Annotated in this window: 49 protein-coding genes and 2 tRNA genes (1 of these 51 running past the window's edge); 32 read left to right on the top strand and 19 right to left on the bottom strand. The window is 62.9% G+C overall.

Annotation, left to right across the window (positions count from 1 at the left end; genetic code table 11):
* Nucleotides 1-120, bottom strand: the beginning of a protein-coding gene (locus JSV08_04120) for a DMT family transporter (protein UCF81605.1). Its footprint begins 783 nt before the window's first position; 120 of the gene's 903 nt are visible here — the first part of the coding sequence; its start codon is at nt 118-120; its stop codon lies off the left edge, out of view.
* 450 nt (nt 121-570) lie between these two features.
* On the opposite strand from JSV08_04120, the gene JSV08_04115 reads away from it, so the two are divergent.
* Entirely contained in the window at nt 571-1,788 is a 1,218-nt protein-coding gene (locus JSV08_04115; protein ID UCF81604.1) for a tetratricopeptide repeat protein, read from the top strand.
* 102 nt (nt 1,789-1,890) lie between these two features.
* Here JSV08_04115 and JSV08_04110 read toward each other — a convergent pair whose 3' ends face one another.
* The 3 genes from JSV08_04110 to JSV08_04100 form a co-directional block, all read right to left on the bottom strand.
* Nucleotides 1,891-3,633 (bottom strand): long-chain fatty acid--CoA ligase, encoded by a 1,743-nt coding sequence (locus JSV08_04110; protein ID UCF81603.1) that lies wholly within the window; start codon nt 3,631-3,633, stop codon nt 1,891-1,893.
* A 39-nt stretch (nt 3,634-3,672) separates the two neighbouring features.
* Nucleotides 3,673-4,863, bottom strand: a complete 1,191-nt coding sequence (locus JSV08_04105; protein UCF81602.1) for a CoA transferase — start codon at nt 4,861-4,863, stop codon at nt 3,673-3,675.
* Between the two features lie 183 nt (nt 4,864-5,046).
* Nucleotides 5,047-6,639, bottom strand: coding sequence for a phosphoglycerate dehydrogenase (locus JSV08_04100; GenBank protein ID UCF81601.1), 1,593 nt, complete (start codon nt 6,637-6,639; stop codon nt 5,047-5,049).
* A 120-nt stretch (nt 6,640-6,759) separates the two neighbouring features.
* On the opposite strand from JSV08_04100, the gene coaD reads away from it, so the two are divergent.
* From coaD to JSV08_04080, 4 genes are all read left to right on the top strand, one after another.
* The gene (gene coaD, locus JSV08_04095; protein ID UCF81600.1) at nt 6,760-7,257 is read left to right on the top strand and encodes a pantetheine-phosphate adenylyltransferase; all 498 of its coding nucleotides are present in this window, start codon (nt 6,760-6,762) and stop codon (nt 7,255-7,257) included.
* 45 nt (nt 7,258-7,302) lie between these two features.
* Nucleotides 7,303-8,478, top strand: coding sequence for a pyridoxal phosphate-dependent aminotransferase (locus JSV08_04090; protein UCF81599.1), 1,176 nt, complete (start codon nt 7,303-7,305; stop codon nt 8,476-8,478).
* A 210-nt stretch (nt 8,479-8,688) separates the two neighbouring features.
* Nucleotides 8,689-10,068 (top strand): MATE family efflux transporter, encoded by a 1,380-nt coding sequence (locus tag JSV08_04085; GenBank protein UCF81598.1) that lies wholly within the window; start codon nt 8,689-8,691, stop codon nt 10,066-10,068.
* 45 nt (nt 10,069-10,113) lie between these two features.
* Nucleotides 10,114-11,493 (top strand): MATE family efflux transporter, encoded by a 1,380-nt coding sequence (locus JSV08_04080; protein ID UCF81597.1) that lies wholly within the window; start codon nt 10,114-10,116, stop codon nt 11,491-11,493.
* A gap of 77 nt (nt 11,494-11,570) precedes the next feature.
* On the opposite strand, the gene JSV08_04075 is transcribed toward JSV08_04080, so the two are convergent.
* The 5 genes from JSV08_04075 to JSV08_04055 all read right to left on the bottom strand — a co-directional run bounded on the left by JSV08_04075 (nt 11,571) and on the right by JSV08_04055 (nt 15,406).
* The gene (locus JSV08_04075) at nt 11,571-12,356 is read right to left on the bottom strand and encodes a hypothetical protein (protein ID UCF81596.1); all 786 of its coding nucleotides are present in this window, start codon (nt 12,354-12,356) and stop codon (nt 11,571-11,573) included.
* A 68-nt stretch (nt 12,357-12,424) separates the two neighbouring features.
* Nucleotides 12,425-12,799, bottom strand: a complete 375-nt coding sequence (locus JSV08_04070) for a hypothetical protein (GenBank protein ID UCF81595.1) — start codon at nt 12,797-12,799, stop codon at nt 12,425-12,427.
* 19 nt (nt 12,800-12,818) lie between these two features.
* Nucleotides 12,819-13,301 carry a hypothetical protein gene (locus JSV08_04065; GenBank protein ID UCF81594.1) on the bottom strand — a complete coding sequence of 161 codons (483 nt, stop codon included), beginning with the start codon at nt 13,299-13,301 and terminating at the stop codon, nt 12,819-12,821.
* The gene (locus tag JSV08_04060) at nt 13,298-14,734 is read right to left on the bottom strand and encodes a PP2C family protein-serine/threonine phosphatase (GenBank protein ID UCF81593.1); all 1,437 of its coding nucleotides are present in this window, start codon (nt 14,732-14,734) and stop codon (nt 13,298-13,300) included. The genes JSV08_04065 and JSV08_04060 overlap by 4 nt, the downstream gene beginning before the upstream one ends.
* A 6-nt stretch (nt 14,735-14,740) precedes the next feature.
* Nucleotides 14,741-15,406 carry a hypothetical protein gene (locus JSV08_04055; GenBank protein ID UCF81592.1) on the bottom strand — a complete coding sequence of 222 codons (666 nt, stop codon included), beginning with the start codon at nt 15,404-15,406 and terminating at the stop codon, nt 14,741-14,743.
* Nucleotides 15,407-15,749: 343 nt separating this feature from the next.
* Here JSV08_04055 and JSV08_04050 point away from each other — a divergent pair, with 343 nt between their 5' ends.
* From JSV08_04050 to maf, 15 genes are all read left to right on the top strand, one after another.
* Nucleotides 15,750-17,297, top strand: coding sequence for a tetratricopeptide repeat protein (locus tag JSV08_04050; GenBank protein ID UCF81591.1), 1,548 nt, complete (start codon nt 15,750-15,752; stop codon nt 17,295-17,297).
* A gap of 23 nt (nt 17,298-17,320) precedes the next feature.
* The gene (locus tag JSV08_04045) at nt 17,321-18,793 is read left to right on the top strand and encodes a tetratricopeptide repeat protein (GenBank protein UCF81590.1); all 1,473 of its coding nucleotides are present in this window, start codon (nt 17,321-17,323) and stop codon (nt 18,791-18,793) included.
* A gap of 90 nt (nt 18,794-18,883) precedes the next feature.
* Nucleotides 18,884-20,452: a tetratricopeptide repeat protein gene (locus JSV08_04040; GenBank protein UCF81589.1), complete on the top strand. Its 1,569-nt coding sequence runs from the start codon at nt 18,884-18,886 to the stop codon at nt 20,450-20,452.
* 20 nt (nt 20,453-20,472) lie between these two features.
* The gene (locus JSV08_04035) at nt 20,473-22,035 is read left to right on the top strand and encodes a tetratricopeptide repeat protein (protein UCF81588.1); all 1,563 of its coding nucleotides are present in this window, start codon (nt 20,473-20,475) and stop codon (nt 22,033-22,035) included.
* Nucleotides 22,036-22,053: 18 nt separating this feature from the next.
* Nucleotides 22,054-23,622: a tetratricopeptide repeat protein gene (locus tag JSV08_04030; protein ID UCF81587.1), complete on the top strand. Its 1,569-nt coding sequence runs from the start codon at nt 22,054-22,056 to the stop codon at nt 23,620-23,622.
* 210 nt (nt 23,623-23,832) lie between these two features.
* Nucleotides 23,833-23,905, top strand: a tRNA-Lys gene (locus tag JSV08_04025).
* A gap of 75 nt (nt 23,906-23,980) precedes the next feature.
* Nucleotides 23,981-24,062: transfer RNA gene (locus JSV08_04020), tRNA-Leu, on the top strand.
* 31 nt (nt 24,063-24,093) lie between these two features.
* Nucleotides 24,094-25,419 carry a trigger factor gene (tig, locus tag JSV08_04015; protein UCF81586.1) on the top strand — a complete coding sequence of 442 codons (1,326 nt, stop codon included), beginning with the start codon at nt 24,094-24,096 and terminating at the stop codon, nt 25,417-25,419.
* Nucleotides 25,420-25,446: 27 nt separating this feature from the next.
* Nucleotides 25,447-26,058, top strand: a complete 612-nt coding sequence (clpP, locus tag JSV08_04010; protein ID UCF81830.1) for an ATP-dependent Clp endopeptidase proteolytic subunit ClpP — start codon at nt 25,447-25,449, stop codon at nt 26,056-26,058.
* Nucleotides 26,059-26,489: 431 nt separating this feature from the next.
* Nucleotides 26,490-27,140 carry a SagB/ThcOx family dehydrogenase gene (locus JSV08_04005; GenBank protein UCF81829.1) on the top strand — a complete coding sequence of 217 codons (651 nt, stop codon included), beginning with the start codon at nt 26,490-26,492 and terminating at the stop codon, nt 27,138-27,140.
* A gap of 145 nt (nt 27,141-27,285) precedes the next feature.
* The gene (gene rpsI / locus JSV08_04000; GenBank protein ID UCF81585.1) at nt 27,286-27,681 is read left to right on the top strand and encodes a 30S ribosomal protein S9; all 396 of its coding nucleotides are present in this window, start codon (nt 27,286-27,288) and stop codon (nt 27,679-27,681) included.
* Nucleotides 27,682-27,708: 27 nt separating this feature from the next.
* Nucleotides 27,709-28,698 (top strand): 30S ribosomal protein S2, encoded by a 990-nt coding sequence (gene rpsB / locus JSV08_03995; protein UCF81584.1) that lies wholly within the window; start codon nt 27,709-27,711, stop codon nt 28,696-28,698.
* A gap of 17 nt (nt 28,699-28,715) precedes the next feature.
* Entirely contained in the window at nt 28,716-29,339 is a 624-nt protein-coding gene (gene tsf, locus JSV08_03990) for a translation elongation factor Ts (GenBank protein ID UCF81583.1), read from the top strand.
* Between the two features lie 107 nt (nt 29,340-29,446).
* Complete coding sequence (locus JSV08_03985; protein UCF81582.1) at nt 29,447-30,154, top strand: Crp/Fnr family transcriptional regulator; 708 nt, start codon at nt 29,447-29,449, stop codon at nt 30,152-30,154.
* Nucleotides 30,155-30,173: 19 nt separating this feature from the next.
* Nucleotides 30,174-30,800 carry a septum formation protein Maf gene (gene maf / locus JSV08_03980; GenBank protein UCF81581.1) on the top strand — a complete coding sequence of 209 codons (627 nt, stop codon included), beginning with the start codon at nt 30,174-30,176 and terminating at the stop codon, nt 30,798-30,800.
* 255 nt (nt 30,801-31,055) lie between these two features.
* On the opposite strand, the gene JSV08_03975 is transcribed toward maf, so the two are convergent.
* Both JSV08_03975 and JSV08_03970 read right to left on the bottom strand, forming a co-directional pair.
* Nucleotides 31,056-31,718 (bottom strand): hypothetical protein, encoded by a 663-nt coding sequence (locus JSV08_03975; protein ID UCF81580.1) that lies wholly within the window; start codon nt 31,716-31,718, stop codon nt 31,056-31,058.
* Between the two features lie 68 nt (nt 31,719-31,786).
* Complete coding sequence (locus JSV08_03970) at nt 31,787-32,968, bottom strand: efflux RND transporter periplasmic adaptor subunit (GenBank protein ID UCF81579.1); 1,182 nt, start codon at nt 32,966-32,968, stop codon at nt 31,787-31,789.
* Between the two features lie 191 nt (nt 32,969-33,159).
* On the opposite strand from JSV08_03970, the gene ppc reads away from it, so the two are divergent.
* The 6 genes from ppc to JSV08_03940 all read left to right on the top strand — a co-directional run bounded on the left by ppc (nt 33,160) and on the right by JSV08_03940 (nt 42,589).
* On the top strand, nt 33,160-36,006 hold the full coding sequence (gene ppc, locus JSV08_03965) for a phosphoenolpyruvate carboxylase (GenBank protein ID UCF81578.1): 2,847 nt from the start codon (nt 33,160-33,162) through the stop codon (nt 36,004-36,006).
* Between the two features lie 109 nt (nt 36,007-36,115).
* Nucleotides 36,116-38,773 carry an alanine--tRNA ligase gene (alaS, locus tag JSV08_03960; GenBank protein UCF81577.1) on the top strand — a complete coding sequence of 886 codons (2,658 nt, stop codon included), beginning with the start codon at nt 36,116-36,118 and terminating at the stop codon, nt 38,771-38,773.
* Between the two features lies 1 nt (nt 38,774).
* Nucleotides 38,775-39,461 (top strand): lytic transglycosylase domain-containing protein, encoded by a 687-nt coding sequence (locus tag JSV08_03955; GenBank protein ID UCF81576.1) that lies wholly within the window; start codon nt 38,775-38,777, stop codon nt 39,459-39,461.
* A gap of 25 nt (nt 39,462-39,486) precedes the next feature.
* Complete coding sequence (locus JSV08_03950) at nt 39,487-40,629, top strand: tetratricopeptide repeat protein (GenBank protein UCF81575.1); 1,143 nt, start codon at nt 39,487-39,489, stop codon at nt 40,627-40,629.
* 170 nt (nt 40,630-40,799) lie between these two features.
* Nucleotides 40,800-41,834, top strand: coding sequence for a site-2 protease family protein (locus tag JSV08_03945; GenBank protein ID UCF81574.1), 1,035 nt, complete (start codon nt 40,800-40,802; stop codon nt 41,832-41,834).
* Complete coding sequence (locus JSV08_03940) at nt 41,831-42,589, top strand: hypothetical protein (GenBank protein ID UCF81573.1); 759 nt, start codon at nt 41,831-41,833, stop codon at nt 42,587-42,589. Before JSV08_03945 ends, JSV08_03940 begins: the two co-directional genes overlap by 4 nt.
* Here JSV08_03940 and trxA read toward each other — a convergent pair.
* The 6 genes from trxA to JSV08_03910 all read right to left on the bottom strand — a co-directional run bounded on the left by trxA (nt 42,573) and on the right by JSV08_03910 (nt 49,055).
* The gene (trxA, locus tag JSV08_03935; protein UCF81572.1) at nt 42,573-42,899 is read right to left on the bottom strand and encodes a thioredoxin; all 327 of its coding nucleotides are present in this window, start codon (nt 42,897-42,899) and stop codon (nt 42,573-42,575) included. The two genes, JSV08_03940 and trxA, sit on opposite strands and share 17 nt — an antisense overlap.
* Nucleotides 42,900-43,001: 102 nt before the next feature.
* Entirely contained in the window at nt 43,002-44,678 is a 1,677-nt protein-coding gene (locus JSV08_03930; protein UCF81571.1) for a hypothetical protein, read from the bottom strand.
* Between the two features lie 23 nt (nt 44,679-44,701).
* On the bottom strand, nt 44,702-46,015 hold the full coding sequence (gene mtaB / locus JSV08_03925; protein ID UCF81570.1) for a tRNA (N(6)-L-threonylcarbamoyladenosine(37)-C(2))-methylthiotransferase MtaB: 1,314 nt from the start codon (nt 46,013-46,015) through the stop codon (nt 44,702-44,704).
* 14 nt (nt 46,016-46,029) lie between these two features.
* The gene (gene moaC / locus JSV08_03920; GenBank protein ID UCF81569.1) at nt 46,030-46,509 is read right to left on the bottom strand and encodes a cyclic pyranopterin monophosphate synthase MoaC; all 480 of its coding nucleotides are present in this window, start codon (nt 46,507-46,509) and stop codon (nt 46,030-46,032) included.
* Nucleotides 46,506-47,738, bottom strand: coding sequence for a glycosyltransferase family 4 protein (locus JSV08_03915; protein ID UCF81568.1), 1,233 nt, complete (start codon nt 47,736-47,738; stop codon nt 46,506-46,508). The genes moaC and JSV08_03915 overlap by 4 nt, the downstream gene beginning before the upstream one ends.
* A 6-nt stretch (nt 47,739-47,744) precedes the next feature.
* A complete protein-coding gene (locus tag JSV08_03910; protein ID UCF81567.1) occupies nt 47,745-49,055 on the bottom strand; it encodes an FAD-dependent oxidoreductase in 1,311 nt (436 codons plus the stop codon).
* A gap of 142 nt (nt 49,056-49,197) precedes the next feature.
* Between JSV08_03910 and JSV08_03905 the strand changes: the two genes are divergently transcribed.
* The 4 genes from JSV08_03905 to JSV08_03890 all read left to right on the top strand — a co-directional run bounded on the left by JSV08_03905 (nt 49,198) and on the right by JSV08_03890 (nt 52,691).
* Nucleotides 49,198-50,184 (top strand): ABC transporter ATP-binding protein, encoded by a 987-nt coding sequence (locus JSV08_03905; protein ID UCF81566.1) that lies wholly within the window; start codon nt 49,198-49,200, stop codon nt 50,182-50,184.
* Entirely contained in the window at nt 50,181-50,948 is a 768-nt protein-coding gene (locus tag JSV08_03900) for an ABC transporter permease subunit (protein ID UCF81565.1), read from the top strand. Before JSV08_03905 ends, JSV08_03900 begins: the two co-directional genes overlap by 4 nt.
* A gap of 112 nt (nt 50,949-51,060) precedes the next feature.
* The gene (locus tag JSV08_03895; GenBank protein UCF81564.1) at nt 51,061-51,924 is read left to right on the top strand and encodes a hypothetical protein; all 864 of its coding nucleotides are present in this window, start codon (nt 51,061-51,063) and stop codon (nt 51,922-51,924) included.
* Nucleotides 51,906-52,691 (top strand): prepilin peptidase, encoded by a 786-nt coding sequence (locus JSV08_03890; GenBank protein ID UCF81563.1) that lies wholly within the window; start codon nt 51,906-51,908, stop codon nt 52,689-52,691. Before JSV08_03895 ends, JSV08_03890 begins: the two co-directional genes overlap by 19 nt.
* Nucleotides 52,692-52,724: 33 nt before the next feature.
* On the opposite strand, the gene JSV08_03885 is transcribed toward JSV08_03890, so the two are convergent.
* Nucleotides 52,725-54,707, bottom strand: a complete 1,983-nt coding sequence (locus JSV08_03885) for a tetratricopeptide repeat protein (protein UCF81562.1) — start codon at nt 54,705-54,707, stop codon at nt 52,725-52,727.
* A 348-nt stretch (nt 54,708-55,055) separates the two neighbouring features.
* On the opposite strand from JSV08_03885, the gene trxB reads away from it, so the two are divergent.
* Together trxB and JSV08_03875 are read left to right on the top strand one after the other, a co-directional pair.
* Complete coding sequence (trxB, locus tag JSV08_03880) at nt 55,056-56,006, top strand: thioredoxin-disulfide reductase (GenBank protein UCF81561.1); 951 nt, start codon at nt 55,056-55,058, stop codon at nt 56,004-56,006.
* The gene (locus JSV08_03875; GenBank protein UCF81560.1) at nt 56,003-56,392 is read left to right on the top strand and encodes a hypothetical protein; all 390 of its coding nucleotides are present in this window, start codon (nt 56,003-56,005) and stop codon (nt 56,390-56,392) included. The genes trxB and JSV08_03875 overlap by 4 nt, the downstream gene beginning before the upstream one ends.
* A 126-nt stretch (nt 56,393-56,518) precedes the next feature.
* Here JSV08_03875 and JSV08_03870 read toward each other — a convergent pair.
* Nucleotides 56,519-57,671 (bottom strand): hypothetical protein (locus tag JSV08_03870; protein ID UCF81559.1); only part of this gene is annotated, 1,153 nt, incomplete at its 5' end.

Here is a 57,671-nt window from a genome sequence, read left to right as displayed (position 1 = left end):
GTACAGGCAGAAACGATAGGCCGATACGTCCCCGACGTACTGCTTGAGCAGTCCCTGACCAATTCCGTAGAGGAAAAACGCGAGAAACGTGGTCTCCAGCCAAAAATGGTCGCTGAACATTTCCTGCTATCTCTTTACTGTTTTCATCCGTGCCGTCCCGGCGGAGCCCCGGGGCTTCCGTCGAACGAAGGAAAGCATAGTATCACAAATTCCAAATTTAATCCTTAAATATTTTCATCCGCGCCGTTCCATCGGTGCGCCGTGGCTCCCGTGGGACGAAGCGGGACATATTACCACAACTTTCAATTTCAACAAAATATTCGTCAATTATCCCCCTGATATGGACGGGCCGACCCATACCGGGGGCACGGGGGAATCACTTGACAAACGCCGCGTTTTGTCTTACACTATAAGAGGTAAAAAAAGGGGTGCGATAGACAAGCACTTGTTTGTTTGAAGCCATACGGAGGGCCGGTGCGGAGGGGGAGCGCACGTCCCGCAGGGGCACCGTCCAAGCCCGGGGGAAGCTCCAACTGGAAACGCGGAAGACAAGGATAAAGGAGAAGGGGTATGGTGGACAAGCACTTGTTTGAAGCCGCGCGGAGGGCCGGTGAGGAGGGGGAGCACAAGTCCCGCATGGGGCTCTATCTGAAGATGCTTCGCTCGGCGCACCATAAGACGCTGCGGGAGGTGACCGACGAAGCGCAGCAGTACGGCGAGGTCGTTTCGGCCTCTCTGCTCGCCGACGCCGAGAATGGCAACGTCATTCCCTCCGCCCCCAAGCTCATCACGCTGGCCAAGATCTATCACGTGCATCCGCAGCGCTTCCTCGACCTCATCGACCTTGACCGGCAGCCGAAAACGGTCCCCGGCGAGAAGAGCCCAGGGGTGCTCGAGAAGCGGGCGGACGGGGCGTTCCAGGCGGGCGACTACGCGCAGGCGTACGCCTATCTCGAGGAGGCGCTCTCTTTCCCCGCGGAGCCCGCCCACGCGGCCCTCCTCCGCAACCGGAAGGCGGAGTGTCTGTGGAAGATGGGAAAACTCCAGTGGGCGCGCGACGAGTTCGAGAGGGTGCTAGGCCTGTTCGAGCTCGACGATTCTTCGAGGGTGCAGGCGTACAGCAACCTCTCGGCCGTGTTCCGGCAGATGGGAAACTTCGAGATGTCGCGCGCCATGGCGCTCCAGGCCCTGGCCCTGACGGAGGTCCACGATGACTCGGAGCACCAGGGCGCCATCCTGAACACCCTCGGTGACCTGGATTACGACCTCTACGAGCACCGCGAGCGCTCGGACTCGTTCCTGCTCGGGCGGGCGATCGAGCACTACAGCCTGTCGCTGGATTTTTTCAAGAAGACCAAGGACAAGCAGGCGCAGCGCGTGGTGGTGCTCATGAACCTGGGCCATAGCTACATCCTCAACGCCCAGGGGCGCAAGGGATACCGCAATCTCCACGACGCACTCAAGCTGAGCGAGAAGCTCAACCACCACCGCTACACCGCCCTCGCACTCAGCGGCCTCGGCAAGGGGCACTACGAGCAGGAGGGCTACGAAGCGGCCAAGGACTACTTCCACAAGAGCGAGCTCATGGCCGTCCGGCACGGCTATCCCGACATCCGCTTCGTGAACCACTACTACCTTTGGCGCATGGCACGCGCGGAGCGGAACGAGGTGGTCGAGCGAAGAGCGCACCGGGCCCTCAAAACCCTCCTCAAGCAGTGCGATTCGGACTCGGTCGAGGTCGCGCGCTTCCTGGAATTTCTTCAAGAAGAAAAAGGGGGGAAAGAGTAGCCAGCAGCCAGGGGCCGGGTATCAGGGGTCAGGGTTTAGGGATTAGCCGTCGGCGTTCGGCGAATCGCTCCTTGCTTCTTGTTCCTTACTCCTTACTAGTTGCTACTTGTACAGCCTCTCGATCACGTCCTTGTATTTCTCCTCCACGGCGTGGCGGCGCACCTTGAACGTGGGCGTGAGCGTTCCGTCCTCCACGCTGAGGGGCTTTTCCAGAAACGCGAAGCGTCTCACGCGCTCGTAGTCAGAGAGCCCGGCCATGTGCCGCGCGGCGTCCCGCTCGATGGCCTGGTGCGCCTCGGAGGCGCTTTTTCCTTCAAGCGCCTGGGCGCTTGGAACGATGAGCGCCACGATGAATTTCCTCTTGTCGCCGACCGCGACGGCCTGCTCGATGTAGGGGCTGCGCTTGAGGAGCGCCTCGATGGCCTGCGGCGCGACGTTCTTCCCTGCCGCCGTCACGATGATGTCCTTCTTGCGGCCCGTGATGCTGAGGTAGCCGTCCCCGTCGAGCGCGGCGAGGTCGCCCGTGCGGAGCCAGCCGTCCTCCGTTAAGGCCCTCTTCGTGGCCTCTTCCTTGTTCCAATAGCCGGGCATCACGTTGGGGCCCTTCACCAGGAGCTCGCCGTCTTCGGCGATCCTGACCTCGACGCCGCGGAGAGGCGTCCCCACGGTGCCGTATTTGGGGTGCTCCAGCGGGCTCTGGGAAATGACGGGCGAGGTTTCCGTCAGGCCGTAGCCCTCGGTGAGGCACATGCCCGCGGCGTAGAAGAATTTCCCGAGCTCCGGCGAAAGTGGCGCGCCGCCCGAGATCATGAGGCGCACGGGGCCGAAGGCCCTGCGGATGCGCGAAAAGGTGATCGCGTCGGCCAGGCGGTAGCGGAGCGCGAGCCCCGCCGGGGGAGCGGCGCCGCCGAGGACCGCCTCGGCGTACCGCTGTCCGGTCTTGAAGCTCCACCGCGCGAGCGCCCTTTTGAGAAAATTCGAGGAGGCGCGGTCGAGAATCTCGTCGTGGAGCTTTTCGTAGAAGCGCGGAACCGCCGTGAAAATGGTAGGCCGTGTTTTCTTCACGCACTCCCGCAACTGAAACGGGTCGGGAACGTGGACGATGCTCACGCCCGAGAAGAAATAGAGGTAGTCGAGCAGCCGCTCGAAAATGTGGCTGAGGGGAAGAAAGGAAAGCGCGCGGTCGGAGGAGCGAAACTCCACCCGGTCGGCACAGGCCAGGACGTTCGAGGCGAGGTTGCCCTGCGTCAGCATGACGCCCTTGGGCTCGCCCGTCGTGCCGGAGGTGTAGACGATGGTGGCAAGGTCTTCGGCCTTCGGGGCTTCGAGAAGCTGGCGATGCAAGTCCTGGTTCTGCTCCCAGACCGGTGCCCCCTTCGCTTCGAGGTCGCTCAGGTGGAGGATGGTCTGCCCGTCCTCCCTGCCCGTCCTTTCGAACGTGACGATGTGTTTCAGGTCCGGAAGATTCGCCCCGGCTTCGAGAATCTTCTCCAACAGCGGACCCTTCGAGACGGCGGCGGCCTTCGCGCCAGAGTCCTTCAATATATATTGAGTCTGCTCCCTGGAGGCGTTCGTGTAGAGCGGCACCGTGACGGCACCGGCGTTCAGAACGGCCAGGTCCACAAGCGCCCACTCGAAGCGATTCTCGGAAATGAGCGCCACGCGGTCGCCTTTTTGAATCTCCATCGCGTTCAGGCCGAGCGTCGCAAGGCGCGCGCGGTGGTAGAAATCGCGCGAGGAAACGGCGTAGACCTCCCCCGCGGCGTTCACCCCGAGGAAGGCGTCGTCTTTCAGGAACCGGCTCACGCCGGAGCGCAGGCACTCGTTCAGCGTCTCAAGCGGCATGGGTGTCTCCTTTCCCTTTCAGGGCTCGCGGCGCCGACACTATATGGCTTGTCGTTTCGCAAGTTCCTTCACCTCATCATCGTCGTAACCGAGGAGCCCGGAAAGCACCTCCCGCGTGTGCTCGCCCAGGGTCGGGGGAGGAAGGCGCACTCCGAGCTCGCCGTCGGAATATTTTACGGGAATCCCCGCCAGCTTCACCTTGCCGGCTTTCGGGTGGTTCACCTCAATGAGCATCTTGCGATGGAGCACTTGGGGGTCTTGAAAAACCTCGTCTATCGTGTTCAGGGGCGCGCAGGGAATCCCTTCCCCGGAGAGAATTTCTACCCACTCGCCGCATGTCCTTTTGGCCACCTCCTCCTCGATCAGAGGAATGAGATCCTTTCTGTTCCTGACCCTCAGGTCGTTCGTCCTGTACCTGGGGTCGTCCGTCCAGTCGTCCTTTCCGAGAATTTTGCAGAACTTCGCCCACAGGCCGTCGTTCCCCACCGAGATGGTGACGTAGCGGTCCTTTGCCATGAATGTCTGGTAGGGAACGATCGTCTCGTGCGAGGCGCCCCATCTCGCTGGAATCTCGCCCGATACGAGATAGGAACTCCCCATATTGACGAGCGTTGCAACCTGGACATCGAGAAGCGAGAGATCGATCCTTTTCCCCACACCCGTGCGGTTGCGCTCGTGGAGCGCCGAGCATATCGCTCCGTAGGCGTAGATGCCCGTGCATACGTCCGTAATCGCGACGCCGACCTTGCAGGGCGGGCCGTCCGGAGGGCCGGTTATGCTCATGAGCCCTCCCAAGCTGGACACCACGAGGTCGTAGCCCGCCCTGTCGCGGTAGGGCCCGTCAGGCCCGAACCCCGTAATCGAGCAGAAGATGAGGCGCGGGTTGATGTTCTTGAGCTCCTCGTAGCCGAGGCCGAACCTTTCCATGGTGCCCGGAACAAAATTCTCCACCAGGACATCCGATATCTTCGCGAGCCTCCTTGCAATCTCAACTCCCTCTTTCTTCCCAAGGTCAATGGTGATGGAGCGCTTGTTCCTGTTCACGCAGAGAAAATACGCACTCTCGCCGTCCGCGAAAGGCGGGCCCCAGGATCTCGTCTCGTCTCCTTTTTCCGGCCTTTCTACCTTTATGACGTCCGCCCCGTGGTCGCCTAACATCATCGAACAATAGGGTCCCGCAAGGACCTTGGAGAGATCAAGCACCCGTATGCCTTCGAGAGGACCGTTCATGCCGAAGATAATGTGAAATCCTTGAAAAACACAGGCCTGTTCGGCCGCGGCGTTTAAGTATAGCAGAAACAATTTGCAAAACCCCATGGGATGGACGCTTGAGGAGAGGTGGTGGCCGGAGTGCTTCCTGTCCGCAGGAAGGGTTGCCGAACAGCTTTTATCCCTAACCGGCCGGTGGCTCTCTTACAGCCGCACTTGGCGCACGCTTTGAACGGTGGGAAGTTTTTTCAGGGCGGCGAGGACGTTCTCGGGGGCCTCCTCATCGAGCGCGAGAACGGTGAGGGCCGACCCGGAGCGCTCCTTGCGCCCGAAGCGGCACTCGCCGATGTTGATTTCGTGCTTTCCGAGGAGAGAGGCCACGCTTCCCAGGGAGCCGGGCACGTCCTGGTTTTCGACCAAAAGGAGAACCCCTCTCGGCTCGACATCCACGCGATAGCCGCTTATCTCCACCAATCGAAGCAAGGACTGTTCAAAAACGCAGCCCGCGAGCACGTGTTTCGCGCCCGCCTCACCGGTAAACGTCACGCGCATCAGGTTGGCGTAGCCCAGGTCTTTGTGGCTATGTATCTCCTCGACCGCGATGCCGCGCTCCGAAGCGCGCGGAAGCGCGTTCACCCAGTTGACGCCGCCCTCGGTCATGGGATTGAGCAGGCCCTTCAAATAGGCGCACGTGAAGGGCTTCAGGTCGCCGATCTCCTCGCCGCAATATTCGAGGCACACGCTTTTAGCGGGCTCGTCCATCAGCTGAAAGTGCAGCGCGCCCATGCGCTCGGCCAAATCGAAAAACGGCTTCCCCTCCTCGGGCAGGCGGCGGAAGGGAACGTTCAGGGCGTCCTCGTAACTTCCTTCGAGGAGAAATTTTCTCAATCTTTCAGCAATCTGAACGCCCACCTTCTCCTGCGCCTCGCTCGTGGAGGCGCCAAGGTGCGGCGTGGTTACCACGTTGGGCAAGCCGTAAAGAGGCTTCATCTCCGGGGGCTCTTTTATGTAAACGTCGAGCGCCGCGCCGGCGAGGCGGTCGTTTTTAATCGCGTCGTAGAGAGCCTCCTCGTCCACGACGCCGCCGCGCGCGCAGTTTATCAGGCGCGCCGTGGGCTTCATCAGGGCAAGGCGCTCGGCGTTTATGAGATTGCGCGTCGCATCGCTCTTCGGCACGTGCAGGGAGACGACGTCGGATTCCTTGAGGAGCGCATCGAGCTCCGTCATTTCGACGCCGAGAGACTCGGCGCGGGCTTGCGGGATGTAGGGGTCGTGCACGAGGACGCGCATCCCGAGCGCCTGCGCCGCCGTGGCCACGAGCGATCCGATGCGTCCCATACCGACGAGGCCGAGTGTTTTGCCCCGGAGCTCGGTGCCGGTGAATTTCGAGCGCTCCCACTTTCCCTCCTGAAACGAGGCCCAGCCGCGCGGCACGTTGCGCGCGAGCGCGAGCATGAGCGCCACGGTATGTTCCGCGGCCGACACGGTGTTCGCGTCGGGGACGTTCATCACGGCGACGCCGAAGCTCGTGGCGGCGTCGAGATCCACGTTGTCAATGCCGACGCCGGCGCGCCCGATGGCGCGCAGCCGCGGAACCCCCGCCTCGATGACGTCGCGGTCGGCGCGCGTCGCGCTCCGCACAACGAGCGCGTCGAAGCCTTCCTTCAGTTTCTTAAGGAGCGCTTCTTTCGGCGACTTCGCGGGCATGGACTCGGTCTCGATGACGCCCCCCTCGCAAAGGCGCTTTACACAGGTTGCGGAAACCGGGTCTGCCAGAAGTATGCGCAACGCGGGCATGGCAACGGAGCATAGCACATTGGGGAAAAACATTCAAATTTTCTTGCGCGGTTTTCTCGGGGTATGGGAGGCCGGAATCCGCTTGCAACGCCTCACGCGTCTCTGCTAAACTGATGCTCCATGGCCAAAGCCGCCAGCACGGTTGTCCTCTATCCCGGCTCGTTCGACCCCGTCACGATGGGACACATAGACGTAGTGGAGCGCTGCCTCAAAATTTTCGGCCGCGTCGTCGTGGCCGTGCTGAAGAATCCGCAGAAAGAGCCGCTTTTTTCACTCCGGGAGCGCATCGCCATGATCCGGGCCGCGCGGCGCTGGCCGCAGAATTTTTCCGTCGAGGCGTTCGACGGCCTGCTTGTGGATTTCGCCAAGCGAAAGCGCTCGAACATCCTCGTGCGGGGCCTTCGGGAAATTTCCGATTTCGAGTACGAGTTCCAGATGGCGCTTATGAATCGCCGCCTCGCCCCGCGCATCGAAACCGTCTTCATGATGCCCAAGACTGATTACACTCACGTGAGCAGCCGCCTTGTGAAGGAAATCGCCTTCCTCGGCGGAAGCGTCAAGGGCCTGGTACCCGCCGTGGTTGCGCGGGCGCTTCGCAAAAAGTACACCAACCAATGAAACTCTCCTCTCCACGGAGCATTCCCGAATAAGGTACACAAGACAATGAAACTATCCTCCCGTGCCCAGAGCATCCCAGAGTCCGGCACCTTCAAAGTCAAGCGCCAAGCCGGCGAGCTGCGCGCCAAGGGAAAAGACGTCATCGGCCTAGGCCCCGGCGAGCCCGATTTCGCGACGTTCCCCGCCGTGTGCGAGGCCGGCGAGCGCGCCATCAAGGAAGGCCACACGCGCTACCCTCCCTCCGCCGGCGTCAAGGAGCTACGCGAAGCCATCGCGGAGCACTACAACAAGAAGTACGGCTGCAAGCTCTCGTTTCAGAACGTTTTCATAAGCGTCGGCGGCAAGGGCGCGCTCTACCACAACTTCCTCGGGCTCCTCGACCGCGGAGACGAGGTCATCGTCCCCGCTCCCTATTGGGTCTCGTACCCGCCGCAGGTGGAGCTTGCCGAAGGGAAGTCTGTCGTCGTCTCGACCGAGGATTCCGGACTAGTCCTTGAGGCGCGCCACGTCGAGGGCGCGCTCACGCCGCGCACGAAGGCCGTCGTCGTGAACTCCCCCTCCAACCCCACGGGGCGCATCATCCCGCGGGACAACCTGAACGCCCTGGTCCGCCTGGCCAAGGAGCGCGGCATCGTCCTCGTGGGCGACGAGTGCTACGAGGTCTACGACTACGAAGGGACGTTTGCCTCGCTAGCGGAGCATTTTTCCGAGCCGGACGCGCTCGAGCACATTCTCCTCACGCACACCTTCTCGAAGCCCTACGCCATGACCGGCTGGCGCGTAGGCTACACCATTGGCTCCAAGGAACTCGTGAGCGCGATGGCGAACCTGCAAAGCCACACCGTCTCGAACACGGCCACGTTCGTGCAAAAAGCGGCCGTGGACGCGCTGCACCTGCCCGCGGCGGAGCTTGCTCCGCTCATCGAGGGCTACCGCAAGCGGCGCGACCTCGTGGTCCAGGCCCTCCGGGCCATGCCGGGCATCGATACGACGAATCCCGAGGGCGCCTTCTACGTCTTCCCCTCCGTCAAAGGCGTGATGAAGCGCATGGGCCTCGAAACGTCGAACGCGTTCGCGGCAAAGCTTCTCGAGGAGGCATACGTGGCCGTCGTGCCGGGGGCGGACTTCGGCATGGACGGTTACGTCCGCATCTCCTACGCCGTTCCGGAAGACCGCCTGCGCGAGGCGATGGAGCGCCTCAATAAGTTCGCGAGCGGATAAGAAACAACCGCAAAGCCCGCAGCCCAGGATTTTCCCAAAAGACGCGGCATCGCGTCCGTAGTTCGGGTCTTTAAGCCGTGCCTTCCGGCCGAGCGGATTCGTGTTTTTTCATCATGGACAGCAGGAGTCCCGCGCCAAAGCGCTCCGGCGGAAAGGGCGCGGTTTTATTAAGGAATTTATGATGCTTTACACGGGGCTTTAGCTCGCCCCATGCAAGACTCTCTACAGCCGACGGCTTCCCGCAGGAAGCTCCTCACCGAAGGAAGCATCCCGCGGGGCATCTTCTCGCTTGCAATTCCCACGACGGCGGCCCTCCTTGTGCATTCGGCTTTCGAGATGGTGGACATGATCTGGATAGGGCGGCTCGGCGGCGAGGCCATCGCGGCGGTGAGCGTCTCGAGCTTCATCATTTGGATGCTTTTCTCGCTTTCGGAGGGCGTGGTTTTCGGCGTGCTGGCGCTCGTGGCGCGCCGGGTGGGCGAGGGCGACACCTCGCGCGCCGCCTACCAGGCGTGGCAAGGCATAGGGTTCTCGATCGTCGCGTCGCTCGTCGTGGGGCTCGCGTTTCTCCTCGGGCTCAAGAGCGTTTTCCGCTTTATGCAAACGCCGTCCGAAGTCACGGAGCTCGGCATTTCCTACCTGACGATCGTTCTGTACGGGCTTCCGGTGTTGTTCGTGTTTTACGTTCTGGACGCCGTGTTCAAGGCTTCGGGCGACGCGAAGACGCCAATGTGCATTGCCATCTTCTCGCTCGTCCTGAACGCCGCGCTCGATCCCCTGCTGATTTTCGGGTGGCTCGGGTTTCCGGAGTTGGGCGTCGCCGGAGCGGCGATTGCGACCGTCTTCTCGAGCGCCGTGGGACTCATTGTCGCGTTCCTGTACCTTCCCTCCTTCATGTACGGACGCACGGCGCCTCCCTTGCTTTCGAGAATCATCCCCGACGCAAGGGTCTATAAAAGAATCCTCCAAATCGGCGTGCCGGCTTCCTCTTCGCACACCTTCTTCTGCTTCGTGTACGTGTGTCTCACGCGCATCACGACGCAGTTCGGCGTGCCCGCCATGGCGGCGCTCGGGATCGGGCACAAGCTCGAGTCGGTCTCCTACTTCACGAGCGTGGGATTCGGGGAAGCGGCGGCGACGCTCGTCGGGCAGAACCTCGGCGCGCAAAACCCCGACCGCGCCGAGAAATGCGCATGGCGGAGCGCGCGCTACGCCGCGTACGTTTCGGCCTTCATGGGGGGGTTGTTCCTTCTCTTTCCCACTTACCTGATGCGGATTTTCACCGACGATCCCGCCATCATCGAGGCCGGAGCCCTCTACCTTCGCATCATTGCGGTCCCGCAGGTGTTCGCCGCCTCCGAGATCGTCTTCGAATCGGCGTTCGTCGGCGCGGGCAACACGATCCCACCCATGCTCATCAACATACCCCTGTTTTTTTGCAAGATTCCCCTCGCGTACGTCCTGTCGAGGCCGGCTTTCTTTGGCTCGGCCACGGGCATCTGGTGGGGCATCGCCTCGACGATAGTGGCGAACGGAATCCTGATGCCGCTCTGGTTCCAGCGTGGGAAATGGAAGGAGAAGAGGGTTTAAGGAAAAAATAACGGTGCCGCCCGGCCCCGGCCTCTATCTAGCCCCATGCAAGACACTCGACAGCCAGTAGCCTCCCGCAGGAAACTGCTCACCGAAGGAAGCATCCGGCGGGGCATCTTCTCGCTCGCGATTCCCACCACGGCGGGCCTCCTTGTGCATTCGGCCTTCGAAATAGTGGACATGATCTGGATAGGACGGCTCGGCGGCGAAGCCATCGCGGCGGTGAGCGTCTCGAGCTTCGTCTTTTGGTTGGTTCTCTCGCTTGGGGAGGTCGTGGAAACGGGCGTGCTGGCGCTCGTAGCGCGCCGGGTGGGCGAAGGCGACATCACGCGCGCCGCCTACCAGGGATGGCAGGGCATAGGGTTCTCGCTCGTCGCGTCGCTCGTAGTGGGGGGCGCGTTCCTCCTTGCGCTCAAGGGAATTTTCCGCTTTATGCAAACGCCGCCCCAAGTTACGGAATTCGGCCTTTCCTACCTGACGATTATTTTATTCGGGCTTCCGGTGTTCTTCGTGGTGAACGCCATGGAGGCCGTTTTCATGGGCTCGGGCGACGCGAAGACGCCCATGTACATCCTCATCTTTTCGCTCGTCCTCAATGCCGTGCTCGACCCCCTGCTGATTTTCGGGTGGCTCGGGTTTCCGGAGATGGGCGTCGCCGGAGCGGCGATTGCGACCATCTTCTCGGGCGCCGTGGGACTCGTAATCGCGTTTGTGTACCTTCCCTCCTTCATGTACGGACGCACGGCGCCTCCCGTGCTCTCAAGATTCATCCCAGACACAGGAATCTACAAAAAACTCCTCAAAATCGGCTTGCCGGCCTCCGCTTCGGGCACCTTCTTCTGCTTCGTTTACATGTGGCTAACGCGCATCACGACGCAGTTCGGCGTGCCCGCCATGGCGGCGCTCGGGATAGGGCACAAGCTCGAATCGGTCACCTACTTCACCGGCGTGGGCTTCGGGGAAGCGGCGGCGACGCTCGTCGGCCAGAACCTAGGCGCCGGAAACCCCGACCGCGCCGAGGCATGCGCATGGCGGAGCATGCGCTACGCCGCGTACGTTTCGGCCTTTATGGGGGGAATGTTCCTTCTCTTTCCCGCGTTCCTGATGCGGATTTTCACCGACGACCCCGCCATCATCAAGGCCGGCACCATCTACCTGCGCATCGTCGCAATCCCGCAGGTGTTCTCCGCCTTCGACATGGTCATCGAATCCGCGTTCATCGGCGCGGGCAACACGATACCCCCCATGCTCATCAGCGTGCCCTTGTTTTTTGCCAAGATTCCCCTGGCCTACCTCCTGTCGAGGCCGGATTTCTTCGGCTCGGCCACGGGCATCTGGTGGGCCATCGCCTTGACGATGGTGTTGAACGGAACCCTGTTGCCGCTCTGGTTCCAGCGCGGGAAATGGAAGGAGAAGAAGGTTTAATTCCCTCCCACCTTCAGGGAGAAAAAACAGGTTTCGGAACGGGCGCTAGGGAAAAATCGCCGGCGCCGCCGCTTTCCTTACGACGACGGGGGCGAAGGATTCGCCCGTGCGTTCTCTCGCGCTTCCCGGCCGTCCGCGTGAGCCGCGGGGGTTTCCGGCTCGGCCTCTTCACAGTAGAGGATGCGGCCGCAATTCTCGCACTGAAGCACCTCCTCGCCCTCGCGCACTCCCTGCACGCGCTGCTCGCTCACGCGCGCGCCGCAGGCCTCGCAGACGCTCTTGATGCGCGCGACGGCGACGCCGTCTTGGTTTTTGACCAAGCGCATGAAAACTTCAAGCATTTTCCCGTCGAGCGCCTCGCTTTCCTCGGCCCAACGCGCTTCGAGCTCGCCGTGGCGCGCGGAGAGCTCCCGCTCCATCTCATCAAGCTCCTTCTGCTCTTCCTCTATGCGACGCTTGAGCGCGGGCTTCTTGCGTTCCTGCGCTTCCACCTCCCTGTGAGCATCCTCCTCCGCATGCTTCTGTTGAATAATCTGGTCCTCTGTTTTCCTTATCTCCCTCTCGACGTCTTCGATCTCGGGAAGAAGCGCTCCGTAGGCCGCGCTCGTTTCCATCTCTAAAAACCGTGACTCGAAACCGTCTCTCTTCTCCTTGAGTTTTTCCAGGTCACCCTTGAGCGAGCGAATCGTACTGCGTAGTGAGGCGATGCGGTCCGAAAGCGCCGACAGGTTCGCCTGGAACGCCTCGCTTTCCTCTTGAAGGACGTCTCTGCGCTCGGGGAGCATGGCAAGGTCTTCGACCGTTTCCTCGCGCGCCGAGTGGACCTCCTGCATGCGGACGAGGCGCTTAAGGGTTTCGTTCACCGCGCGGCCGGGCCTCCGTTCCAACCGGGGAAAGCGTGTTCCGGGGCGCTTTTCTTGCGCAACGCGCCCTACTCCATCACCTGAACCACGTCCGGAGCCATCATCTGCAGGCTTTTCAAACTGATTCTCTGCCACAGAATCTCCGGATCGTAGCGGATGATGATGGGATAGCGTTTTTCCGTGGATTGCTGTACGCGCTTGACCCACCTCAGGATGCACACAATCCCGGAAGAATTCACAAGCGTCAATTGCCTGAGGTCCAGCTTCACCGTATTCAGGCCCCTTGCCTGGATCGCCTCATGGAGGGACCCGAAATAGGGGTTTAATGTCTTGCCGGGCTCCTGCTCGGTGATGGCTCCGACGACGCGGATGAGCAGGCTGTCCTTGCCCACCTGCGTCTCGACCTTTACCGTTTTCGTCTCCAACGTCGGTATCTCGTACATGGCGTTTCCTTTGCTTCCGTCAATCCAGTTTATATAGTGCCGTCATGGAGACTTCGCTCCCTTCGATGTTCAACTGAAGGTCGGCCCGTCCTTCAAAGCGAACCCTTGCCAGCCCCACCTGGCTTTTTTCGTCCGTTCGCGTAGCGGCCTTTTCCAGCCTTTTGAGATACGCTTCTTGAGGAGAATACTTGTTGATGTCCTCGATCGTCCTTTTCAGCTCGGTAATGTTCTCCTCGCTGGCCGTATTGCTCACCTGCGCCTTGACCTGGTTCCCGCTGTCTTCGACGGCGATGCGGGTCAGGGCCTGGCGGCCGCTTGAATATTTGATGGCGTTTTCTAGGAGCTCGGTGATAATCAGAGCGATTCTCTGGGCCGCGAGAGGCTCGACGCAGCTCACGGCGAAAAAGGCCATCACAAAGGTTTGGATGCAGCTGATGTAGATCCATTCGGGCTGGAATTTGACTTCGATGTAGCCCGGCTTGGAGCGGGTGTGGATAGTCATAATGAACTCTCTTCCTTTTTCATGACTATGCAGGTTCGGTCGTCGTGCTGTTCTTCGGCCCACGAATCCACGGTCTCCATGAGACCGGCGATAATTCGCTCCGCGGGCAGGTCACGGTTTCGCTTGAGGTTGCTGGACAGGTTATCCAGGCCGAAGACCCGGCCTTCGGCGTTTCGCGCCTCGGTGATGCCGTCCGTGTAGAGCAGCAGGATGTCGCCTTTGTTTAGTCGGAACGTCCTTTCCCGGGTGCAGTAGCCGATGTCGTGAAAGACACCCAGCCAGCCACCGGGCGTCTCTATGCGCTCAACGGTTTGGGAGGCGTTCCGATAGATTAGAATTTCCTCGTGAGACCCCGAGTAGGTGAAATTCCCGTCCCCTTCCTCCCGCAGGATCATGGCCGTGATGTGCTTGTCGATGTTCAGCCGCTGGTGAATGTAGCCGTAAAGCATGCGGTTGAGGGTCAGGATGGTGTCCTTGGGGCTGTTTCCGTTTTTGGACATGCCAACGACGGTCTCGAAAACCGTCTGGGTAATCATCATCACGAGGCCGGACGTCAGGCCGTGGCCGGTCACGTCCCCGATGCTGATCCAGGTTTTATTGTGGGGGTCCTTGTGAAAGTCGAAAAAGTCTCCCCCGACCTCGCTCGCGGGCTTCATCATAGCCGAGAGGTCGTAGCCCGGTATCGTCACGGACGCGGGCAGCATAACCATTTGAATGTGCTCGGCGGTTTCCAATTCCGCTTTTTGATGTGCCGCCGTTTTTTCCGCTGCTAACAACGCCTGCGTTTTGCGGGACAGATCGTCCTGGGCGCGAAACGAAAAAACGGCCACTCCCACCACCAGGATGGCGGTGGCGATGAAGGCGGCGGTCGCCATTCGCCCAGTCATGCGATTCACCGCCTCGGTTTTCTGTTTCGCCTCCCCGACAGTTTGCGTCTCATGCTCCTTCCAAGCGGGAAGGAACTGCTCGCTCAGGCGCTCGCTCAAAGGCTCCGCCTCGAGGGCGAGCACCGCGATGGCCTGCACGGGATCGCTGTAAATGTGCTGGTAAAACTGGGCCCACGCGGTGGAAAGAGTGGCGATGTCGCCCTGAAGCGCGAAAGCCCTTGCCGCGGATTCACCCTCGCTCAACGAAATCAGCTGGTCGGCAAGCCCCGACAGCTTATCCTGGTAATCCAGGCGCTCGATGGGGCTTTCCCCGAGAGACTCGCCGCTTGCGGTGAGGCTCATCTCCCCCAGCAAAGCGATCTCCTTGACCTGGTTCTGGAGATTGTGCTCGGCCTGCCTTAGAAGGTCTTCCCGCTGCAGCGCCTTGTCGAGCTTCGTGAAAGCAACTCTTCGCTGGCCGACGCTCCAGAAATGGACGCCGATGTTGACGCACAGCATTAAAGCAATAGCGGCAAAGACCGCAAAAAGCTTCGCCTTGATGTTCATGCAGGCTTACCGGGCTACGGGATAGCCCGCTTGTCCGGGTTCCTTCCCCTCGACCTTGAGAACTTTCACCGAGTCGTCCGCCTGGTCGGCACGAATGTACCCGACGGCGTTGGGAACGCGCTGGACAAGCTGCTTGATCAGCACGTCCGAAGGGAAGGTTTTCGGCGGATTGACGTTGTTCCCGCGGATGACCTTCGCCGTCCAGTACTGCTTTAGCTGTGTTCCGGACATGTTGTAAATTTTGTCGAGAACGATTTCCCTCTCCTTGGAGCCTTCCTCGCGGCCGACGGTGACAATTCGGTCGCCGCCATTCCAAGACTGCTGGACGCCGAGAAAGATGTCCTTGAGCTTTGCCAGGGAAATATCGCTCACCGGGTTTTTCTTATTCACCACAATGGCCACCGCCGCCCGCCGTTTAGGCGGCGCCTTGGGTTGCGCTTCCGGTGTTTCGCTCTCCCGCTCCGTGGCCGGCTCCGTAGACGACTCCCCCTCGGCGGGTTGCTGTGGACTTGGGGCCAGCTCCGTGGACGACTCCTCCCCGGCGGGTTGCTGCGGACTTGGGGCCGGCTCCGTGGACGACTCCTCCCCGGCGGGTTGCTGCGGACTTGGGGCCGGAAACACCACCGTTGCGAGCGTCATGCACAACGCCAGAGCGATCGTTTTCCTGAACATGTTGCCTCTCGTTTTTTCGCCTTCCAGACGGTCCCGCCGCCCCGACGGACTTCTGGAACCCTCTGACGAACGTGTGCGTCCACCCTGCGGGCGAGCGCACCACGGCGTAGTTTTTCCACGTGTTCAAGCAATTTTCTTCAACACCCCGCAGGCAATCGAGTTCCTCTCAATTCGGAGGCCGACTTTCCAAAGCCACCACCCCGCCCGGGCGGGCGATTTGGTAGGCCGCAGCTTTTTCTGCGATGCACTGAAGCAGAAAACCTTACCAAAAAAAAAAGCGGAAGTCAAGAAAAAAATTTGCATTTTACTAACGGTTTCATGGTATCCTCATGAGGGCCAAACCATGAGCGAAACGCAACAGCGTCCGCGACGAAAGAAATTCCTCTGGGTGTTGATTGTCCTTCTCGTCATCGCCGCGGCGGCGGCATGGTGGGCGTGGAAATGCAGGGGGACCTGCGGGGTCGCACCGGGCGACGCTGCGTTCCTGCAAGAGCAATTCATCATCGCGGTGGCGCCGTTCTGGGCGTCGGACGCGAAAGCCATAAGAGAGGGCCGGACCATGCAGCGCCTGACGGGGGAGATACTTCGCAAGGAGCTGGAGGCCGAGGAAGGCGTGACGGTTTTGGTGGAAGGGATCGGCAGATCTCCCCGCACCGACGAGGAGGCGAAAATCATCGGCAAGGCGTTTCAGGCGGACATCGTCATCTGGGGGCACGTGTTCGTGTTTCAGGAGGGCATGGAGATTCGGCCCTACTTCACGACCCTGACGTCCCTTCGCTGGATTCGGGAAGAGGAGCACTCCATGGGGGCGTTCTTCACACTGCCCGAGCAGCGGGATAAGCAAAAAGCCAAAGTGGATGAGCTTCGCAACGTGGCGCTCCTTGTGGCGGCCGTCTATTACCAGGGCGAGCCCGACAAAGCGCTTCGCCTGCTTCAGAAAATCGCCCCTCCCACCGTGGAGAGCCTGCGGTGGCAGGGAAATATCCACTACATGCTGAACAAACATGAGGCGGCAGCGGATTTGTACCAGAAAGCCATCGCGCAGGCCCGCCGCGAGCGGTACGAGCGCCTCAAACCCAAGCTTGCGGGGACGACCGGGGAGGCGCCCGCGGAGGTTCCGGAGTCCCTCGCGCTCGACCCGATGGACTCCATGCTGTACGCCGACCTGGGATGGGTCTACAGCGAGCAGGCAAAATACGAGAAAGCGCTCGCGGAGTTCCAGAAAGCCGCCGCGCTCGACCCGAACAACGCCGACGCACAAGACGGCCTAGGGTGGACGTACTGCTACGGGGAAGAGTACGACTACGAGAAGGCGCTTGCGGCGTTTCAGAAAGCCGTCGATCTCGACCCGCAGTACACCGGCGAGGTGCACTGCGGCATGGGATGGGTGCACTATCACGAGGGGGGATGCGAGAAAGCCGTCGCGGAGTTTGAGACACCCGTTGCGGATCCCGCGACGGGCGCCGAATACCCGGCCGTCCAGTCCGAGTACAGCGACGTCTACATCCAGCTTGCTTACGCCTTCGCCCTTCACAGAGCGGGCCGGGGGGAAGAAGCTCAAACGCCTATAAAAGAATTGGTCAAGGTGTTCAGAGGCGACGAGGAGCCCGGATGGGCCGCGCCCCTTGCGTTCTTCTATCTCGGGGAAATCACGGAGGAAGATGTTCTCGAAGCGACAAAGAGCGACGACGAGACGCTCGAACAAGAGCAAAAATGCGAGGCGTATTATTACATGGGGATGGCACATTTGCTGGGCGTAGGGGCGCAGAGCGAAGCGCCTCAGCCGGAACGGAAGAAAAAAGCCCGCGGGTATTTTGAGAAATGCCTCGCGATCGGCACAACGACCGTACCGGAATACCGGAGCGCCAAACGCGAGTTGAAGCAACTTTAAGAAAATAAAGGAATTAGCGGCTTATGAAAAAGAAAATCCTCTGGGCGGTGATTGTCCTTCTCGTCATCGCCGCCGCGGCAGCATGGTGGGTGTGGAAATGCGGGGGGGCATGCAAGCTCGGCCTGAGCGACGCTTCGGCCCTGCAAGACCAGGAAGAGCACTTCGTCATCGCGGTGGCGCCGTTCTGGGGGTCGGACGCGAAGGCCGTTGAGGAGGGCTTGGCCGTGCAGCGCCTGGCGGAGAAGACGCTTCGCGAGGAGCTGGGGACAGAGGAAGGCGTGGCGATTCTGGCGGAAGAGGTGAAAAAACCTCCACGCACCGACGAGGAAGCGAAAAAGTTCGGCGCGGCGCTCCAGGCGGACATCGTCGTCTGGGGGCACGTGTTCGTGTTTCAGGAAGCCATGGAGATACGGCCCTACTTCACGGCCCTGACGCCCCTTCGCTGGCTTCGGGAAAAAGAACGCTCCATGGAAGTGCTCTTCGCCCCGCCCGATGAGGGAGGGATGAAAAAGACCGAAGTGGACGAGCTTCGCAACGTGGCGATCCTCGTGGCGGCGGTGTATTACCAGAACGAACCCGACAAGGCGCTTCGACTGCTTCAGAAAATCGATCCCCCCACCGCGGAGAGCCTGCGCTGGCAAGCCAACGTATACTACATTCTGAAGAAATGGGAAAAGGCGGAAAGTTTGGCGGAAGAAGCCCTCGCGCTGGCCCGGGAAGAGCGGTTCGGCCACCTCAGGCCCGAGGACGCCATACTCCTGAGCGACCTCGCGTGGCTTTACTTTGAGCAGGCAAAATACGAGGAGGCGCGTGCGAAGTTCCAGAAGTCCCTCGAGCTCGACCCGGAACACGTCGAAGCGCTCAGCGGTATGGGGTGGCTTTACTACTTCGACGAAGACTATGATGAGGCGGTTGCGGAGTTCCAGAAGGCCGTCGAGCTCGATCCGAACAACGCCGAGGTGCACAACGGCCTCGGGTGGGTTTACTACCACGAGGGGAGATACGAGGAGGCCGTCGGCGAGTTTCAGACGACCATCACAGATGCCACGGGCGCCGAATATCGCAAGGCCGTAGAAGTCGATTACGACGACGTCTACGTCCAGCTTGCCTGCTCCCTCGCCCTCCTCAAAACGGGCCGGGGGGAAGAAGCTCAAGCGCACATGGAAGAGGCGGCAAGAATGTACAAAGGCATAGCGGAAGCCGAATGGCCCGCGCCCCTTGTGCTCTTCTACCTCGGGGAAATCACGGAAGAAGAGGTTCTCGAAGCGGCGAAGGTCGACGACGAGACACTTGAGCGAGAGCAAATATGCGAGGCGTATTATTACATGGGGATGGCGTATGCGCTGGGCGTGGGGCCGTCCGGCGGCGCCCCCCAACGGAATCGGCAGGAAACAGTCCGCGAATACCTCGAAAAGAGCCTCGCGACCGATGCAACAGACCTGCCCGAATACCGGAGCGCCGAGCGGGAGCTTGAGCAGCTTCAAGGAGGAGCTTAGGAAACCGCACCGGCCTCGCCTCTTGCGGCCCGTTCAGCGGCTTCGGACTTCCGCCCCCGGCGTTCTACGGCTCGCCTGAAAGGTAAATCCATGAGTAAAACGCAAGGACGGTCACAACGAAAAAAAATTCTCTGGGCGGCGATTGTCATTCTCGTCATCGCCGCGGCGGCAGCATGGTGGTTGTGGAAATGCGGGGGGACCTGCAAGCTCGGCCTGAGCGACGCTTCGTCCCTGCAAGACATGGAAGGACAATTCATCATCGCGGTGGCGCCGTTCTGGGCGTCGGACCCGAAGGCCGATGAAGAAGGCCGCTCCATGCAACGCCTGACGGGGGATGCGCTTCGAGAGGAGCTGGAGGCCGAGGAAAGCGTGACGATTTTAACGGAAGGGATCGAAGAGCCTCCCCGCACCGACGAGGAGGCGAAAACCCTCGGTGAAGCGCACCATGCGGACATCGTCATCTGGGGGCAGGTGTTCGTGTTTCAGGAAGGCTTGGAGATCCGGCCCTACTTCACGACCCTGACGTCCCTTCGCTGGATTCGGAAAGAGGAGCAATCCATGGGAGCGTTTTTCACCCTGCCCGAGCAGGAGGAGATGCAAAAAACCAAAGTGGCCGAGCTTCGCAACGTGGCGCTCGTTGTGGCGGCCGTCTATTACCAGGGCGAGCCCGACAAGGCGCTCCGCCTGCTCGAGAAAATCGATCCCCCCACCGTGGAGAGCCTGCGCTGGCAGGGCAACATCTACTACATGCTGAGCAAACAGGAAGAGGCGGCGGATTTGTACTTAAGAGCCATCGCGCAGGCCCGCCGCGAGCGGTACGAGCGCCTCAAGCCCAAGCTTGGGGAGGGGCGCGAGACCGTTGCGGCCGGGGAGGCGCCCGCGGAGCCTCCGGAGTCCCTCACGCTCGACCCGAAGGACTCGATGCTGTACGCCGACCTGGGATGGGTTCGCTTAGAGCAGGTGAAATACGAGGAAGCACGTGCGGAATTCCAGAAAGCCGCTGAGCTCGACCCGGGCAACTCCGACGCGCACGACGGCCTGGGGTGGACGTACTGCTACGGGGAAAAATACGAGTACGAGAAGGCGCTTGCGGCGTTTCAGAAAGTCATCACGCTCGACCCGCATTACGCCGAGGTGCGCAACGCCGTGGGATGGCTGCACTACCACGAGGGGGAATACGAGAAAGCCGTCGCGGAGTTTGAGATGCCCGTTGTAGATCTCGCAACGGGCAACGAAAATCCGGCCATCAAATCCGAGTACAGCGACGTCTACATCCAGCTTGCTTACTCCCTCGCCCTCCACAGAGCGGGGCGGGGTGAGGAAGCTCAGACGCCTATAAAAGAATTGGCAAAGTTGTTCAGAGGCGACGAGAAGCCCGGGTGGGCCGCGCCCCTTGCGTTCTTCTACTTGGGGGAAATCACGGAGGGAGATGTCCTCAAAGCGGCGGAGGCCGACGACGAAGAACTCGAACAAGAGCAAAAATGCGAGGCGTATTATTACATGGGGATGACGCATTTGCTGGGCGTTGGGGCGCAGCGCGATGCGTCCCAGCCGGAACGGGAGAAAAAAGCCCGCGAGCATTTTGAAAAATGCCTCGCGACCGGCGCAACAACAGTACCCGAATACCGGAGCGCCGAGCGGGAGCTGAAGCAGCTTTAAAAAAAAGAAATCGCGACTCAATGAATAAGAAAATCCTCTGGGTAGCGATCGTCATTCTCGTCATCGCCGCGGCGGCGGCATGGTGGGTGTGGAAATGCGGGGGTATCTGCGGGGTCGCCCCGGGTGACGCTTTGTCCCTGCAAGACCAGGAAGAGCACTTCGTCATCGCGGTGGCGCCGTTCTGGGGGTCGGACGCGAAAGCCGTGGAAGAGGGCCGGGCCGTGCAGCGCCTGGCGGAGAAAACGCTTCGCGAGGAGTTGGGGGCCGAGGAAGGCGTGGCGATTCTGGCGGAAGAAGCTGAGGAGCCTCCCCGCACCGAGGAGGAAGCGAGAAATTTCGGCGAAGCGCTCCAGGCGGACATTGTCGTCTGGGGGCACGTGTTCTTGTTTCAGGAAGGCATGGAGATTCGGCCCTACTTCACGACCCTGGCACCCTTTCGCTGGCTCCGGGAAAAGGAACGCTCCGTAGAGGTGCTCTTCGCCCCGCCCGAGGAGGGAGGGGTGAAAAAAACCGAAGTGGACGAGCTTCGCAACGTGGCGCTACTTGTGGCGGCCGCTTACTACCAGGACATGCCCGACAAGGCGCTTCGCCTCCTTCAGAAAATCGAGCCCCCCACCGCGGATAGCCTGCACTGGCAGGGCAACATTTACTACATCTTGGAAAACTGGGAAGAGGCGGAGGGCTTGTTTGAAAAATCCCTTGCGCTGGTCAATGACGAGCGGTACGGTCACCTCAGGCCCGAAGACGCCGCGCTCTTGAGCGACTTCGGGTGGGTTTACTACTACGAGGGGAAATACGAGGAGGCGCTGGCGAAATTTCAGGAAGCCGTCGAGCTCGACCCGGAGGACATCGAGGCACACAACGGCATGGGCGACATTTACTATATCCAGCGCCGCTACAAGGAGGCGGCTGCCGAGCTGTGGAAAGCCATCGCCCTGGAGCCGGAAAACCCCGAACCCCACAACAGCTTGGGATGGGTGTACTGCGACCAGAGCGAATTTGGGGCGGCCATCTCGGAGTTCCGGAAAGTCGTCGAGTTCGACCCGAAACACGCCGATGCGCACACCGGCTTGGCGTGGGTTTACTACCACCAGGGGGAATACGAGAAGGCTGTCGCGGAGTTTGAGACGCCCGTTGTAGATCCCGCAGGCGCCGAACATCGCACGGCCATTGAGGCCGTATATGGGGACGTCTACCTCGGATTTGCCTACTCTCTTGCCCTCCTCAAAACGGGCAGGGAGGAAGAAGCTCGAGCGCACATGAAAGAAGTGGCAAGAATGTACAAAGGCATAGCGGAAGCCGAATGGCCCGCACCCATTGCGCGCTTCTACGCCGGAGAAGCCGCGGAAGAAAAAGTCCTCGAAGCGGCGGAAAGCGACGACGAGGAAATCGGCCGCCGGCAAAAATGCGAGGCGTATTACTACATGGGAACGGCGCATTTGCTGGGTGCAGGGGCACCGAGCGATGCGCCCCTGCCGGAACGGGAGAAGAAGGCCCGCGGGTATTTTGAGAAATGCCTCTCGACCGGTGCAACGATAACGCCCGAATACCGGAGCGCCGAGCGGGAGCTGAAGCAGCTTTAAAAAAAGAAATCGTGATTCATGAATAAGAAAACCCTCTGGACGGTAATTGTCTTTATACTCATCATAGCCGCAGCGGCGGCATGGTGGGCGTGGAAGGCCCTCGCCCCCCTTTTCCCTCTCCCGTTGGAAGAGAGGACGGAAGTGGAGAGGGAAGAAGAAAAATTCGTCATCGCGGTGGCACCGTTCTGGGGACCGGACGAGACGGCCATGGAAAAGGGCCGGGCCATGCAGCGCATGGCGGAGAAGACGCTTCGCGAGGAGCTGGGGGCCGAGGAAGGCGTAACGATTTCAGCGGCGGAAGATGCTGACGAACCTCCCCGCACCGAGGAGGAGGCGGAAACCCTGGGCGAAGCACTCCAGGCGGACATTGTCGTCTGGGGGCACGTGTTCATGTTTCAGGAAAGCATGGAAATTCGGCCCTACCTCACAACCTTGACGCCCCTTCGGTGGTTCCGGGAAAAGGAGCGCTCCGTAGAGGTGCTTTTCGCCTCGCCCGAGCAGGGGGGGGTGGAAAAAACCGAAGTGGACGAGCTTCGCAACGTGGCACTCCTTGTGGCGGCGGCTTACTACCAAGACATGCCCGACAAGGCGCTTCGCCTGCTTCAGAAAATCGACCCCCCCACCGCGGAGAGCCTTCGCTGGCAGGGCAACGTTTACTACATTCTGGAAAACTGGGAGGAGGCGGAGGATTTATTTGAAAAATCCCTCGCGCTGGTCAGCGACGAGCGGTACGGCCACCTCAGGCCCGAAGACGCCGTGCTGCTGAGCGACCTCGGGTGGGTTTACTACGGCCAGGGAAGGTACGAGGAGGCGCTGGTGAAATTTCAGGAAGCCGCCGAGCTCGACCCGGATGACATCGAGGCACACAACGGCATGGGCGACATTTACCATATGCAGGGCCGCTACGAGGAGGCGACTGCCGAGTTGTGGAAAGCCGTCGCCTTGGAGCCGGAAAACCCGGACCCACACAACAGCCTGGGGTGGGTGTACGCGGACCAGAGCGAGTTTGGGGCGGCCATCTCGGAGTTCCAGAAAGCTATCAGACTCGAACCGGAACACGCCAATGCGCACAGCGGCCTGGCGTGGGTTTACTACCACCAGGAGAAATACTGGGAAGCCATCCAAGAATTCCAGGCACCCGTCCTTTGGGATCCCGAAAGCGCCGAATACCGCACGGCCGTGGATGTCGAATATGATGACGTCTATGTCCAGCTTGCCTACTCCCTTGCCGTCTTCGAAACGGGCAGGGAGGAAGAAGCTCGAGCGCACGTGAGTAACTGGGGAAAAACACCCGAAGACGCCGGATGGCCCGCGCCTCTTGCGCGCTTCTACATCGGGGAAATCACTGAGGAGAAGGTTCTCGAAGCGACGGAAAGCGACGACGAGGAAACCGATCGACGGCGAAAATGCGAAGCGTATTACTACATGGGTATGGCGCATTTGCTGGGCACGGGGGAGCCAAGCGATGCGCCCCTGCCGGAACGGGAGAAGAAGGCCCGCGAGCTTTTTGAAAAATGCCTCGCGACCAACGCAACGATAATACCCGAATACCAGAGCGCCGGGCGGGAGCTGGAGCGGCTTCACTAGGTGCGTACATCCACCGCGCGGCCATGGCCACGCTACGACGACGTAAATCTACGCCCACTTGCAGCCCCAAAAGCCCCATGGCACAATAGGGCTGATAGCCGAGGAAGAAGGCGGAAAGTCCGAAGCGGCGGCTGAAAAACGGTTGAAACTGGTAAAGCGAAATTATACATCGGTTGAGATATCCTTTGTTTTCAGTTGCTTTCAACACTTGGGCCGCTAGCTCAACTGGCAGAGCAACGGACTCTTAATCCGTAGGTTGCAGGTTCGACTCCTGCGCGGCTCATCCCGTATGGAGGCCGTACGGAACCCGTATGGAAACCGTACGGAAGGAGATGCGGGCGGCGGAAAGATTTCCCGGGCGAAAGTGGCGGAACTGGCAGACGCGCGGGACTTAGGATCCCGTCCCTTCGGGGGTGGGGGTTCAAATCCCCCCTTTCGCACCCTTCGAACAACAGAAAGAGCATTCACCGTATGAACGTCCAGATCGAGAACCTCAGCGCGTGCAAGAGGCGCCTCAGAATCGAGGTGCCTCGTGACGACGTCCAGGTGACGTTCGACAAGGTCGTGGCCGAGATGCGCCGCGAAGCCGACTTGCCGGGTTTCCGCAAGGGCAAGGCGCCCATAGACCTCATCAAGCGCCGGTTCCATCAGCAGATCTCCAAGGAGGTGCTCGAGCGCATCATCACGGAAAAAGTCTCCCAGGCGCTGAAAGATGCTTCGATCGAGCCCGTGGGAAACCCCGTCTTAACCGAGCAGCCCGACTTGGCGCTCTCCGAGTCGGGCCCCACGGTCGACTTCCGCTTCGAGGTGGACATCGAGATTCACCCCGAAATTTCCCTGAAGCGTGTTCGCGGCCTTTCCCTGGCCAGGAAATCCGCCAAGGTCTCCAGCGAGGAAGTGAAAAAATCCCTCGAGGCGCTGCGCGAGCGCGTGGCGAGCCTTGTGCCCGTCGAGGGCCGCGCCGCGCGCAAAGGCGACTTCGTAGCCGCGGACGTGGAGAGCGAGCGGGACGACGCCAAGCCGAAGAAGGAAACCGTGACGCTTTCCCTGGACGACAACCTGGAGCCCACCTTCCTCAAGGAGCTCCTGGACGCGAGCCCGGGCGATGTCAAGGAATTCTCCGTCGACTACGGCGCCGAACATCCGGACAAGACGGTGGCGGGTAAGACCGTTCGCTACCGGGTGGAGGTCAAGGCCGTCAAGGAGAAGCGCCTTCCCGAACTGGACGACCAGTTCGCAAAACAGATCTCGGACGAGCTCACCTCCCTGGCGGAGCTCGAGGAGCAGCTGAGAAAGGACCTGGAGGCGCAGAAGCAGAGGGACGTCCGCAAGGACCTGGAGGAGCAGGCGCTCGCGGCGCTCATTGCCGAGAATCCGGTCACGATTCCTGAGACGTTCATCGAGCGGCAGATGAGAGCCCAGACGGAGCAGGCCGCCCAGGCGCTCGGCCAGCGCGGCATCGACCCCCGCGACCCCTCCTTCAACTGGAAAGAGATTCACGAAAGCGGCCGTGAAGAGGCCCTCAAGCGAGTGCACGCCGCGCTTCTTCTCGGAAAAATCGCCGATACGGAAAAGATCGAGGTCTCGGAGGAAGAGATTTCCCGCGAGTTCGAGCGCATGGCGCAGGTCGTGGGCCTCCCGGCCGACGAGATGCGCCGGCACTACAAGCGCGAGAAGGACGCTATGGAAAACCTCCGCGCGCGCCTGCGCCGCCAGAAGGCTACCGATTTCCTCCTCGCACATGCTACAATAGCCCTTGAGCCGCGCGAGCCTTCCCCTACGGGGGAGGCCGCGTGAGGCGCGCAGAAAGAAAGGAACATGATGATGCCCCTCATTCCGATAGTGGTCGAGCAGACCCCCCGCGGGGAGCGCGCGTACGACATCTACTCGCGCCTCCTCAAGGACAACATCGTCTTCATCGGCACGCCTGTCACGGACGACATCGCCAACGTGGTCATCGCCCAGATGCTCTTTCTCGAAGCCGAAGACCCCGGCAAGGACATCTACGTCTACGTCAACTGCCCCGGCGGCTCCGTCACGGCGGGGCTCGCCATTTACGACACGATGCAGTTCGTCAAGCCCAACGTCTCGACCATCTGCATCGGGCAGGCGGCGAGCATGGGCGCCCTGATCCTTTCGGCGGGAACCGAGGGCAAGCGGTTCGCGCTCCCCAACTCGCGCATCATCATCCACCAGCCCCTCGGGGGCTTTCAGGGACAGGCCTCGGACGTCAGCATCCAGGCGCAGGAGATTCTCCGCATCCGCAAGCGCCTCAACGAAATCCTCGCCAAGCACACGGGGCAGCCGCTCGATAAGATCGAGAAAGACACCGACCGCGACTTCATCATGGCGGCCGAGGACGCCCTGAGCTACGGCATGGTGGACAAGGTGCTCGAGCAGCGCGACCTGGTAGATTTCGAGGAGCGGAAAAAGTAGCGGCCGCGACTCGTCGCGGACTTGCCGCGCTTGCCGAATTTTATCCGCCTCCAGGAACCGTCGGACGGCGGCCCGCCGGAGCTTACTCAGGGCTCAACCCAAGGCAAAACGCCTACACGCCCGTAGCGTACTCTTCCCTCAAGCCGCCCGGAAATGCAAACGCCCTGAACCCTTGTTATGGCCCGGCAAAACCCTGGGCGTCACGGGCGCGCGCCGATTTGCTGTATAATGGACTTTGCACTATCCAACGGCACGTTATCCTTCAGGCGCGGCTTTCAACCCGGGCCTGGAGCAAACAAGGAGCGTACACCATGCCTGCAAGACGAAACTTCTGGAAATCCACCGTGGGCGCGGCGGGGCGCGGGCGGCTCGTTTCGGGGGCCGTTTTCTGCACGCTTGCATCCTTTCTGACGCTGGGATGGGGCTCTGAGATGCCCCCTGCTCCTGAGGGCAAGGCTCCTCCGCCTGGAAAAGAGGCAGCCATGAAAGCCGTCAAGCTTCCCAAGGCGCGGACCGAGAGCGACGTGTCGCTGGAAAGCACTTTCCTTACGCGCCGCTCCGTACGGAGCTACAAGAACGAGCCCATTACGCTCGAGGAGCTCGGACAACTGCTTTGGGCCGCTCAAGGAATCACGCATCCCGACGGCCTGCGGACGGCCCCGTCGGCCGGGGCGCTCTACCCGCTCGAGCTCTACGTAGCCGCGGGCCGCGTGGAAGGCCTCACCCAGGGGGTCTACAGCTATGACCCCCACAAACACACGCTTCGGCCGGTGGCGGAAGGAGACATGCGAGCGGCGCTTTCCGCCGCGGCTTTGGGACAGGACCCCGTCAGGAGGGGCGCCGCGGTGCTCGTCTTCTCCGGTGTCCACCGTCGCACGACGATAAAATACGGTCGGCGAGGCGTCCGCTACGTCCACATTGAAGTCGGCCACGCCGCCCAGAACGTCTGCCTCCAGGCCGAGGCGCTCGGCCTCGGCGCGTTGACCGTGGGAGCTTTCGACGACGCCAAGGTCCACGGCCTCCTCAAGATGGGCGACGGGGAAGAGCCGCTCTATCTGATGCCCGTGGGCAAGCCCTTCTGAGCAGGCCTCCCCTCGATACTCCGCTACGGCAAGATCCTTACGCGGCAAGACGAGGCCTTCTTACGGTAAGATTCTACCCGGCGCGATGCGCGTCGCTTGACAATCTTTGCAAAAGCGGCTTTAATAGGAGGCGAGTTACTCAATCATGGCTTTAGTGCAGCATTACGGAACCGGAAAACGGAAGACCGCCGTGGCGCGGGTCTACCTGCGTCCCGGCGGAAGCGGCAGGGTCACGGTCAACCGGCGCGCCCTCGAAAAGTATTTCCCGGTGGAGCGCCATCGTGTAACGGCCGTGGCTCCCCTACGTCTCACGGGCACGGAGAACGAGCTCGACATCCAGGCGCGCCTGCACGGCGGCGGCGTCTGCGCCCAGGCCGAGGCCCTTCGGCACGGCTTGAGCCGGGCGCTGATCGCGTACAAAGCCGAGCTGCACGAAACGTTGAAGACGGCAGGCTACCTGCGCCGCGACGCGCGGGAGAAGGAGCGCAAGAAGTACGGCCAGCCCGGCGCGCGCAAGCGCTACCAGTACTCCAAGCGCTAGCAAGAGGGCTTTCCTTCACAACACCACATGCCCGAGCTAAGCATTCAAGAATTACTCGAAGCGGGGGCCCATTTCGGGCATCGCGCGGAACGGTGGAACCCGAAAGTCGAGCCCTTCATTTTCGACAAGCGAAACGGCATCCACATCATTGATTTGCAGAGAACCGATCCGCTTTTCCAGAAGGCATGCGACTTCGCGCGCGAAATTACGGCCCAAGGCGGAAACATCCTGTTCGTTGGCACGAAACGGCAGGCGCAGGAGGTCGTGATTCGGGAGGCGCGGCGCTGCGGGATGCCGTACGTCGCCTACCGCTGGGTGGGCGGGACGCTCACGAACTTCGGCATCATTCGCCGTTCCATCGAGCGCCTGGGCGAAATCGAGACCCTGACGCAAGGCACCGGGTGGGAGCGAATCCCCACGAAAGAGCAGATGGACATCCGCCGCCAGCAAGAAAAATTGTTTCGCCTCTACCACGGCCTGCGTGAGGTAAACCGTATGCCCACGGCGCTGTTCGTGCTCGATGCGATTCGCGAGCGGATCGCCGTGCTCGAGGCCAACCGGATGGGCCTGCCCGTCATCGCCATCCTGGACACGAACTGCGATCCCGATCTGGTGCAGTATCCCATTCCCGGAAACGACGACGCCATTCGCTCCATTCAGCTCTTCACCTCCCGCTTTACCGACGCCGTCGTCGAAGGGCTCGCGGAGCGGCGCGACCGCTCCCTCGAGCAGGAGAAGCGCGACACCGAAAAGGAAGAGGAGGAATTCTACACCGGCCGCTCCATCGCCCTCTCGCGTTCCCTCTCGCTCGACTCGGAAGAAGACTTGAACGTCAACCTCGAAGAGGAAGACAAATTTCTTTCGACTCCTCGGCAGCCGACTCCGCCAAAGGGGGTATCAAACACTCTCGACGCTGTCGGAACAAGTCCGAGCCCCCCGCCCGAGCCCGGCCAGGAAGACAAGGACGACGCCCCGCCACCGAAGGCAACCACCCCGCGCGCCGAAGACGGCGACTAATCCCGCGATTCCTTTTTATGCCCGTTTCGATCGAAGACGTAAGTCGGCTGCGCGAAGCCACGGGAGTCGGGATTCTCAAATGCAAGCAGGCACTCGAGCGCGCCGGGGGTGATTTTGAGAAAGCCGTCCGCATTCTCCGCGAGGAGGGACTCTCGACGGCGGTCAAAAAGGAGGGACGCAGGGCGGCCGAAGGTGTCGTGGCTTCCTACATTCACGCCGGCGGAAAACTGGGAGTTCTGGTCGAGGTCAACTGCGAGACCGATTTCGTGGCCCGGAACGACGTCTTTCAGGCGCTCGTCAAGGACATTACGATGCACGTCGCGGCCTCCGATCCGCGCTGGCGGACGCGCGAGGACGTGCCCCCCGAGGTGGTCGAGCAGGAGCGCGCCATCTACCGCGCCCAGGCGGAGCGCGACAAGAAGCCCCCGCCGGTGACCGAGCGAATCGTCGAGGGCCGCATCGAAAAATTCTACGCGCAGACCTGCCTGTACGAGCAGCCGTTCGTCAAAGACCCCGAGATGACGGTCTCGGAGCTCATCCGCACGAAAGTTGCGGCGATCGGTGAAAACATCGTGGTTCGCCGCTTCATCCGCTTCAAGCTGGGCGAGACGCTCTCGGAAGACGCAGCCCCCGCGAAGTAGACGAACGGAGCTCATTTCATCCCGCCTCATGGGCGGGACGCCCCTCCCCGCTTCCGCGAAGCCGCTCTCGTCTTGTTCCGCAGCAGGGCTTGTGCTAGGATAATACCATGACCGCGGCACAGCTTGTTCCGTTCGACGACTCGGAGGTGCAGCGTATCAGCCGTTTCCCGATATTCGCCTCCCTGTCGCGAGGCGAGCTGGAGAGCGTCCTCTCGAAAGGCGAGCGCACGCGCTACAGCAAGGGCGAGACCGTATGCCTGGAGGACGAGCCCGGGGACGTTTTTTACCTCGTGCTGCGCGGGAAGGTGAAGATATCGCTGTTGTCGAAGGAGGGCAAGGAAGTGATAGTGAGCACGAGGCGGGAGGGGGAGTTTTTCGGGGAGATGGCGATAATCGAGGGGAAGACGCGGTCGGCGTCGGTGGCGGCGCTTGAGGATACGGAGATGATCGGGTTCGGCGAGACGTCGTTCATGGAGCTGATACACCGTCACCCCGGGATAGCGCTGAAGCTATTGCAGTCGCTGTGCGCGCGTTTGCGGGAGGCGGACGTGAAGATACGGACGCTGGCGCTGCTGGACGTGTACGGGCGGGTGGCGCGGACGCTGCTGGATTTGGCGAGGCGAGAGGGGGAGGAGGCAGAGGACGGGAGCCTGGTGTTTCAGAGGCCGACGCAGGAGGAGATAGCGAAGATGATCGGGACGTCGCGGGAGACGGTGTCGCGGACGATGAAGGTGCTGGAGGAGAGCGGGTTTTTCGAGGGGAAGGGGAAGCGGCTGCGGATACCGCCCGAGTCGCTCGGCAGCGGCTCCATCTAGGACGCGGCGGGAGGAAGAGGTGGTTTCTTTTATCCTGGCGTCGCGCTCGCCTCGGCGCGCGGAGATTCTGAAAACACTCGGGATTCCGTTCCAGACTGTGCCCGCGGCTGTCGACGAGTCGCCGAAGGAGGATGAAGAGCCGGAAGCTTACGCGCGCCGCATGGCGCTCGCGAAAGCCCACGCCGTAAGCGCGTCCACCTCCCTCGGCGCGCCCGGGGACGCGCGGTATCCCGAAGCCCTGGTTCTGGGCGCCGATACGGTGGTGTATATGGAAAACGGGACTCGGAAAAACCACCGACGCATTATGGGCAAGCCCGCCTCCCCGCAGGAGGCGCGCGAAATGCTCGCCGCCCTGGCCGGGAAAACTCACCGCGTCACGACGGCGCTCACCTTCGTCCGCCGGCGTCCTCCGTACGAAGCCTGCGAGACCGAAAGCACACAAATCACCTTCCGCTCGCTGGAGAGGGAAACCATCGAACGCTACGTCGCAACGGGCGAGCCTTTCGACAAGGCCGGCAGCTACGGCATCCAGGGGCTGGGAGGAATCCTCTTGGTGGACTCGCTCCGCGGCTCCTACACGAATGTCGTCGGGCTGCCCGTCGGGTTGTTCAAAAGAATGCTCCGCGAAGCCGGAGGAAACCCTTGAGGAACGCGCAACGAAATTTCAGAAGAAGTTTCTTGTATATGCCGTTTCCGTGGAAACATCCATTGGCTGATGGTCAATAGCGTGCAGAAAGTACAGAGGGTACGGTAGGTACATTGAAATCCCTATCTGCCGCCGGGCTGTTTTGCTGAAAAGACCGCATCTCCCCCTTTACCAAAGGGGGAAACTTGTGGAAAGCTTTTCAACAGAGTGTCGCCGGGCGAGTTTCTGCACCCAGCCTTGGCGGGGCGCCCGCCGCTACTCTTTCGGCGCCGCCGCGTCTTTGAAGGTCGAAATGGCCTTTTCGAGCTCCCGGATGACGAAGGGAATACCTTGGTCTTCCGGCCTGTTTTTTAGAATATCCTGCTCTTTTTGGAGTCGGGCTTCGAGCACGGGCAGCACCTCTTTGTCCCCCAAAAGCCGCAGCACGATGACCGTGTTCATGCGCGTGTAGGTGTTCGCGGAATTGAGGTAATGGGAGCGCAGCTCATGGACGTACTTGTGCGCCTCGACCTCGTTTTCGCGGCGTAGCCTCCGAATCAGGATCATGAGGTGTTGCGCGGCGAGCTGCCGCACCCACTTGTCGTGAATGGAAACGTGAATCCCCAGAAAATTCATGAGCGCCTTGATGCTGTCCTCGGTGCGGAAATGGCGCAGGCTGTTAATGCACGCACGCTTGAGGGCGTTCGGCGTCGTGTCCGTCTGCGCGAGTTCGATGAGCGGGGCGATGGCCTTGGCGTACTGGATGTCCCCGAGCACAAGGACGGCGTCACGGCAGAGATTCGCATCGCTGCGCTTTTCCCGGAGAAGGAGCAGGAGCGCCTCGCCCACCTCCTCGGTCCGGTCGGGAGGAACGGGCTCCTTGAGGTCTGGCAGGTGCGAGCGAAGCCTTTCGTACGAGCGTGCAAGAAACGTTGCCATGCCGGAATTTTCCCCTTAGATGTTTTAAATGTTATAAAAAAAGACTATAGTCGAAACGGGGCTTAAACTCAAGGGCGGGAAACATTTTTGACGCGAACGCGCAGCCCCTCACGCAGGTTCTCGCCCCCTGCAACGACCACAGCGTCGTTGTTTTGCAGACCTTCGAGCACGATCACCTCGCCCGGGTCCTGGCCGTCCTCCGGCTCGCCGGTGCGGACGCGCTGCCGCACGGCGCGCTCGTCTTTCACTTTCCACACGGCCGTCGCCCCGTCCGCCGCTTGAAAAAACGCCGAGCGCGGAATCGAAGGCGCGGCCGGCTCGGAGGTCTCGAAGGAAGGCGCGGCCCCTTCGCGCAGGAAGGTCACGCGCACACTCATCTCTGGAAGCGCGCCCGCGGGAATTTTTTCGAATTGCACCTTGACCAGCACGGTGGCTTTCTGGCGGTTCGCCGTGGGCACGATCTGGCGCAGCCGCCCCGGGTAGGCTTCTCCCGGTCGGGCGTCAAGGCGAATCTCGGCGGGCTGGCCCTCGCGCAGGTTGGGAAGCTGGGCCTCGGTGACGTCCACCTCGCCTTCGAGCGTCGCAAGGTCGGCAAGCGTGATAAGTCCCCGGGGCGTGGCGGTCGTGCCCACGGGAGAGATGGACGCGACCGCTTCGCCCACCTCGATGTCCCTGTGGAGCACGAGCCCCGCAAACGGCGCCCTCAGCTCGGTCAGCGCGAGCTGGCTTTCGAGGTATTCCGTGCGCGCCTCGTGCACTTCGACTTGGCTCGAGGCGCGCTCGACCTCGGACGCCGAGACGAAGCCTCCGCCAAAAAGGGCGCCCAGCCGCTCCGCGTCGCGTCGCGCCTGCTCGAGGTGAGCGCGCTCTTCGGCGAGCTGTGCGCGCAAATCGGTGCTTTCGAGGCGTGCGTAAACCTGTCCTTCCTCCAAAAAATCACCCTCTCTCACGAGCACCGCCTCGACGCGCCCCGAGAGGCGGGTGCCGAGCCCCGCCTGCCTCTGCGCCACCAGGTAGCCGCTCGCGGTGAAAAGCTCGTTCGTCTCCGACGCGGACATGCTGCGAACGGTTACGACCTCGACCTTCGGCGGAAAGAGGCGGTCGTAGAAAACATAGAGCGCCGCCCCGGCGGCGGCGAGACACACGACCGCGATGACCGCGCCCAGCCAGCGGCGCCGCGGCTTGGGCGCAAACGCTTCCTCCGCGCGATGGATGACGAGAGCCGACAGGTCCGGTTTGGTCGATGCCATGGATGCCTTGTTTAAGCTCAATTATAACCGAAATCACATTTTTTTGCCGCCCGGCTGCCGTTGGGCCGTAATCCGCAATCTGCGTTTTCCCATGCAAGATCCAGAGTTTTGTGTAAATTCCGCTGCCGCGTCCCTCCCGGCGCGGTTGACCGCCGGGCGCTCCATACCTTAACCTTATTACAGCTATGCCTATGGACCGCCAGGGCGCTTTCCCCTTCCTGAATCCGCGTGAGTTCCGGCTGACGGAATCCCACGCGGACGACGTCGCGCTCCTCAATCGCCTGCTCGGCGACCTCCTTCGCGAGCAGGGGGAAGGAGACGTCCTCGAACTGCTCCATGCCCTGTGCGCAAGTGCGGGCACGTCCGCCAAGGCGGACTGTACGAAGACAGGCACGGAGAAAATCATAAGGATTCTCCGGGCCTTCACCATCTTCTTCCATGGGCTCAACAAGATCGAGGAAAAGGAAACCATCCGGGTGAACATGTTGCGGCAGAACCTTCCCGCCAGCGCGTCCCGCCCGGAGTCGATCGCCGCGGCCCTCTCGGAGCTCCGCGGCCTCGGGATCGACGCCTCGCAAATCCAGGCGCTCCTCGAGGGCCTTGAAGTCATCCCGACGTTCACCGCTCATCCGACCGAGGCACGGCGCCGGGCCGTGCTCGACGGACTCAACGCCATAGTGCACTGCCTCGCGGACCGGATGCTTTCCGCCGGCGTTCCGACGCTCGACGAGCCGCTGGAGCGCGCCGCACGCATCGAGCGGGACCTCCGAAGGCTCCTTGTCCAGCTCTGGGAGACAAGGGAGATCGCGCCGCATTCCGTCACGGTCGAAGAGGAGGTGGCGAACGCCTTGTACTTTTTCGAGCAGACGGTCATTCCGGTGGCCGTATGGCTGCACCAGGACCTCAAAGCCGCCCTGGAGGCGAACTACCCGGGCGAGACTTTCTCCCTTCCCGTCGTCCCGCGCTTCCACTCATGGGTCGGCGGTGACCGGGACGGCAACCCGAACGTCACTCCCGAGGACACATGGCGCACCCTGCACGCCCACAAGGCGCTGATCCTCGACCACTATCTCGCCGAAATCGACCGCGTCGAGCGGGACCTTCACTTGAGCAGCAAACTGGTTCGGGTGGATCCCGAGCTGCTGAAATCCCTCGCAAAGGACGACGCCGAGCTGCCGCTTCCGCCTTCCCTCAGGGAGCGGCTCGCCGACGAGCCCTACATCAGGAAACTCGCCTACATACGCGAGCGGCTCAGGGCGACGCGGGAGCATGTTCATGGCCTCAAGGACTTCCAGTTCAAAGACGACGATGTACCCATGCGCGATACGGCCTACGGCAACAGGGCTCAATTTATAGCCGACCTGGAACTTTGCCGCCGCAGCCTCATAAGCCATGGCGCCGCCCGCCTGGCCGAGAGCGGGCCGCTCGCCGAGCTTGCCCTGAAGGCCCGCCTCTTCGGGTTCCATCTCGCCTCGCTTGACGTCCGCGAGCACAGCGAGGTCCACGAGGAAGTGGTCGGGGAGCTCCTGGAGGCCGCGGGCGTCCTCGGCTCCGCCCGTTACGCGGAGCTCGACGAGGCGGAGCGTGTGGCCGTCCTCACGCGCGAGCTGAAGTCGCCGCGCCCCCTTGTTCCAAGACACTGGAAGGGCTCGGAGAGGACGCGAGACTTGCTCGAGCTCTTCCGGCTCATCCGCCACGCGAAGCGTCATCTTTCCCGCAAGTCGGTGCTGGCCTACGTCGTCAGCATGACCCACGGGGTGAGCGACATCCTCGAGGTCCTCCTTCTGGCAAAAGAAGGCGGTGCGCTTCGGACGCGGGGCAATCCGCCGACGTGGCACTGCGACATCCACGTGGTGCCGCTCTTTGAAACCATCGAGGACCTCGGCCGCTGCCCCGACCTTGTGCAAGCCATGCTCAAGCACGAGGTCTATCGGGCCTCCATCGAGACGAAGGGCAGCCTGCAGGAAGTCATGCTCGGCTATTCCGACAGCACGAAGGACGGAGGATTCCTCGCGGCGAACTGGGCGCTCTATCGCGCGCAGGAGCGCCTGGCGGCGGCGTGCCGCGAGGCGGGCGTCTTCCTGCGCTTGTTCCACGGCCGCGGCGGCACCGTCGGACGCGGCGGCGGGCGCGCGAACCGCGCCATCCTCGCCCAGGCGACGGGGAGCCTCGGAGGTCGCGTGCGCTTCACCGAGCAGGGCGAGGTCGTCGCGTTTCGCTACAGCCTGCCGCCGCTCGCGAACCGCCACCTCGAGCAAATATTCAACGCCGTCATCCTCGCGAGCGCTCCCGGACGCGGGCAGCCGGACGTTGACCCCGCATGGCCGGAAGTTATGGACCATCTCGCGGACCACTCGCGCCGGACCTACCGGAAGCTCGTGTACGACGATGCGGATTTCTGGTCCTTCTATTGCCAGGCCTCGCCCATCGCCCACATCAGCCATCTGCCCATCGCGTCCCGCCCGGTTCACCGGCCCACGGGAGGCGGCGCCGAGGACGTCGGGCTTCACTCGCTCCGGGCCATCCCGTGGAACTTCGCCTGGACCCAGAACCGCTACTGCGTGCCCGGCTGGTACGGGGTCGGGAGCGCCCTCGAGGCCTTCGCCGGCGAAAGCGACGAGCGGCTCCGGCTCCTCAGAAAAATGCACCGCGAATGGCCGTTCTTCCAGGTGCTCATCGAAAACGCCCAGATCGAGCTCGTGCGGGCGGACATGGACACCGCCGCCCTGTACGCGGCCCGCACGCAGCCCAAGGGATTGGGGAAAAAATTTCACGAAACCATCCAAAGCGAATACCGCCGCACCAAGGAGTGGGTGCTCAAGATCATCGAGGACGACCGCCTGCTCGCGCACGCCGAGCCCGTCCTGAGAACCGTCGAGATGCGCAACAGACTGCTGCGGCCCCTGAGCGAGCTTCAGATCGCCCTCATGGACGCCTGGGACGCGCTGCCGGAGGACGACCGAGGGCGCGAGCACTGGCAGGAGGCGCTGCTCCTGAGCGTCACAGCGGTCGCCGCCGCCATGCAGAGCACGGGATAGCCGAGGTCAGCGTGCTGTTTCTATGTTGGGATCAGGAGGGAAGCCCGCACCTTCCCCCTTATCCCCGGCTGGTGTAAAATAAGAATTTAAGCCGTCCGGGCCGACAAATATGAAAAGCGCCGAAATTCGTAAGATTTTCAAGGACTTTTTCATCGAGCACGACCACGAGGCCGTCGCCTCGTCCTCGCTCGTGCCCTACGGCGACGAGACCCTTCTCTTCACGAACGCCGGCATGAACCAGTTCAAGAACGTCTTCCTCGGCCGGGAGAGCCGCGCCCGCACGCGCGCCGTCACGGCGCAGAAGTGCATGCGCGTGAGCGGCAAGCACAACGACCTCGAAAACGTGGGCCGCACCGCGCGCCACCACACCTTTTTCGAGATGCTCGGAAACTTCTCCTTCGGCGATTACTTCAAGAAGGAGGCCATCGCCTACAGCTGGGAATTCCTGATGAAGCGCATGGGCGTCGACGCGAAGCGCCTCTGGGTGACGGTCTACGAGGAGGACGACGACGCGCACGATTTGTGGAAAAAAATGAACGTGCTTCCTGGCGAGCGCATCCGAAAGCTGGGCAAGGAGGAGAATTTCTGGGCCATGGGAGAGACCGGCCCCTGCGGCCCGTGCTCGGAGATCCACTACGACTGGGGCGAGGAGCACGGCTGCAAAAAACCGTCATGCAGCGCGGGATGCGAGTGCGGGCGCTTCGTCGAGCTCTGGAACCTCGTTTTCATGCAGTACAACCGCACGGAGAAGGGCGGGACGGAGCCTTTGGGAAAGCCCTCCGTGGACACGGGGATGGGCATCGAGCGCATCGCGGCCGCGACGCAGGACGTTTTTTCCAACTACGAGACCGACCTCTTCCAGCCCCTCATCCGGGCGGTCGAGGACATTTCGAAGCGCGGCTACGGGGATTCCGCCGACGCGACGGTTTCCATGAACGTCATCGCCGACCACGCGCGGGCGCTCACGTTTCTCATCTCGGACGGCGTCACCCCCTCGAACGAGGGGCGCGGCTACGTGCTCCGCAAAATCATGCGCCGCGCCATGAAGCACGGGCGCTACGTGGGTCTTGAAGAGCCTTTCCTGTACCGGCTCGTGGAGACGGTGGCCGGGGCGATGGCGGACGAATATCCCGAGCTGCGACGGACGCGCCCCTACGTCGAGGAGGTGTGCGAGAGCGAGGAGAAGAAATTCGCCGATACGCTCGCGGTCGGCATGAATCTTCTGGAGAACCTTTTCGAAGATATGCGCGCGAAGGGCGAGAAGGTGATTCCCGGAGAGGATGCGTTCCGCCTCTACGACACCTACGGGTTTCCGCTCGACCTCACCGGGGACGTCGCCAGGGACCGCGGCTTCGAGGTGGACGGGGCGGGATTCGAGGCATGCCTCGCCAAGCAGCGCGAGGCGGCGCGGCGCTCGTGGCGGGCCGCGGCCCCCACCCAGGTCGAGGGCGTCTACCGGGACCTCGCCCGGGAAAAACCTATTCCGTTTCTCGGCTACGAGGCCCTCGAAGTGGAGCGCACCGAGGTTCTCGCCATTCTCCGGGACGGCAAGCGTGTGGAGTGCTTAGTGCAAGGACAGGAAGGTGAAGTTGTCCTGAATGAAACGCCGTTCTACGCCGAGGCCGGCGGCCAGGTGGGCGACGCGGGCGTGCTTTCGATAAACGGGACTCTCGTGGAGGTGCATGATACGCAGAAGCCCGTCGAGGGGCTCGTCGTGCACAAGGCGCGCGTTCAGTCGGGCCGGCTGCGCACGGGAGACTTCGTGCGCGCCCGGGTGGACGCCGCTCGGCGCCTCGACACCATGGCTAACCACACGGCGACGCACCTTCTCCACGCGGCGCTGCGCGAGATACTGGGCGAGCACGTCAAGCAGAGCGGCTCCCTCGTCGCGCCCGACCGGCTGCGCTTCGATTTCTCCCACTTCAAGCAGGTTCCGCCCGACGTGCTGCACGCCATCGAGGACCGCGTCAACGGCGAAATCCGCGCCGACAAGACGCTCGTAGTGGAGGAGATGACGCTCGACGAGGCGCTGGCGCGGGGGGCGATGGCGCTCTTCGGGGAGAATTACGGCGAGCGCGTGCGCGTCCTCACGGTACCCGGCTTCAGCGTCGAGCTCTGCGGCGGCACGCACACGCGCACCACCGGCGAGATCGGCCTTTTCAAGTTCACCGAGGAGCGCGGCGTCGCCTCGGGCGTGCGGCGCGTCGAGGCGCTCACGGGGCGCGGCGCCCTGGCCCGAATCCAAAGGGATTGGGAAATTCTATCCCGGGCCACCGAACGCCTGAACGCCCCCCGCGAGGACATCCTGGATCGGCTGGAGGCGCTGCGCAAGCACGTGGAGGCGTACGAGAAGGAGATCGAGCGGCTGAAAATCGCGGCCGCCTCCGCCGATTCCGGGGGAGAAAGCTGGGAAAAATTCGTGCGCCGTGTGTCCGACGTCCGGGTTCTCGCGAGGGAGGTGCAGGGGCTCGACCCGGCGGGGCTGCGCGGCCTCTCGGACCGCTTCATGGAAAAGCTCGGCTCGGGCGTCGTTGTGCTCGGATGCCGCGACGGGGACAAGGCGGCGCTTCTTGTTTCCGTCAGCAAAGATTTAACGCCGCGCCTCCACGCCGGAAAAATCATCAAGGAGCTCGCACCCCTTATGGACGGCACGGGCGGCGGCAAGCCCACGCTCGGGCAGGCCGGGGGCAAATCGCCCGAGAAACTTGCCTCGGCGCTCGAGCGAAGCTATGCTGTGGTTGAGGAGCATATGAAGAAGTCGGCGTGATATGGGAAATTTCCACCGACCCCGACGCTGCACACGGGGCAAGCGTTTGACGCTTGTTTTCGCGGCGTTCCTCCTGCTCGCGGGGTGGGGCGCCTCCGCCCAGGACGAAATCCGACTCGCCCGCCTCACGGAGGGGCTCTCGCGCTCCTTCCTCTCGGGCCACTGGATCGACGGGGAAAGGCGCATCCGCTATCGCCACCAGGTGCAGAATTTTTCGCACTCGCGCAAGCTTGATCCCCGCCTCGTGGAGGCGGTCGTCGCCGTCGAGTCGAACTTCAACCCCCGCGCCGTCTCGCGCAAGGGGGCGGCGGGACTGATGCAGCTCATGCCGCAGACCGCGAAGCAATACGGCGTCGAGAACCGCTTTGACCCCATCGAGAACCTTGCGGCCGGCACACGCCATCTGCGCGCCCTCCTCGACCGCTACGAGGGCAACCTGGAGCTTGCGCTCGCCGCGTACAACGCCGGCGAGGACGCCGTCGAGCGCTACGGAGGCGTTCCGCCGTATCCGGAGACGCGGAATTTCGTCAAGAAAGTGCTCGCGCTCTACTACAAGGCGGCAAGGCCGCCCGACAGCCGCTTCTACCGCTACGAGGACGAGACGGGGCGCACGTGCATCTCCAACGCCGTCCCCGCGGGCGCGCGGAACGTTTCGCCGGTGGTCTTCACGCGGCGCACCAACTTTTAGGCCGCTTTGGTGCGACAGGGTTTCCATGCCGGAGCCTTCCGAAAATTTCGACGCGCTTTTTGAAGCCGGGCAGCGCCATGCCCGGGCCCGCCGCCACGCGGAAGCCCTGGAGCCGCTCGAGCAGGCGCTGCGCCTTCGTCCCCACAGCGAGAAGGCGTTGAACCTCCTAGGCCTTATGCACTTCCGCCTCGACCACTATCGGGAGGCCGAGGAAATCTACCGCGCGCTCGTGCAAAACAACCCGCAGGTGCATACGCTTCATCTCAACCTGGGGCTCGTCTACATCAAGATGAACCGCCTGAACGAGGCCGAGGCCCACCTCACGAAAGCGCTCACACTCGAGCCGCGCCACACCAAGGCGAGCATGTACCTGGGCCTGGTCTACGAGCGGCGGGGGGAGCTGGGGCGCGCACTCGAGTGCTACGAAAAGAGCGGCGCGGACAAGCAGGCGAACCGCATTCGCAGGGCGTTCGCCGAGCGCGCCGAGGCCCCCGGCCCGAGCGGCGCGGACACGCTCAAGGTGCGTGTGCCCCGGGAGGAGGACATTCTCGGCGTCGAGCAGCCGCCCCCCGCGGCCCAGCGCGAGTCGCGACCCCCGACCGTAAAGTTGCAAATTCGCGTGTTTGATGCCGAGAGCGCCTCGCACCCGCGAGGCTTCGCCCTTTTCGACCGGGGGCGCGCGCTTCGCGTGTCGGTCGAAAAGCATTTCTACGCTTCGGCGGGAAACGCCGCCGGGGTGGCCGGGTGGCTTCGGGCGTCGCATGCGGCGTTTTCTGCGCGCCTTATCCGTCTGGAAGGGAGCGGACAAATTCTCTTCACCGCTCCGCCGGAGCGCTCCGGGTACCTTCTGGCCGGAGGCTTCGACGCGTTCCACGTCCTGCAGGACGCGCTTTGGGGAATGAGCGGCGGCCTCGAGGGCGCCGAGCGCTCGTTCGGGGAGCGCTCGTTTCTCGTCGTCAGCGGAGAGGGCGTCATCGCCGTGGCGTCCCGCGCCCGGCCGGCGGTGCAGAACCTCGAAGTGCTTCCATTCCAAACGCCCGTTTCAAGAGTGCTCGGCTGGGCGTGCGCGAAGCCGCCCGAGATTGCCTCGCGCCATCCCCTGCTTCCGCACAAGGACCCCGTGCTGCGCTTCGTCGCGGCGGGGCTGGTGCTCCTCTGGGAGCCTTGACGGGAGATATCCGCGGAATGAGATTGCCCCGGTTCAATTTTGAGGGGGCGGGGCTTTCCCAGCCCAAATAGGGCGCGTCCCGACTAGCCGAGGATGCTCGACACAAGTCGGCAGACACCGCGCCCCTACCGGGTTGCCCCACAACACCATGACGGCGAAGTTTTTCCGAAATGACTTATCCACCGCTTGAGCCGTATACCTATTCGGCGCCGCATCACACGGGCGCGGCGCCGGAGGTGTTTTCTCCTCCGCACGAGACGCCGCCGCAGCCCCCGCCGAGGCCCATGGTTTTTTGGAACGTCCTTTTGTTCGTCCTGACGGGATTCACCACGCTCGCTGCCGGCTGGTACAACGCCTTTCGTTTCCTGTTTCAGGAGGAAATGGCCGAGACGTTCAAGCCGGAAACGCTCCCGGTCGCCTTGCTTTCCTACTTTATCGCCATATCTCCTTACCTTCTGCGCGGCCTGCTGAGTCCCATTGTGTGGCTCAACGGCGTGCTTTTCTCGTTTTCGATTCTTCTTATCCTCGGCTGCCACGAGCTGGGGCATTACCTCACCTGCCGCCGCTACGGCGTGGACGCGACGCTTCCTTACTTTCTTCCCTTCCCGAGCATCGTGGGCACCATGGGCGCTTTCATCCGCATCCGCTCGCCGATCCCCACGCGGAAGATTCTTTTCGACATCGGCGTCGCGGGGCCCATCGCGGGCTTCGTGGTCGCCGTGCCGATTGCTTTCCTCGGGCTGGCGCAGAGCACGGTCATCCGCACCGCCGACACGGGGAGCATCATGGTGTTCGGGGAGCCGCTCGTGATGGCGTGGATGCGGTCGGTCCTGTTTGGCCCGCTTCCCGCAGACTCCGTGCTTTTCATTCACCCCATGGCCTTCGCCGGATGGTTCGGGTTTCTCGCAACGGCCTTCAACCTGCTGCCCGTGGGGCAGCTCGACGGCGGCCACATGCTCTACGCATGCATGGGAAACGCCTACCGTTGGGTGGGGCGGGCGGTGTTCGTCGTGGCGCTCGTGCTCTCCCTTTGGTGGCCGGGGTGGCTCCTGTGGTGCGTCATCTTCGCCCTGATGGGATTCCGCCATCCGCGCGTCCAGTATTCCGAGGAGCCGCTCGACGGGCGGCGCCTCCTGGTTGCGTGCTTCGGCCTTGCCATGCTGGTTCTGACGTTCATACCCGTGCCCGTGTGGTTTGTGGAATGAGGAAAACGGAAAGCGGGCCATTCACCGTAGGCCGTGACCACGTCGTCCCGCAGGAGGACGGCACGCTCCTCGTGTTCTCGAAGGAACCCAAAGACGAGACGTGGCGGCTGCGGAAATTCCGAAAGACGCGCGTCGTCGTCCGCGGCGAGGCGTTCTATATCGCGCAGATCCGGGACGGTGGCGGCGCCTGTGATCTGGTCTATGTGCTTGCGCCCTGGCCGAAGGACACCTCCGACCTGGCAGGTGCCACGGTGCACTACGACGAAGACTACATCTGCGCGCTGGGCGAGACCCATGAGCGCGCTCGTGAACGCAGACGCATTGGGCAGGGGATGCTTTTGCTGGCGCCCCTTTTGGGATTTGCGCAGGAGCGGACGAAACGAAGATGGGAAAAGGAGCTGGAAGTGCCCGCGCGTGTTCTGACGCTTTACTCTTGCTATTTGGAAGGCGGGGTCGGCTTTACAGTAATGGTGCTTGCAACGATTTGGATTCTGAGCGGCCATCCCGCTTTCCTGTTTCCGCTATTATGGCAACTTTCGGGAGGTTTCTTGGTAACCCTCGACGCCATCGCACGCTACCTATATGTGGGACCCCTCGGTCCGCGCTACTACGGCTTCCTGGAATACGTTTTTAAGCGGGAGCCGCTCTCCGTTTCCGTCCCCGAGCAGCCCATGAAAACCCCTTCCCCCGACTCGGACGAGCCTTCCGGGGCAAAGGAAGAGCCGCCGGAAGAAAACCCTACAGCCCCTTCTTGATCAGCTCGACGAACGCCTCTTTCGGCGCGGCGCCCATGACGCGGTCCACCTCCTTGCCGTCTTTAAAAAGAATCACGGTCGGGATGGCCTGGACGCCCAAATCCGCAGGAACTTTCTGGTTCTCCTCGGTGCTCAGCTTCCCGACTTTGATCTTTCCCTGGTATTCCTCGGCGAGCGCTTCGATGGTCGGGGCGACCATCTTGCACGGGCCGCACCATGTGGCCCAAAAATCCACCAGGACGGGCTTGTCGGCCTTGAGGACTTTCTCCTCGAAATTATCGTCGGTAAATTTTACCGTATGCTCGGGCATGCAAAACCTCCTGTTTTTGCGTGAAACGCAAGCATAGCACATTCGCCGCGGGGATACCAGACTCGGAAAGTCCGCGGTTTCCGGCAGCTCCCGCCCCGCGCCCTACGCTTCGTGCTCCGCGAGCCGCCGCGCGCCCCAGAGAAGCGGCGCGACGAAAAGGCCGAGGCTCAGGACGATGAAGAGCGCGTAGTGCGCCCACGCGGCGGCGCTGTATTCCCACCCGTAGGAGGAGCGGATGAAGTGGAAGTACACGGGGCGCGCCGCGAGCGCCATCGAGAGCGCCACGTACGCGAGGCTCGCCGTGATGTAGAGGAGCGCACCGCCGGATACGGCGACGCGCGCGGCGCTCTCGGCGTCGAACTGCGGCGCCGCGGCGCCCATGCCGATGCCGAGGCCCGTGAGCGCGAGCGTGATGAAAAAGAGCATGCCGACGGAGAGCACCGCCATGTAACGGTCCACTTCGAGAATCCAATTGGAAAGCGTCACGATGACGAGCGAGAGGCCGAAAAGCGGCACGAAGGCGGTGAGGCATTTGTTCCACAAGACGCGCCCCAGCCGCAGTGGCGCCGCGTAGAGGAGCCACACGGCGCGGCCTTCTATGCTTACCGCCGGGTAGACGAAGCGCGCCGCCACGGCGGCGAGGACGAAGCCCGCCATGCCGACGTTGGCAAACGAGAGCGCGTCCCGGAGTATGGGATTGGGAAACGGAAGGTTGGCCAGGTTGTAGAGGTAGATCACCACGAGCGCCGCAAGGAGCGCGAGCTGTGACCACTGCGCCGAGTCGCGGAAAAACGAGACCGAGTCCTTCCACAGAAGCGCCGCCGTGTGGGGGTGAAAGCCCTTCAGCATGCGCCGGAGCGTCCGCGCGCCCGGCGTGCGCTTGACGCGGTGCGTGATGTGCTCCGTGAGGTTCGCCGTCTCCCACGCGCGGAAGTAGAGGCGCGACGCGACGAGCGTCAGGACACCCCACGCCGCCGCCGCGAGCGCCGCGAGCCACAAGAGGGGCAGGAGGCTCTCCCCCGCCGTGCCTTCGAGAAAGGACATGCTCGCGCGCGCCGCCCACGTCGAGGGCAGGTAGGGCACCGCGGGAAGCGCCACGCGCTGCAGTAGCTCCCGAATCTCGTCCGTGTCCTCGGTCGCGAAAATTTCCTCCGGGCGCATGAAGCGGATCGCAAGCGCCACCGCGATGCCCGCCGCGAGCCCCAGCACTCCCAGCAGGCGCGAGGTCTTCTCCGCCGGGAGCACGCGCATGAGGAAGAGCGTCCCGAGCGCGCCCAGGGCGGAGGGCGCGACGGCGAACAGGAGCAGAACGAGCGGAAGCGCCAGGTAATACTCCGGCCCGCCGTGAAACACCTTGCCCAGCGCGAGCAGGATGGGCAGGGGGAACACCACCGCGACGTAGGACGCGCTCAGAGCCGTCTCCCAGAATTTTTCCTGGAAAATTTTTACCCGCCCGAGCGGAAGGGCGTGAAGGAGCACGAGGTCGTTCGCCAGGTACTGCGACGAGAGCGAGGCGGTGAGGTTGCTGAAGAGAAGCATCGAGAAGACGAAGAGGTAGACCATGGCGAGCAGGCGCTCGGCGAACCCGAGGACGAAGAACGGCGAGAAATCGGGAAACGAGAGGAGATATTCAAAAACGCGCACGGAGGCCAGGTAGAGCGCCGCCATGAAGGCGAGGCCGAAGAACCCGATGGCGCCCGCCTTCAGCGCCGTCGTCCACCGCAACGGCCACACCGCGTTCCGGAAAATCGCAAAGCGCAGGAGAAGGAGGGAAGTCATGCCGAAAGACGCCTTCCTCTAAACTACGGTGCCGCTACCCTGCCCCAAGTTCCCTTGGCTGTGGCGCGCTCGATGCGGAGCGGGAAGAAATTTCCCGCGCCGTCCGGCGGAGCCGAGAGCGAAACCTCGATGTAGTTTCCAGTAAGAGCCGCGGGAGCGCCGCTCCGGCTTTCGAGGAGCGCGGCCCGCTGAATCTTTCCCTCCTGCGCGCGGCGGAAGCGCAGGTTGAGGCGGCGCGAAAGGTTCCTCAGCTGCGCGCCCCGCTCCGAGGCGGCGCGCCCGGGCACTTTCTCCCGAAAGCGCAGCGCCGCCGTCCCCGGACGCGGCGAATAGCGGAAGACGTGCAGGTACGTCAGGTTGCTCCGCTCGACGAAGCGGAGCGTCGCGTCGAAATCTTTTGAGGTCTCGCCGGGGAAGCCCACCAAGACGTCGGCGCCGATTCCGGCGTCGGGCAGATTCTTTCCGACGCGCTCGAGGACGCGCGCGTACTGCGAGACCTGGTAGGGGCGCCCCATGCGGCGGAGCACCGCGTCCGAGCCGCTCTGGAGCGGCACGTGGAAATGCGGCGCGATGCGCTCCTCGCCCGCGGCCAGGCGGACGAGCTCGTCGGTCACCTCCAGCGGCTCGATGGAGCTCAGGCGCAGGCGCCGGATTCTTTCGATCTTCAGAAGCCGCTCGACGAGCCGCGCGAGGTTCACGCCCTCGCCGTTCAGGTCGAGCCCGTAGCGGCCGAGGTGGATGCCCGTCAGCACGATCTCGGGGTGTCCGGCCTCGGCGAAGCGGCGCGCCTGCTCCTCGATGCGCCCGGGCGGGAGGCTCCGGCTCGCGCCGCGCACCGCGGGGATGATGCAGAACGTGCAGCGCGCGTCGCAGCCGTCCTGCACCTTCAGGAACGCGCGCGACTTGTCGAAGAATCTCTCCAACGGGGCGTAGTCCAGCTCGCGCGCCTTGAGGATGTCGCCGTCGTAGACGTGCTCGACCGGTTCCTGCCGCGCGTGCCTTTCGACGATCTCGGCGATGCGCGCCTTGTCGGCGTTCGAGACGAGGAAGTCGATTTGAGGAATTTTTTCGCGCAGCGTCGTGTTGCGCGTCGCGTAGCAGCCCGTGAGGACCAGGATCGCCGTCGGGTTGCCGCGCTTGACGCGGTGGGCGAACCGGCGCGCGTCCGAGTCGGCGCGGCGGGTGACGGTGCACGTGTTCGCGACGACGACCGCCGCGTCGCGAAACGTCCGTGCGGGCCGCCAGCCGCGCTCGCGCAGATCATGCTCGACGAGCGCCGAGTCGAACTGGTTCAGGCGGCAGCCGAACGTGCGGACGTAAAAGGTGCGGTGTCGCATGTCCCTTTACGCCCTTACTTCCGCCGCCGCCGTTTTCGGTACGTTCCGCTCCTGCCGCCGATTTTTTCGAGCAGCGCGATTTCCTCCACGGCCATGCCCTTGTCGAGCCCCTTGGCCATGTCGTAGAGCGTGAGCGCCGCCACCGCGGCCCCGACGAGCGCCTCCATCTCGAATCCCGTCCTGGCCTTGCCCTCGATGACGCTCTCGATGACGATGCGGGAGCGGTTGAAGCGAAACGTGATGTCGGCGAAGGAAAACGCGATCGGGTGGCAGAGGGGAATCAGACTCGCTGTGCGCTTGGCGGCCATCAGGCCGGCGAGTTTGGCGGCGGCCAGGGCGTCACCCTTGGCGAGGGTGTTTTCTCGAACGGCCCGGAGCACCTTCGCGGGGGCGCGCAGCGTCGCCTGCGCCACGGCCCTGCGTTTCGCGGCGGGTTTCCCGCCGACGTCCACCATGCGGGCCTTCCCGCGGGCGTCGGCGTGGGGAAGCTTCATGACTTGGGCTGGAATTGCTCAGGAAGGTGCTTAAGGACCAGCTGGTAGTAAAGCACCTCCTGTTCCGCCACCATGGTCTCCCGGTCGAACCCCCGCAAGTAGCGGCGCCCGGCCTCGCCCATGCTGCGCCGCAGAGCGTCGTCCTGGAGGAGCAGCACCACGGCGTCGCCGATTTTTGGAATCCTTCGGGGCGGCACGAGGATGCCGGTGACGTTGTCGTGCACCACCTCGTCCGCGCCGGAGATGTCCGTGCCCACGACTGGCACGCCCGCCGCCATGGCCTGCGGGTACACCTGCGGCAGGCCCTCCCAGAGCGAGGTGAGCAGCAGCACGTCAATGGATTTCATAATCTCCGGCACGTCCTCCCGCCAGCCCGTGAGCTTCACGACGTCTTCCAGCCTCATTTCCCGAATCCTTTCCTCAAACCTTAGACGCATCTCCCCGTCGCCCACGAAGAGGAAGCGCGCATCGGGTATCTGGCGGTGCACGTAGCGGGCGACGCGCAAGAAGTCGAGGGGCGCCTTTTGGGGCTTGAGGCAGCTCACCATGGCCACTACCTTGGCGCCGTTTTGGATGCCGAGCTCGGCGAGCTTCTTTTCGCGGTCCACCTTGGCGTTCGCGAAGCGCTGGATGTCCACGCCGCTCCGGATGTTGACCGCGTCGTGTTCGCCAAGGATTCCTTTGCTCTTCCCCTCGTCGATGTTCGCGCGCGAGACCGCAATGAATTTGGTCGTGATCCACGCCGTGATTCTTTCCAAAAAGACGTACAGCATGTTCCGCCAGGCGGGGAGGTACTCGCTGAAGGCGAAGCCGTGGATGGTGTGGATGATGACCGGGACGCCGGCGGCGTAGGCGGCCCAGCGGCCGACGATGCCCGCCTTGGAGCTGTGCGTGTGGACGATGTGTGGGCGGAGCTTTTTCAGGATGCGTCGGATCTTCCAAAACGCCCGCCAGTCGCGCAGCAAGGAGATGGGGCGCCGCATCTCGGGCATGAAATAGCAGCGAGTGTTTTGAAGCGCTTTGGCGCGGGGCGCCATGTAGCCGCCCACGCCGGCGATGAGCGTCACCTCGAAATGCTCGCGATCCAGGTGCTCGACCGTGTAGAGCGTGTTCATCTGGGCGCCGCCGAACTCGAGCTTCGTGATGATGTGCACCACCCGAATCGTTTCGGGAAGCGACATCTCAATCCTTTCCTGGTCAGGCTTGGAATAAACTTCCGGTTCCGTCATAAATTGTTATTTCGCGAGGCGCTCCGCGGCCGCACGCCCGGCGTTCAGCGAGTCCTCCATGCTCAGGTAATCCCACTGCCCGTAGCGCCCGAGCGAGGCCACGCCGTGCTTGTCGAAAAAAGCGCGCAGGCGCTCGACCGCCTCCCGGCGCGCGCCGTCGAAGAGCACGTACGCGGGCTCGATGCGCCGCGCGTCCACCATGGCGATGTCGCCTTCCCGCTTCACCGCGCCCCACCGCTTTAGCCCTTCGACCACGCGCCGGTAAAGGTCCCGAACGCGAGGGCGCTCGCCGGAACGGTACGACACCTCGACGTACGCGGTCGAGTGTCCCCGGGGGGCGAGCGCGGGGGCGAAGTTCGAGGGAAAGCCTACCCGATAAAACACGAATTCCTTTTCAGGAAAATACACCCAATGGCTCTCGCAGCGCTTCTTTCCGCGCAACCCGAGATTAAAGTTGAGCACGTTGACGAACCGCAATTTTCCCCCGAGCCGCTGAAGCGCCTGGGGCACGCCGCACGCCCTGCCCACGAGCCGCGGCAGGGGCATGGTGCTCACCAAGCAATTATACGTGGCTGTATCACCGTTTGCAAACCGCACCTTCCTCCGTCGAAGGTCGATCGCGCGCACGCAGGCGCCCAGGCGCAGCCCGTCGACCCGGCGGGCCAGCGCCGTGCTGAAGGCGCCGACGCCGCCCTCCCGGGGGTAGAGAAACGTCGGGTTGTAGCCGAACTGCTTTTTACCGATCCCGAGCGCCCCGCGCACCACGTCCTCGAGCGACGGCCGCGGAACGCTCCACGAAACCCAGTCGGCCGTGAGCGCGTCGAGGTCCGTGCGCCAGAGCTTTTCGTTGTAGGGAATCATGAAGTGCCGCGCGATGCCATCGCCGAAGGTTTCCCTCGCCCATGCCTTGAACGATTTCTTCTTGGGTGCCTCGGGGCTTCGCTTCGCCTGCCGGGCCCCGACGAACGAGAGAAGGCACTCCCGCACGACCTCGGGCGGAAGCCCGTGCAGGTTGGCCTGAAACGGGTACGGCGTGAGCGCGCCGTGCGAGAAGACGCTCGAGCGCCGCTCCACATGGACCCAGTTGCCGCGCAGAAGGCGTTTGACCAGCGCGCGGTTCTCCGGGCGCCGCATGTGAAGAAGGTGGCCCGTCAGATCGAACGTGAACTTCCCGCACCGGACGGAGCGGGCGAGCCCGCCGGGCGCGGACTCACGTTCGCAGACGACGCACTCCCTGCGGCCCCGAAGAAAGTAGGCCGTGGCGAGACCCGTCAGGCCTCCGCCCAGCACCAGAACGTCCGCGTGGAAGCGACTCACGGGCCTCCCAAAAGGACGCCACAGCAGGTGGCTTCAGGCACTAAAGACATACGTGGTTATTATACAGCGTCTTCCGCGGGGAGCGCAGAGGCTCCTCCCACGCCTTGACACCCTCTCGAGGACGCGCCTAACATAGTTGGGTATGGAAATCGCGCTTCGGCTCGAAGACGTGCACAAGGCGCTCGGGCGAGGGTTCCTGCCCCGCAAGCGCCCGGTGCTCAAGGGGGTGTCCTTCGACGTTCATGAAGGGGAAATTTTCGGATTCCTGGGGCCGAACGGCTCCGGAAAAACCACGACGATAAAGACCGCCCTGAACCTCCTTCGCCTCGACCGGGGGCGCATCGAGCTGTTCGGCGTGCCGCACACGAGACCGTCCGCGCGGCGCCGGATCGGATTCCTTCCGGAGAACCCGTACTTCTACGATTACCTAACGGGGCTGGAATTTTTGAAATTCTACGGCGCGCTCGCGGGCCTTTCCGCCCCGGAGCGCCGCGCGCGGAGCGGCGAGCTGCTGGAGCGCATCGGCCTCGCGGACGCCGCGTCCCTCGCGCTGCGCAAGTATTCGCGCGGCATGCTCCAGCGCGTCGGCCTCGCGCAGGCGCTCATCGCCGACCCCGACCTGCTCCTCCTGGACGAGCCGCTCGCGGGCCTCGACCCTTTCGGGCGAAAGGACGTGCGCGACCTCCTCGTGGAGCTCCGGGACCGCGGCAAGACCGTCTTCTTCAGCAGCCACATCTTGGCCGACGCCGAGATGCTCTGCGACCGCGTGGGGATCTTGCGCGACGGCCGCGTGGAGTGCGTCGCCATGCGAGACCTGGCGCAGCAGGTTCCGGAGCAACGGTACGAGATCGTCTGCCGCGGCATCAAGCGCGAAGCGCTCAAGGATTTCACCGTGGCGCTCGAGAAGGACGGGGCGCACATGGTGCACGCCCGCGACGCGAAGGAGAAAGACAAACTGCTCGCGCTCGTGGCCCTAAACGGCGGAACCGTGGAAAGCGTCGTTCCCCAGAAGCCTTCGCTCGAAGCACTCCTCGTTAAGCTGTTTGAGCGTCCGGCCCGGGAGGACGCCGGGGCGCCAGCCCTCCGAAGCGAGGCCTCCGCGGAGGATGGAGACGGGCCGGCGACATGAAGATCTACGCTATCGCCCTGAACACGTTTCGCGAGGCGGTCCGCCACCGGATCCTCTATCTTTTGTTTCTGTTTGCGGCGGGACTCATCGCCTCGGCGCGCGTCCTGGGGGAACTCACGGTCGGCGACAAGCTGAAAATCATGGCCGACGTCGGTCTTTCCGGAATCTCGCTCTCGGCCGCCATGATCGGGCTTTTTCTGGGCATCGGGCTGGTTTCACGCGAGATGGAGCGCCGCACGATCCATGTCGTCCTCGCCAAGCCCATCGCCCGTGCCTATTTCCTTTTCGGAAAAGCGCTCGGCCTCGCCGTGACCATCCTGGTCGTCGTGGTTTTCCTGGGATTGGAGCTTCTCGCGGTGCTCTACGCCTTCTCGGGCGAGTGGAAGTGGATTCTCATGGAAAGCGCCTTCCTAGCGTTCTTCGAGGCACTCGTGATACTCGCGTTTTCAGTCGTGTTCTCCACCTTCACCACGCCCATCCTCGCCGCGTTCTACACGCTCGCCTTCTACATCATCGGGCACCTCTCGTGGACGTTCCGGATGCTCGCCAACCGTGCCGTGGACGAGGGCTTGCAATCGTTCTGGTACGCGGTTTATCTCGTGCTTCCGAACCTGGAGCGCTTCAACGTCCGTGCGGAGCTCGTGCACGGCGTCCCGGTGGATATTCGGTACGGGGTGGTGCTTCCGGCCCTCTACGGCGTCCTGTACGCGCTCTTTCTGCTCCTTGCGGCGAGCGTCATCTTCGAGCGGAAGGACATGACATGAACCGTGCGGAAGGTGCAAAGCGCCGCGTTGGATGCCCCGCACCTTCTGCACTTTCCGAACGAATTCGGAACTCATCGCACATGGCACCGGAAAGCCCGATAAAGATTGTCTCATGATCTGGCGCGCGGCGGGCATCGTGTGTTTCCTGGCGCTGGCGCTCGGCCTCACGCACCACATTGAGCGCGAGGGCGTCGGCCCCCGCGCGGAGGTGCACTTCCTCTACCTTCCCTCGAGCGAGTATTTGGAAATCACCTCTCTCGGACACACGATGCTTCTCGCCGACGTTCTCTACCTCTGGTCGATTCAGTACTACGGCGACTACACGGGGCGGTGGATGAAGCGGTTCGACTACCTATGGCACATCTACGACGTCATCACCGACCTTGACTCGACGTTCACCGACGCTTACTACATGGGGTCGCTCGTAATGAGCCTCGACGCCGAGGACCGCGACATGGCGGTCCGGCTTCTGGAAAAGGGCATCGCGCACAACCCGAAGGAATGGATGTTTCTGTTTGAGGCAGCGTTCCTGCGCTACGAGGAGGCGCGCTACGAGGAGGCCGCGTACTATTTCGGGCGTGCCATGGCCGTTCAGGGCTCGAGTCCCGCCGTGAAGCGCCTCCACGCGTCCATGCTCGCCAAGGCCGGCCGCTACGAGGAGGCGGTCCGGGTGTGGGAGCAGGTTTGCCTCGAAAGCGACGACCGCTGGATCCGGAACATCGCCGGACGCCACATTTTCGAGATCCGCGTCAAGATAGATAAGCTTCGCCTGGAGAAGGCGCGGGAGGAATACCGGGCGCTACGGGGCAGACGGCCGCACAGCCTGGCGGCACTCGTACGGGCGGGCTTTCTCCCCTCGCTGCTGCTCGACCCTTACGGCGAGCCCTACCTCTACGATCCGCGGACGGGAGACGTATCTTGCTCATCCCAGTATCGCTTCATGACCCCTCCACCGCCGTGCTCGCCGCTGCCGTAGCGTTCGCGTTCGGGGCGGTCTGGGGAAGTTTCGTCAACGTCTGCATCCACCGCATTCCCCATGGCCTCTCCCTGGTTCGCCCTCCCTCCCGCTGTCCGTACTGCCTGGCGCGCATCGCCCCCTACGACAACGTGCCCGTGCTGTCGTATCTCTGGCTGCGCGGACGATGCCGCCGCTGCCGCATGCGCATCTCGCCCCTGTACCCCTTCGTGGAGGCCGCCATGGGGGCGGCCGTCGCGGCGCTCTACCTGCGGCACGGCCTGGGGTGGTCGTTTTTCTACGGCGCGGCTTTCGTGGGCCTCCTGCTCGCGCTGGCCTTCATCGACTGGCGGCACTTCCTCCTGCCAGACAGCGTAACGCTTTCGGGCGCCGCGTTCGGCCTCGCCGGCGCCGCGTGGGCGGAGAACCACTCCTTTCTCCAAGCGCTTCTGGGCGCCGCCCTCGGCGCGGGGCTCACGCTCGTCATGTACGGCGCCTACTATCTTCTGCGCCGGCGCGAGGGGCTGGGCCTCGGGGACGTGAAGATGATGCTCCTGGTGGGGGCATTCCTCGGCCCGAAGGGAGCGCTCTGGACGCTCTTTTTCGCCTCGGCCGCGGGACTCCTCTACGCCGCATGGCTCGCCGTCCGCCGTCGCGCCACGTGGCGGACGGCGCTCCCGTACGGAACGTTCCTTTCCCTCGGCGCGCTCGTTCAGTTTTTCGCGGGCGGACGGATCGAGGCGTGGTACTGGAGCAAGAGTCTCGAGCTGATTAAGTATTTGTTCTGAGCGGGCCGTGCCCGGCGCGGCTTCTTTCCGAGATTACTCCATCGTCGGATCGGCCACCTCGCTCACGCCGCCGTCGAGTAGCTTCAGGTTCGTACGTGCGCGCTCGTAGTTCTCCCGGATCGACATCGCCAGCTTGAACTGCTCGCGCGCGAGGTCCCGGAGGCCCTTCTTCACGTAGATCAGCCCCAGGTTGTTGTACATCTTCTCGTTGTAGGGAAAAAGCTCCTTGGCCCTCTTGAGGGTCGCGATGGCGCCGTCCATGTCCCCTTCCCTCAAATACACGAACGCCAGGTCCAGGTGGGCGTCCGGGCAGTGCATATCCTGCGCGGCCGCGAGGAATTCCTCCTTGGCCCTCTTCAGGTCGCCCCGGTTCAGGTAGTAGCGTCCGATTCCGACCCGCGCGAGGCCCTTGGTCGGTTTGATGCTGTAGGCTTTCCGAAAGAGCGCGACCGCCTCGTCCCAGCGCTTCTGCTTCTCGTACACCTGCCCCAGAAGGTAGAGTGCCTGGTAGTTGCCGGGGTCGAGCTGCACGATCTCTTCGAGATCCTTCTGCGCGAGGGGGTGATCCTTGTTCGCGATCATGTTCTCGAGAATTTTGAGGCGCTCCAGGATCTCGATGGCGTCCTTCGGGTCCCGGAGCTCGCCGCCCTCGCCGCCGCCCTCGCCGAAGACGTAGCCGAGACTTTTGAGAACCTCCATTTCCTCGCTGCTCATCTCGCGGCGCGAGAACTCGGGCTCGCCGCCCTCGGGAAGGTATTTCTCTCTCTCCTCCCTGTAGCGCCTGACCAGCCGCGCCTGCTTCTCCGGCTCCTCGCTCCACCGGTTGCGCGTCTCCCCGGGGTCGCGCGCCAGGTCGTAGTACTCCGGCACGGGCGCCTCGATGTACTTCTCGGTCCCGAGCGCAAGCCCCGCCAGGGGCGCCCAGTGGTAGCTCTCGTAGGGAAAGACCGATTCGAGCAGGGCGGCCCGGTCACGCAGGGGCTCGCGCCCCTCCATCGCCGCGAGAACCGACTCCCCCTGCATCTTGCCCGAAGGGGTAATGTCGAAGTACTCGAGGAGCGTGGGCGCGACGTCCGTCAGGCTCATCGACTGCGCGAAGCGCTTTCCCGAAGGCAGGACGCCCGGCTGCGAGAAGATGAGCGGTACCAGCATCGTGGCGTTATAGATGAAGAAGGCGTGGCTTCCCTCTTTGTGCTCGCCGAGGCTCTCGCCGTGGTCGCCGACGGCGACCACGAGCGTGTCCCGGAGAATCCGCCAGCGCTCAAGGCGCGCGAGCATCTCCCCGATGACGCTATCCATGTAGGCAATCTGCCCGTCGTAGGGATCCCTCGAAAATTTTTTCTCGAACTGGGCCGGGGCGCGGTAGGGGCGGTGGGGGTCGAAAAAGTGAATCCAGAGAAAGAACCTCTCCTTGCGCACGTCCTTGAGCCAAAGGAAAGCCTCGTCCAGGGTCTTCTGCGCCGAGCGGCTCCGGATCTCCAGGGAGTTGATCTTCGGGTAGCCGTTCAGGAGGTTGTCGCCGAACGCCTCGAAGCCCTGCGCCATGCCGTAGCGCGAATGGAGCACGAAGGCCGAGATGAACGCGCCGGTCCGCCACCCGTTCTCGCGAAAGATCTCCGCGAGCGTGCGGTACCCCTTGAGAAGCTCGTAGCTGCCGTTGTTGTGGACGCCGTGAAAGACGGGGTAAAGGCCCGTGAGCAGCGTGGCGTGGGAGGGAAGCGTGATGGGCGTGGGGGCGTAGGCCGCGTCGAAGGTGACCCCCTGCTCCGCGAGGCGGTCCAGGGCGGGCGTCTCCCCCCTCTCGTAGCCGTAGCACCCCAAGCGGTCGGCGCGCGTGGTGTCGAGCGTGACGAGGATAAGGTTCCGCCTCTCCGGGGACCGGCTTTCAGCCGAGGCGTCGGCCGGTGAGCCGGCGGGCGAGCGCCACGGCCGCCACACCGCGACCGCCACCGCCACCGCCACCGCCAGAACTACCACGGCCACCGCGAGGAAAACGATAAATCGGCGGGATTTCAAGCTCACTATCCTTCTATCGTCCTATCGTTCTATGTTCTACGCCCTTTTCATTGTAGCAGAATTTGAGGCAGCAAGGAGCTAGCAGTTGGTAGATGGCGGATGGCACTATACCCCATATTCTTTTCCCTTTCCCCTTGACAATGCCGGAATTCGTGCTATAAAGGAAATCCTGGAAGCGCGGTGCCTAAGCATGGTAAGTGCTAGCCCTCCCGCCGCGCTTCCTTCTTTTTTAATCCCCGGCGCGAAGGGGCCGATTGCTGGCGGGCGGTAAAGCCCGGCTTTCGTTTTTAATGTATAATAGTTTCTCGACTCATACCTGATCATACCTAACGGGAAAGCACTGAGCCCATGGCGGAAAACGCGAGGAACGTCGTCATCATCGGCTCCGGCCCGGCCGGACTGACCGCCGCCGTGTACACCTCACGCGCCAGCCTGGAGCCGGTCGTGGTCCACGGGAACGAGCCCGGCGGCCAGCTCATGATAACTACCGACGTGGAGAATTTTCCCGGCTTTCCGGAGGGAATTCTCGGCCCCGAGCTCATGAACCTCATGACGAGGCAGGCCGAGCGCTTCGGCACGGAATTCCTGACGGACCGCGTCGAGGCCGTGGAGCTCGGCGCGCAGCCCTTCGAGGTCGCCACGGACGGCGGCCGGGCGCTCCGCGCGAAGACGCTCATCGTCGCCTCCGGCGCCTCCACCAGGTGGCTCGGGCTCGAGTCGGAGGCGAAGTACCGGGGCCGGGGCGTCTCGAGCTGCGCAACGTGCGACGGGGCCTTCTTCAAGGGCCGGGAATTAATCGTCGTGGGCGGGGGCGACTCGGCGCTGGAGGAGGCGCTTTTTCTCACCCGGTTCGCGTCCAAGGTCACGGTCGTGCACCGGCGAGACCGGCTGAGGGCGAGTAAAATTATGCAGGACCGCGCCTTCAAGAACGACAAGATCGACTTCGTCTGGGATTCCGAAGTGCGGGAAATCCTGGGGGACGGAAAGCGGGTGACCGGCGTCCGCCTGAGTAACAAGAAAACGAAGGAGACGACGGAAGTCTCCTGCGGGGGGGTGTTCGTCGCCGTCGGCCACGCGCCGAACACCGACATCTTCAAGGGGCAGCTCGAGATGGACGCCAAAGGCTACCTCGTCACGAGGCCCGACTCGACCGCGACGAACGTCGAGGGCGTCTACGCCTGCGGGGACGTCCAGGACCACGTGTTCCGGCAGGCCGTCACCGCGGCCGGCACGGGCTGCATGGCCGCCATAGAGGCCGAGCGATACCTCGAAGCGAAAGAGGCGCAGCAGGGCGCATGACCTGGTACGACGTCTCGCCGCTCCTTCACCCGGGCGTCAAGATTCTCCCCAAGAGCACGGACAAGGGGATCGAACTCGAGTTCGTCGGCGAGATCTCGATGGAGAACCCCTCGAAAATTTTCTTCCCCTACGTGGAAAAGGTTCACCGGGAAGCGCTCGAGCATGGTGCCTCCGAGGTGTGCCTCAACCTCACCAAGCTCTCCTACCTCAATTCCTCGGGCATCCTCATGTTCATGAAGTGGGTCAAGCTGATTCAGGGCGCCCCGCCCGACCTGCACTACATGCTGCACATCGTCTACAGCAAGGCCATCGCCTGGCAGCGCGTGGGGATGCGGACGCTGCGCAAGATGGCCCCGAGCGTGGTAGACCTGACGGAGATGGAGTAAACCGGGCCGCAAGGCCGCACCGCTCCCTCGAGGGAAAGGGAAGAAAGGGGGAGTAAGCCCAAAAAAAGGGGACCTCCCCTCCCCTGGGGAGGCCCCTAAGCGGCGGGTTGCAAAGAAGGTTAAGCCCTACGGGCAGTTCACTTCAGGCGGCCAACCGGCGTCTCTCCGCTCCACGTAGCCTGCGGCCGAATCCCATGAACGTCCGGCGCTCGACTCGCCCGCCGCGTTCGCCGCCGTCACCACGATCCACACATCCGGCGCTCCCATATCGTAATTCAGTCGCACCGTCCCGGGTTCTGCCCCAGCCCCGATCGGTACCAGGCACCCGCTCTGTCCGGGCGTCCCGTAGAACGTCCCTATCGGGTTCTCATACACCACGTAGGCGGTTGCTCCGCTGCCGCTCTCATCTTCCACGTCCACCTGCGTTCCCGCTGCATTCGCTATCTTCAGATATGGTGGTGCATCCGACGGCTCATCCGGCGGCGCCGCGCCGCACCCACACACCGCCTCAGAGGGCGACGTTCCGAAGCAGTTGTTGCCGTCCTCAACCGTCACCGTGTAGGTCTCCGTCGTATCGCACGGCACCTGGATAGTCTGCGTCGTCGCCCCGTCGCCGGGCCCGCCAGGAGGCGTCGTGCTCCACGAATAGCTCACGTAGCCCGCGCCGGCATCCAGCGTCGAATCCAGCGGAGCCGCGCAGGTCTCCGTGATAACAGGCGTCGGCAGCGGATTCACCGTCACCACGATCGAGTTGCTCGTCACCGTGTTGCCGCAGCCCGGATCGGTGTCCGTCACGTCGCAGAAGTAGGTATCGGCCACACCCACCGTGACCGTCTGCGTCGTCTCGCCGCCCGGACTCCACAGGTACGTGAACGGTCCGAGGCCGTCGTCCGGCGTGGCCACCAGGTCCACAGAGCCGCCCTCGCAGAACGTTGTCGGCCCGAGCGCCGTTGCCGTCGCGCTCGTGATGCAGGGACACGTGCAGTTCGTGACATCCTCTGCAGGCGACGTCCCGAAGCAGTTGTTGCCGTCCTCCACCGTCACGGTGTAGCTGCCCGTCGAATTGCACGGCACCTGGACAGTCTGCGTCGTCGCTCCATCGCCGGGCTCGCCCGGAGGCACCGAGGTCCACGAGTAGCTCGCGTAGCCCGCGCCGGCATCCAGCGTCGAGTTCGGAACTCCGCAGGTTTCCAAGATGACGGGCGTCGGCAGCGGATTCACCGTCACCGTCGTGCCCGGAACGGTCGTGTCTGAGCACGCAGGCACCGCGCTGTCAGTT

The organism is Acidobacteriota bacterium (assembly GCA_020349885.1).
Taxonomy (GTDB): domain Bacteria; phylum Acidobacteriota.
This window is presented reverse-complemented; position numbering and strand designations above follow the sequence as displayed.

Bases quoted from the DNA above. Each gene is read 5' to 3' on its own strand.
- JSV08_04115 (UCF81604.1), top strand. From the start codon at position 571: ATGGTGGACAAGCACTTGTTTGAAGCCGCGCGGAGGGCCGGTGAGGAG.
- JSV08_04110 (UCF81603.1), bottom strand. From the start codon at position 3,633: ATGCCGCTTGAGACGCTGAACGAGTGCCTGCGCTCCGGCGTGAGCCGG.
- JSV08_04105 (UCF81602.1), bottom strand. From the start codon at position 4,863: ATGAACGGTCCTCTCGAAGGCATACGGGTGCTTGATCTCTCCAAGGTC.
- JSV08_04100 (UCF81601.1), bottom strand. From the start codon at position 6,639: ATGCCCGCGTTGCGCATACTTCTGGCAGACCCGGTTTCCGCAACCTGT.
- coaD (UCF81600.1), top strand. From the start codon at position 6,760: ATGGCCAAAGCCGCCAGCACGGTTGTCCTCTATCCCGGCTCGTTCGAC.
- JSV08_04090 (UCF81599.1), top strand. From the start codon at position 7,303: ATGAAACTATCCTCCCGTGCCCAGAGCATCCCAGAGTCCGGCACCTTC.
- JSV08_04085 (UCF81598.1), top strand. From the start codon at position 8,689: ATGCAAGACTCTCTACAGCCGACGGCTTCCCGCAGGAAGCTCCTCACC.
- JSV08_04080 (UCF81597.1), top strand. From the start codon at position 10,114: ATGCAAGACACTCGACAGCCAGTAGCCTCCCGCAGGAAACTGCTCACC.
- JSV08_04070 (UCF81595.1), bottom strand. From the start codon at position 12,799: ATGTACGAGATACCGACGTTGGAGACGAAAACGGTAAAGGTCGAGACG.
- JSV08_04065 (UCF81594.1), bottom strand. From the start codon at position 13,301: ATGACTATCCACACCCGCTCCAAGCCGGGCTACATCGAAGTCAAATTC.
- JSV08_04060 (UCF81593.1), bottom strand. From the start codon at position 14,734: ATGAACATCAAGGCGAAGCTTTTTGCGGTCTTTGCCGCTATTGCTTTA.
- JSV08_04055 (UCF81592.1), bottom strand. From the start codon at position 15,406: ATGTTCAGGAAAACGATCGCTCTGGCGTTGTGCATGACGCTCGCAACG.
- JSV08_04050 (UCF81591.1), top strand. From the start codon at position 15,750: ATGAGCGAAACGCAACAGCGTCCGCGACGAAAGAAATTCCTCTGGGTG.
- JSV08_04045 (UCF81590.1), top strand. From the start codon at position 17,321: ATGAAAAAGAAAATCCTCTGGGCGGTGATTGTCCTTCTCGTCATCGCC.
- JSV08_04040 (UCF81589.1), top strand. From the start codon at position 18,884: ATGAGTAAAACGCAAGGACGGTCACAACGAAAAAAAATTCTCTGGGCG.
- JSV08_04035 (UCF81588.1), top strand. From the start codon at position 20,473: ATGAATAAGAAAATCCTCTGGGTAGCGATCGTCATTCTCGTCATCGCC.
- JSV08_04030 (UCF81587.1), top strand. From the start codon at position 22,054: ATGAATAAGAAAACCCTCTGGACGGTAATTGTCTTTATACTCATCATA.
- tig (UCF81586.1), top strand. From the start codon at position 24,094: ATGAACGTCCAGATCGAGAACCTCAGCGCGTGCAAGAGGCGCCTCAGA.
- clpP (UCF81830.1), top strand. From the start codon at position 25,447: ATGCCCCTCATTCCGATAGTGGTCGAGCAGACCCCCCGCGGGGAGCGC.
- JSV08_04005 (UCF81829.1), top strand. From the start codon at position 26,490: ATGCCCCCTGCTCCTGAGGGCAAGGCTCCTCCGCCTGGAAAAGAGGCA.
- rpsI (UCF81585.1), top strand. From the start codon at position 27,286: ATGGCTTTAGTGCAGCATTACGGAACCGGAAAACGGAAGACCGCCGTG.
- rpsB (UCF81584.1), top strand. From the start codon at position 27,709: ATGCCCGAGCTAAGCATTCAAGAATTACTCGAAGCGGGGGCCCATTTC.
- tsf (UCF81583.1), top strand. From the start codon at position 28,716: ATGCCCGTTTCGATCGAAGACGTAAGTCGGCTGCGCGAAGCCACGGGA.
- JSV08_03985 (UCF81582.1), top strand. From the start codon at position 29,447: ATGACCGCGGCACAGCTTGTTCCGTTCGACGACTCGGAGGTGCAGCGT.
- JSV08_03975 (UCF81580.1), bottom strand. From the start codon at position 31,718: ATGGCAACGTTTCTTGCACGCTCGTACGAAAGGCTTCGCTCGCACCTG.
- JSV08_03970 (UCF81579.1), bottom strand. From the start codon at position 32,968: ATGGCATCGACCAAACCGGACCTGTCGGCTCTCGTCATCCATCGCGCG.
- ppc (UCF81578.1), top strand. From the start codon at position 33,160: ATGGACCGCCAGGGCGCTTTCCCCTTCCTGAATCCGCGTGAGTTCCGG.
- alaS (UCF81577.1), top strand. From the start codon at position 36,116: ATGAAAAGCGCCGAAATTCGTAAGATTTTCAAGGACTTTTTCATCGAG.
- JSV08_03955 (UCF81576.1), top strand. From the start codon at position 38,775: ATGGGAAATTTCCACCGACCCCGACGCTGCACACGGGGCAAGCGTTTG.
- JSV08_03950 (UCF81575.1), top strand. From the start codon at position 39,487: ATGCCGGAGCCTTCCGAAAATTTCGACGCGCTTTTTGAAGCCGGGCAG.
- JSV08_03945 (UCF81574.1), top strand. From the start codon at position 40,800: ATGACTTATCCACCGCTTGAGCCGTATACCTATTCGGCGCCGCATCAC.
- JSV08_03940 (UCF81573.1), top strand. From the start codon at position 41,831: ATGAGGAAAACGGAAAGCGGGCCATTCACCGTAGGCCGTGACCACGTC.
- trxA (UCF81572.1), bottom strand. From the start codon at position 42,899: ATGCCCGAGCATACGGTAAAATTTACCGACGATAATTTCGAGGAGAAA.
- JSV08_03930 (UCF81571.1), bottom strand. From the start codon at position 44,678: ATGACTTCCCTCCTTCTCCTGCGCTTTGCGATTTTCCGGAACGCGGTG.
- mtaB (UCF81570.1), bottom strand. From the start codon at position 46,015: ATGCGACACCGCACCTTTTACGTCCGCACGTTCGGCTGCCGCCTGAAC.
- moaC (UCF81569.1), bottom strand. From the start codon at position 46,509: ATGAAGCTTCCCCACGCCGACGCCCGCGGGAAGGCCCGCATGGTGGAC.
- JSV08_03915 (UCF81568.1), bottom strand. From the start codon at position 47,738: ATGACGGAACCGGAAGTTTATTCCAAGCCTGACCAGGAAAGGATTGAG.
- JSV08_03905 (UCF81566.1), top strand. From the start codon at position 49,198: ATGGAAATCGCGCTTCGGCTCGAAGACGTGCACAAGGCGCTCGGGCGA.
- JSV08_03900 (UCF81565.1), top strand. From the start codon at position 50,181: ATGAAGATCTACGCTATCGCCCTGAACACGTTTCGCGAGGCGGTCCGC.
- JSV08_03895 (UCF81564.1), top strand. From the start codon at position 51,061: ATGATCTGGCGCGCGGCGGGCATCGTGTGTTTCCTGGCGCTGGCGCTC.
- trxB (UCF81561.1), top strand. From the start codon at position 55,056: ATGGCGGAAAACGCGAGGAACGTCGTCATCATCGGCTCCGGCCCGGCC.
- JSV08_03875 (UCF81560.1), top strand. From the start codon at position 56,003: ATGACCTGGTACGACGTCTCGCCGCTCCTTCACCCGGGCGTCAAGATT.